The sequence below is a fragment of the Stenotrophomonas sp. SXG-1 genome (assembly GCF_014083965.1).
In the GTDB taxonomy this organism is placed as follows: Bacteria; Pseudomonadota; Gammaproteobacteria; order Xanthomonadales; family Xanthomonadaceae; genus Stenotrophomonas; species Stenotrophomonas geniculata.
In genome coordinates, this window is the sequence record NZ_CP046588.1 from 282438 (window position 1) to 338897 (window position 56460).

At 67.7% G+C, this 56460-nt stretch carries 53 protein-coding genes (2 of these 53 running past the window's edge); 19 read left to right on the forward strand and 34 right to left on the reverse strand.

Annotated elements, in window-relative coordinates; genetic code table 11:
- Positions 1-1224, forward strand: the 3' portion of a protein-coding gene (locus tag GOC52_RS01250) for a M28 family metallopeptidase (RefSeq protein WP_191851391.1). It extends 429 nt beyond the left edge of the window; only the last 1224 of its 1653 coding nucleotides appear in the window; its start codon lies off the left edge, out of view; its stop codon occupies positions 1222-1224.
- Between the two features lie 38 nt (positions 1225-1262).
- Here GOC52_RS01250 and GOC52_RS01255 read toward each other — a convergent pair whose 3' ends face one another.
- Together GOC52_RS01255 and GOC52_RS01260 are read right to left on the reverse strand one after the other, a co-directional pair.
- A complete protein-coding gene (locus tag GOC52_RS01255; RefSeq protein WP_238794415.1) occupies positions 1263-1595 on the reverse strand; it encodes a hypothetical protein in 333 nt (110 codons plus the stop codon).
- Positions 1596-1626: 31 nt separating this feature from the next.
- The gene (locus GOC52_RS01260; RefSeq protein ID WP_010486964.1) at positions 1627-2961 is read right to left on the reverse strand and encodes an MFS transporter; all 1335 of its coding nucleotides are present in this window, start codon (positions 2959-2961) and stop codon (positions 1627-1629) included.
- A gap of 223 nt (positions 2962-3184) precedes the next feature.
- Between GOC52_RS01260 and yedA the strand changes: the two genes are divergently transcribed.
- Together yedA and rarD are read left to right on the forward strand one after the other, a co-directional pair.
- The gene (gene yedA, locus GOC52_RS01265) at positions 3185-4090 is read left to right on the forward strand and encodes a drug/metabolite exporter YedA (protein ID WP_054170750.1); all 906 of its coding nucleotides are present in this window, start codon (positions 3185-3187) and stop codon (positions 4088-4090) included.
- Positions 4087-4980 carry an EamA family transporter RarD gene (gene rarD, locus GOC52_RS01270; protein WP_019338652.1) on the forward strand — a complete coding sequence of 298 codons (894 nt, stop codon included), beginning with the start codon at positions 4087-4089 and terminating at the stop codon, positions 4978-4980. Before yedA ends, rarD begins: the two co-directional genes overlap by 4 nt.
- Before the next feature lie 117 nt (positions 4981-5097).
- Here rarD and GOC52_RS01275 read toward each other — a convergent pair whose 3' ends face one another.
- From GOC52_RS01275 to GOC52_RS01295, 5 genes are all read right to left on the reverse strand, one after another.
- A complete protein-coding gene (locus tag GOC52_RS01275; RefSeq protein ID WP_049409941.1) occupies positions 5098-7956 on the reverse strand; it encodes a TonB-dependent receptor plug domain-containing protein in 2859 nt (952 codons plus the stop codon).
- A 359-nt stretch (positions 7957-8315) separates the two neighbouring features.
- Positions 8316-9638, reverse strand: coding sequence for an ABC transporter permease (locus tag GOC52_RS01280; protein ID WP_191850480.1), 1323 nt, complete (start codon positions 9636-9638; stop codon positions 8316-8318).
- Positions 9639-9651: 13 nt separating this feature from the next.
- The gene (locus GOC52_RS01285) at positions 9652-10809 is read right to left on the reverse strand and encodes an ABC transporter permease (RefSeq protein ID WP_019338655.1); all 1158 of its coding nucleotides are present in this window, start codon (positions 10807-10809) and stop codon (positions 9652-9654) included.
- A 14-nt stretch (positions 10810-10823) separates the two neighbouring features.
- Entirely contained in the window at positions 10824-11513 is a 690-nt protein-coding gene (locus GOC52_RS01290) for an ABC transporter ATP-binding protein (protein ID WP_099559683.1), read from the reverse strand.
- Positions 11514-11615: 102 nt separating this feature from the next.
- Positions 11616-12869, reverse strand: coding sequence for an efflux RND transporter periplasmic adaptor subunit (locus GOC52_RS01295; RefSeq protein WP_191850482.1), 1254 nt, complete (start codon positions 12867-12869; stop codon positions 11616-11618).
- 202 nt (positions 12870-13071) lie between these two features.
- Between GOC52_RS01295 and GOC52_RS01300 the strand changes: the two genes are divergently transcribed.
- From GOC52_RS01300 to GOC52_RS01315, 4 genes are read left to right on the forward strand one after another with little or no spacing between them, the layout of a single operon-like run.
- A complete protein-coding gene (locus tag GOC52_RS01300; RefSeq protein ID WP_191850484.1) occupies positions 13072-13968 on the forward strand; it encodes an ABC transporter ATP-binding protein in 897 nt (298 codons plus the stop codon).
- Positions 13965-14747, forward strand: a complete 783-nt coding sequence (locus GOC52_RS01305) for an ABC transporter permease (RefSeq protein ID WP_191850486.1) — start codon at positions 13965-13967, stop codon at positions 14745-14747. The genes GOC52_RS01300 and GOC52_RS01305 overlap by 4 nt, the downstream gene beginning before the upstream one ends.
- Before the next feature lie 6 nt (positions 14748-14753).
- The gene (locus GOC52_RS01310; RefSeq protein ID WP_053442391.1) at positions 14754-15968 is read left to right on the forward strand and encodes a sensor histidine kinase; all 1215 of its coding nucleotides are present in this window, start codon (positions 14754-14756) and stop codon (positions 15966-15968) included.
- A complete protein-coding gene (locus GOC52_RS01315) occupies positions 15965-16567 on the forward strand; it encodes a response regulator transcription factor (RefSeq protein ID WP_005407733.1) in 603 nt (200 codons plus the stop codon). Before GOC52_RS01310 ends, GOC52_RS01315 begins: the two co-directional genes overlap by 4 nt.
- A gap of 577 nt (positions 16568-17144) precedes the next feature.
- Here the strand turns inward: GOC52_RS01315 and GOC52_RS01320 are convergent.
- The 10 genes from GOC52_RS01320 to GOC52_RS01365 all read right to left on the reverse strand — a co-directional run bounded on the left by GOC52_RS01320 (position 17145) and on the right by GOC52_RS01365 (position 25661).
- On the reverse strand, positions 17145-17681 hold the full coding sequence (locus GOC52_RS01320) for a cytochrome b (protein ID WP_043401779.1): 537 nt from the start codon (positions 17679-17681) through the stop codon (positions 17145-17147).
- The gene (locus GOC52_RS01325; RefSeq protein ID WP_043401776.1) at positions 17678-18781 is read right to left on the reverse strand and encodes a catalase family peroxidase; all 1104 of its coding nucleotides are present in this window, start codon (positions 18779-18781) and stop codon (positions 17678-17680) included. Before GOC52_RS01325 ends, GOC52_RS01320 begins: the two co-directional genes overlap by 4 nt.
- 135 nt (positions 18782-18916) lie before the next feature.
- Complete coding sequence (locus tag GOC52_RS01330; protein WP_191850488.1) at positions 18917-20284, reverse strand: leucyl aminopeptidase family protein; 1368 nt, start codon at positions 20282-20284, stop codon at positions 18917-18919.
- A 3-nt stretch (positions 20285-20287) separates the two neighbouring features.
- Positions 20288-21007 (reverse strand): HAD family hydrolase, encoded by a 720-nt coding sequence (locus GOC52_RS01335; protein WP_191850490.1) that lies wholly within the window; start codon positions 21005-21007, stop codon positions 20288-20290.
- A gap of 72 nt (positions 21008-21079) precedes the next feature.
- Positions 21080-21547 (reverse strand): hypothetical protein, encoded by a 468-nt coding sequence (locus tag GOC52_RS01340; RefSeq protein WP_164193157.1) that lies wholly within the window; start codon positions 21545-21547, stop codon positions 21080-21082.
- Positions 21548-21640: 93 nt separating this feature from the next.
- A complete protein-coding gene (locus GOC52_RS01345; RefSeq protein ID WP_010486939.1) occupies positions 21641-22750 on the reverse strand; it encodes an AI-2E family transporter in 1110 nt (369 codons plus the stop codon).
- Positions 22751-22817: 67 nt separating this feature from the next.
- Positions 22818-23285: a hypothetical protein gene (locus tag GOC52_RS01350; RefSeq protein WP_019337636.1), complete on the reverse strand. Its 468-nt coding sequence runs from the start codon at positions 23283-23285 to the stop codon at positions 22818-22820.
- The gene (locus GOC52_RS01355) at positions 23282-23752 is read right to left on the reverse strand and encodes a phage holin family protein (RefSeq protein ID WP_010486934.1); all 471 of its coding nucleotides are present in this window, start codon (positions 23750-23752) and stop codon (positions 23282-23284) included. The genes GOC52_RS01350 and GOC52_RS01355 overlap by 4 nt, the downstream gene beginning before the upstream one ends.
- Positions 23753-23760: 8 nt before the next feature.
- Positions 23761-24126 carry a hypothetical protein gene (locus tag GOC52_RS01360; protein ID WP_032128158.1) on the reverse strand — a complete coding sequence of 122 codons (366 nt, stop codon included), beginning with the start codon at positions 24124-24126 and terminating at the stop codon, positions 23761-23763.
- 101 nt (positions 24127-24227) lie between these two features.
- Positions 24228-25661 (reverse strand): Do family serine endopeptidase, encoded by a 1434-nt coding sequence (locus tag GOC52_RS01365; protein ID WP_043401765.1) that lies wholly within the window; start codon positions 25659-25661, stop codon positions 24228-24230.
- Between the two features lie 490 nt (positions 25662-26151).
- On the opposite strand from GOC52_RS01365, the gene GOC52_RS01370 reads away from it, so the two are divergent.
- Both GOC52_RS01370 and GOC52_RS01375 read left to right on the forward strand, forming a co-directional pair.
- On the forward strand, positions 26152-27045 hold the full coding sequence (locus tag GOC52_RS01370) for a histone (RefSeq protein WP_191850492.1): 894 nt from the start codon (positions 26152-26154) through the stop codon (positions 27043-27045).
- A 107-nt stretch (positions 27046-27152) separates the two neighbouring features.
- Entirely contained in the window at positions 27153-27845 is a 693-nt protein-coding gene (locus GOC52_RS01375) for a hypothetical protein (protein ID WP_191850494.1), read from the forward strand.
- A 15-nt stretch (positions 27846-27860) separates the two neighbouring features.
- Here GOC52_RS01375 and GOC52_RS01380 read toward each other — a convergent pair whose 3' ends face one another.
- The gene (locus GOC52_RS01380) at positions 27861-28220 is read right to left on the reverse strand and encodes a DUF1428 domain-containing protein (RefSeq protein ID WP_005407745.1); all 360 of its coding nucleotides are present in this window, start codon (positions 28218-28220) and stop codon (positions 27861-27863) included.
- Between the two features lie 91 nt (positions 28221-28311).
- Positions 28312-30714 carry a S9 family peptidase gene (locus tag GOC52_RS01385; RefSeq protein ID WP_043401753.1) on the reverse strand — a complete coding sequence of 801 codons (2403 nt, stop codon included), beginning with the start codon at positions 30712-30714 and terminating at the stop codon, positions 28312-28314.
- A 210-nt stretch (positions 30715-30924) separates the two neighbouring features.
- Between GOC52_RS01385 and GOC52_RS01390 the strand changes: the two genes are divergently transcribed.
- Both GOC52_RS01390 and GOC52_RS01395 read left to right on the forward strand, forming a co-directional pair.
- Entirely contained in the window at positions 30925-31497 is a 573-nt protein-coding gene (locus GOC52_RS01390; protein ID WP_010486919.1) for an OmpO family porin, read from the forward strand.
- Between the two features lie 190 nt (positions 31498-31687).
- A complete protein-coding gene (locus GOC52_RS01395; protein ID WP_019337639.1) occupies positions 31688-32377 on the forward strand; it encodes a response regulator transcription factor in 690 nt (229 codons plus the stop codon).
- 6 nt (positions 32378-32383) lie between these two features.
- Here GOC52_RS01395 and GOC52_RS01400 read toward each other — a convergent pair whose 3' ends face one another.
- Positions 32384-32821 (reverse strand): DUF6165 family protein, encoded by a 438-nt coding sequence (locus tag GOC52_RS01400; protein WP_049403467.1) that lies wholly within the window; start codon positions 32819-32821, stop codon positions 32384-32386.
- 130 nt (positions 32822-32951) lie between these two features.
- On the opposite strand from GOC52_RS01400, the gene GOC52_RS01405 reads away from it, so the two are divergent.
- Positions 32952-33650 carry a TorF family putative porin gene (locus GOC52_RS01405; RefSeq protein ID WP_029380105.1) on the forward strand — a complete coding sequence of 233 codons (699 nt, stop codon included), beginning with the start codon at positions 32952-32954 and terminating at the stop codon, positions 33648-33650.
- Here GOC52_RS01405 and GOC52_RS01410 read toward each other — a convergent pair.
- On the reverse strand, positions 33647-34795 hold the full coding sequence (locus GOC52_RS01410) for an MFS transporter (RefSeq protein ID WP_329922828.1): 1149 nt from the start codon (positions 34793-34795) through the stop codon (positions 33647-33649). The two genes, GOC52_RS01405 and GOC52_RS01410, sit on opposite strands and share 4 nt — an antisense overlap.
- 144 nt (positions 34796-34939) lie before the next feature.
- On the opposite strand from GOC52_RS01410, the gene GOC52_RS01415 reads away from it, so the two are divergent.
- Positions 34940-35827, forward strand: coding sequence for a LysR family transcriptional regulator (locus GOC52_RS01415; protein ID WP_191850498.1), 888 nt, complete (start codon positions 34940-34942; stop codon positions 35825-35827).
- Here GOC52_RS01415 and GOC52_RS01420 read toward each other — a convergent pair.
- A complete protein-coding gene (locus GOC52_RS01420; RefSeq protein ID WP_005411992.1) occupies positions 35796-36263 on the reverse strand; it encodes a YehS family protein in 468 nt (155 codons plus the stop codon). The two genes, GOC52_RS01415 and GOC52_RS01420, sit on opposite strands and share 32 nt — an antisense overlap.
- Before the next feature lie 84 nt (positions 36264-36347).
- Between GOC52_RS01420 and GOC52_RS01425 the strand changes: the two genes are divergently transcribed.
- Complete coding sequence (locus GOC52_RS01425; protein WP_010486906.1) at positions 36348-36836, forward strand: hypothetical protein; 489 nt, start codon at positions 36348-36350, stop codon at positions 36834-36836.
- Between the two features lie 100 nt (positions 36837-36936).
- Positions 36937-37689 (forward strand): SDR family NAD(P)-dependent oxidoreductase, encoded by a 753-nt coding sequence (locus GOC52_RS01430; protein ID WP_010486904.1) that lies wholly within the window; start codon positions 36937-36939, stop codon positions 37687-37689.
- 127 nt (positions 37690-37816) lie between these two features.
- Here the strand turns inward: GOC52_RS01430 and GOC52_RS01435 are convergent, their stop codons facing one another.
- The 4 genes from GOC52_RS01435 to GOC52_RS01450 all read right to left on the reverse strand — a co-directional run bounded on the left by GOC52_RS01435 (position 37817) and on the right by GOC52_RS01450 (position 41945).
- On the reverse strand, positions 37817-38719 hold the full coding sequence (locus tag GOC52_RS01435) for an SPOR domain-containing protein (RefSeq protein ID WP_010486901.1): 903 nt from the start codon (positions 38717-38719) through the stop codon (positions 37817-37819).
- Positions 38720-38740: 21 nt separating this feature from the next.
- Positions 38741-40429 (reverse strand): arginine--tRNA ligase, encoded by a 1689-nt coding sequence (argS, locus tag GOC52_RS01440; RefSeq protein ID WP_010486900.1) that lies wholly within the window; start codon positions 40427-40429, stop codon positions 38741-38743.
- 114 nt (positions 40430-40543) lie between these two features.
- Entirely contained in the window at positions 40544-41248 is a 705-nt protein-coding gene (gene radC, locus GOC52_RS01445; RefSeq protein ID WP_053443781.1) for a RadC family protein, read from the reverse strand.
- Positions 41249-41318: 70 nt separating this feature from the next.
- The gene (locus tag GOC52_RS01450) at positions 41319-41945 is read right to left on the reverse strand and encodes a response regulator transcription factor (RefSeq protein WP_019338987.1); all 627 of its coding nucleotides are present in this window, start codon (positions 41943-41945) and stop codon (positions 41319-41321) included.
- A 228-nt stretch (positions 41946-42173) separates the two neighbouring features.
- On the opposite strand from GOC52_RS01450, the gene coaBC reads away from it, so the two are divergent.
- The 3 genes from coaBC to GOC52_RS01465 are packed head-to-tail and all read left to right on the forward strand — an operon-like array spanning position 42174 to position 46264.
- Positions 42174-43436, forward strand: a complete 1263-nt coding sequence (gene coaBC, locus GOC52_RS01455) for a bifunctional phosphopantothenoylcysteine decarboxylase/phosphopantothenate--cysteine ligase CoaBC (protein WP_010486895.1) — start codon at positions 42174-42176, stop codon at positions 43434-43436.
- Positions 43433-43906: a dUTP diphosphatase gene (gene dut, locus GOC52_RS01460; protein ID WP_143994444.1), complete on the forward strand. Its 474-nt coding sequence runs from the start codon at positions 43433-43435 to the stop codon at positions 43904-43906. Before coaBC ends, dut begins: the two co-directional genes overlap by 4 nt.
- A gap of 12 nt (positions 43907-43918) precedes the next feature.
- The gene (locus GOC52_RS01465; protein WP_191850500.1) at positions 43919-46264 is read left to right on the forward strand and encodes a phosphomannomutase/phosphoglucomutase; all 2346 of its coding nucleotides are present in this window, start codon (positions 43919-43921) and stop codon (positions 46262-46264) included.
- A 223-nt stretch (positions 46265-46487) separates the two neighbouring features.
- On the opposite strand, the gene GOC52_RS01470 is transcribed toward GOC52_RS01465, so the two are convergent.
- The 8 genes from GOC52_RS01470 to pyrE all read right to left on the reverse strand — a co-directional run bounded on the left by GOC52_RS01470 (position 46488) and on the right by pyrE (position 55938).
- The gene (locus GOC52_RS01470; protein WP_019338804.1) at positions 46488-47201 is read right to left on the reverse strand and encodes a response regulator transcription factor; all 714 of its coding nucleotides are present in this window, start codon (positions 47199-47201) and stop codon (positions 46488-46490) included.
- Positions 47182-49842 (reverse strand): sensor histidine kinase, encoded by a 2661-nt coding sequence (locus GOC52_RS01475; protein ID WP_010486887.1) that lies wholly within the window; start codon positions 49840-49842, stop codon positions 47182-47184. Before GOC52_RS01475 ends, GOC52_RS01470 begins: the two co-directional genes overlap by 20 nt.
- A gap of 51 nt (positions 49843-49893) precedes the next feature.
- Complete coding sequence (gene kdpC / locus GOC52_RS01480) at positions 49894-50544, reverse strand: potassium-transporting ATPase subunit KdpC (protein ID WP_049412120.1); 651 nt, start codon at positions 50542-50544, stop codon at positions 49894-49896.
- A complete protein-coding gene (gene kdpB / locus GOC52_RS01485; protein WP_191850502.1) occupies positions 50541-52598 on the reverse strand; it encodes a potassium-transporting ATPase subunit KdpB in 2058 nt (685 codons plus the stop codon). Before kdpB ends, kdpC begins: the two co-directional genes overlap by 4 nt.
- Before the next feature lie 10 nt (positions 52599-52608).
- Positions 52609-54318, reverse strand: coding sequence for a potassium-transporting ATPase subunit KdpA (gene kdpA, locus GOC52_RS01490; protein ID WP_191850503.1), 1710 nt, complete (start codon positions 54316-54318; stop codon positions 52609-52611).
- A gap of 12 nt (positions 54319-54330) precedes the next feature.
- Positions 54331-54423: a potassium-transporting ATPase subunit F gene (locus GOC52_RS01495; protein ID WP_005407770.1), complete on the reverse strand. Its 93-nt coding sequence runs from the start codon at positions 54421-54423 to the stop codon at positions 54331-54333.
- Between the two features lie 174 nt (positions 54424-54597).
- On the reverse strand, positions 54598-55260 hold the full coding sequence (locus GOC52_RS01500; protein WP_071306293.1) for a hypothetical protein: 663 nt from the start codon (positions 55258-55260) through the stop codon (positions 54598-54600).
- 18 nt (positions 55261-55278) lie between these two features.
- Complete coding sequence (pyrE, locus tag GOC52_RS01505; RefSeq protein WP_191850505.1) at positions 55279-55938, reverse strand: orotate phosphoribosyltransferase; 660 nt, start codon at positions 55936-55938, stop codon at positions 55279-55281.
- 162 nt (positions 55939-56100) lie between these two features.
- Here pyrE and GOC52_RS01510 point away from each other — a divergent pair, with 162 nt between their 5' ends.
- Positions 56101-56460: the 5' end (the start) of an exodeoxyribonuclease III gene (locus tag GOC52_RS01510; protein ID WP_049480353.1), read on the forward strand. The gene runs 441 nt beyond the window's last position; only the first 360 of its 801 coding nucleotides appear in the window; it begins with the start codon at positions 56101-56103; the stop codon falls past the right edge of the window.

Here is a 56460-nt window from a genome sequence, read left to right on the forward strand (position 1 = left end):
CACTGGAACGACTACAAGGACGTGGACCTGCACGGCAAGATCGCCGTCGTGCTGATCAATGACGCCGATTTCGAAGCCGATGCGCCGGGCGCGTTCGATGGCAAGGCGGTGACCTATTACGGCCGCTGGACCTACAAGTTCGAGGAAGCCGCGCGCCGTGGTGCCGAAGGCGTGCTGATCGTGCACGAGACCGCGCCGGCTGCGTATGGCTGGGCCACGGTGAAGAGCTCGGGCACCTCGCCGCTGTTCGACATCGAGCGCGGCCAGGCCGAGGCGATGGCGCAGCACACGCCGCTGCGCGGCTGGATGCAGCGCGAACTGGCCGAGGCGATCTTCGCCGACGCCGGCCTCGACTTCGATACCGAGAAGCGCAAGGCGATGCGTGCAGACTTCCGCCCGGTAGCACTGGACAACGCGAAGCTGAGCGTGGATTTCGCGCTCAAGCGCGAGCAGGTGGTGACCCGCAACGTGGTGGCCAAGCTGCCCGGTGGTGAACACGCCGACGAGGCCGTGATCTTCTCCGCGCACTGGGATGCGTTCGGTATCGGCCAGGCCGATGCCAAGGGCGACCGCATCCGCCGTGGTGCGATCGACAACGCCACTGGCGTGGCCACGGTGCTGGAACTGGGCCGCGTGTTCGCCGCCGGCCCGCAGCCGCAGCGCACGCTGTACTTCGTGGCCCTTACCGCCGAAGAGAAGGGCCTGCTGGGCGCCAGCTACTACGCCGCGCACCCGCTGGCGCCGCTGGACAAGACCGCCGCAGTGCTGAACATCGAAATGTTCAGCCCGGATGGCCCGACCCGCGACATCGCTTCGTGGGGCAAGGGCCGGGTGTCGCTGGAAGGCGATCTGGAACGCGTGGCCAAGGCCCGCGGCCGCAGCTACAGCCCGGACCCGAACCTGGAAGCGGGCTTCTTCTACCGCGCCGACCACTTCGCCTTCGCCCGCCTGGGCGTGCCGGCGATCACCATCGGCCCGGGCTTGGACAAGCTGGATGGCGGTGTTGAAGCCGGCCGCGCGCTGCGCGAGAAGTACTTCGCCGACTGCTACCACCAGGCCTGCGATGCCTGGACCCCGAGCTGGGACCCGAGCGGCCACGCCGCCGATACCCTGCTGGTCTACGACCTGGGTGCCGAGCTGGCCAACAGCCGCCGCTGGCCGACGTGGGAAAAGGAATCGGAGTTCCGCGGCGCGCGCGACAAGAGCGAAGCGGCCCGCCGCTGAAGTAGTGCCGGCCAGTGGCCGGCACGATCGCGCGCTCATCAGCGCCGGCGCAACAGCGTCCATGCGCCCCAGCCACCAGCCGCGAGCGCGGCCAGATAGCACGCCACCATCGTACGCAGGCCAACCGGTGATCCTGCGTTGATGCCGCGGTGCAGGCGCAGTTGCAGCGAGCTGTGGCCGCTGCCCAGGTCCACCGCCAGCTGCAGCGCCAGCGCGCCGCAGAACACCAGCAGGGCGATCCCGAACCCGATGCGTGGCCATGCGGCCTGTGCGTTGGGGCGGCGCAGCAGCCAGGCCAGTGCCGTGGTTGCGGCCAGCGTCGCCGCGATCCACATCAGTGGCGTGGCGGGAGACGCAGCGGCCACCGGCATTGCACCGGTGGCCGCAATTACGGCAACGCGCTTACTTGCGGGTGCCGTCGAGCCAGTTCGGGCCCTTGTTGGTAAGGAAGAACACATAGACCACCAACGATACCGCGATCGTGGCGGTTACGTAGATAGCGAACCAGTCGACATGGCCGGTCTTCAGCGCGCCCTGGTACAGCAGCGGGGCGGTGCCACCGAACAGCGAGTTGGCCAGCGCGTAACCCAGGCCCACGCCCAGTGCACGCACGTGGGTGGGGAACAGCTCGGCCTTCACCACCGCGTTGATGGAGGTGTAGCCGGTGAGGATGACGAAGGCCATGGCCAGGGTCAGGAAGGCCAGGGTGGCGTCATGCTGGTGCGGCAGCTGGGTGATCAGGTACCAGCTGTACAGCACGCCGCCGACGCCGAAGAACACCAGCAGGGTCTTGCGGCCGATGATGTCCGACAGCCAGCCGCCGACCGGCTGCAGCACCATCAGGAACGCCAGCACGCCCAGGTTGATCAGGGTGCCGGTCATCGGGTCGTTGCCGGCGAAGGCGCTCTGGATCATCTTCGGGCCGTTCACCGAGTAGGTGTAGAAGGCCACGGTGCCACCGGCGGTGATCAGGAAGCACAGTAGCAGCGGCCGCCACTGGTGCACGAACAGCTCGTACATTGAACCGGACTTCTGTGCCTTGCCTTCGCGTGCGGCTTCGATGGACGACTCCGACAGCGATTCGTCCATGCCGCGGCGCAGCCAGAACACCACCACCGCGGCGATGCCACCGATGCCGAAGGCGATGCGCCAGCCCCACTCGGAGATCTCCGGCTTGCCCCAGAAGGTCAGCATCAGCAGCAGGGTCAGCTGGGCCAGCACATGGCCGCCGACCAGGGTGACGTAGTGGAAGGAGGACAGGAAGCCGCGACGGCCGGGAATGGCGGCCTCGGACATGTAGGTGGCGCTGGCACCGTACTCGCCACCGGTGGCGAAGCCCTGCAGCAGGCGTGCGAACAGCAGGATCACGGCGGCCCAGATGCCGATGCTGGCAGCGGTGGGGGTGATGGCGATGAGGAACGAGCACAGCGCCATCAGCGTGACCGAGACGGTCAGCGCCAGGCGGCGGCCATGGCGGTCGGCGAAGCGGCCGAAGAACCAGGCACCGATCGGGCGCATCAGGAAGGTCGCGGCGAAGATCGCCCACACGTACATGGTGGAGTTCTTGTCGTCCGGCGAGAAGAACTGCGATTCGAAGTACACGGCGAACACCGAGTACACGTAGACGTCATACCACTCCACCAGGTTGCCGGCGGAGCCTTTGAGGGTGTTGGAGATCGACCGCCGCAGGGCGGCGCGGTCATTTGCGGGTACGGCAGGTTGGGACGTGGTGCTCATCTGGGTGGGAATCCTCGATGCGGCGCGTCCGTGCGCAGGGAAAACGGCGCCCGGCCTTGGGGCGGCGCGGCCGGGCAGCCCTCTTGGTACTGCATCGGCCGTCAACACGGGGTAGCAGACCAGAGCAGGGTGCATGGATGGATGACAGCGTGCCACCGTCCGGGGTCCCGGACCATACTCAAAACGTCCTAGAATCCGCCTTCCCCCGGCTCCCTGGTGTGTCATGTCGGCTCCCCCTTCTTCGTCTGCGGCTGCCCCCCGGGGTGGCCTTGTCGCGCTGGCATTGCTGCTGGTCTACGTGGTCTGGGGCTCGACCTACCTGGGCATCGCCAAGGCCCTGCACGGCGGCGCGCTGCCGCTGACGATGGTCTCCGGCAGCCGGTTCATCATTGCCGGTGGCCTGATGTTCCTGGCCTTGCGCCTGTTCTGGAAGATGCCGAACCCGACCCTGCGGCAGTGGCGCAACCTGGTGGTGATGGGCGTGACCATGCTGGTGCTGGGCAACGGCATGGTGGTGCTGGCCGAGCGTGAGGTGTCTTCGGGCCTGGCCGCCACCGCGGTTGCCTCGGTGCCGCTGTGGATGGCGCTGTTCTCGGCGCTGCGCGGCCAACATGCCAGCAAGGGTGAATGGCTGGGCATCGCGGTCGGCTTTGTCGGCGTGGTCTGGCTCAATGCCGGCAGCAGCCTGACCGCCTCACCGACCGGGCTGGTGCTGCTGCTGATCGCGCCGATCGGCTGGGCGTTCGGTTCGGTGTGGTCACGTGGCCTGGACCTGCCGGGCCCGTTCATGACCGCTGCCGGTCAGATGATCTGCGGCGGCGTGCTGCTGGTGCTGATCGGCCTGGCCGTGGGCGAACGCCCCACCACGCTGCCCGACACCGGCGGCCTGCTGGCGATGGCCTACCTGTGCGTGTTCGGCTCCATCGTCGCGTTCACCGCCTACGTATGGCTGCTGCAGAACGTGCGCCCGGCGCTGGCGGGCAGCTATGCGTACGTCAATCCGGTGATTGCGGTGCTGCTGGGCGCTGCATTGAATGGTGAACGCTTTGGATGGCGGGACTTCCTCGCCATGGCGGTGATTCTTCTGGGTGTGGTGGTGCTGACAATGGCAAGGACACGAAAGAAATGAGCATGGACGAGAAAGAACAACGCCGGGGCCTGCTGGTCACTGCGTCCACCTTCGTGATCTGGGGGTTGGTGCCGGTGTACTGGCACCTGCTCAACGAGGTCCCCTCGTTCCAGATCATCGCACACCGCATCATCTGGAGCACCGTGCTGGTGCTGGGCTGGCTGCTGCTCAGTTCGCGCCTGGGCTGGTGGCAGAAGATCGCCGCACAGCCGCGCGCGCTGCCGATCCTGCTGGTGTCGAGCCTGACCATCGCGTTCAACTGGGGCCTGTACATCTGGGCGGTCAACGCCGGCCATGTGATCGAAACCAGCCTGGGTTACTTCATCAACCCGCTGGTGAACGTGCTGCTGGGCGTGCTGGTGCTGAAGGAGCGCCTGCGCCGCCTGCAGTGGGTGGCGGTGGCGATGGCGGCGGTGGGTGTGGCCTGGCTGACCATCGATGCGGGCACGCCGCCGTGGATCGCGTTGGGCCTGGCCTGTTCGTTCGGCCTGTATGGGCTGCTGCGCAAGCTGGTTTCGGTCGATCCGGTGGCCGGGCTGGGCGTGGAGAGCATGTACCTGTTCCTGCCGGCGCTGGCGTTCGCGATCTGGGCCGAGAACGGCCATGGCGGCGCGTTCTTCCATGGCTGGGGCTGGCGCAACGACCTGCTGCTGATCTTCGGCGGTGCGGTGACGGCCGTGCCGCTGATCGGCTTTGCCTACGGCGTGAAGCGCATTCCGCTGTCGCTGGTCGGCATCCTGCAGTACATCGCGCCGAGCCTGCAGCTGCTGCTGGGCGTGTTCTTCTTCCACGAAGCGTTCGATACCGCCAAGGCGATCGGCTTCGCGGCGATCTGGGCCGGCCTGGTGCTGTTCGTCGGCGACAACATCCGCACGATGCGCAAGCGGTAGCGGCGCCGGGATCCGGCCCCGCTTTCCGCAAAAAAAGAACGGCGCCCCGAGGGGCGCCGTTCTGCTTCCATCCACCGCCAGGAGAGAGATGGCGGTGGCGGGAACGCGGTTGCAGGCTTAGAAGCGCTGCTGGTACTTCATGTACATGAAACGACCGATGTCGAAGCCACCGTAGTAGGTGAAGCTGCTGTTCGGCTGGCTGTACATGATCGGACCCTGGTGGTCGAAGACGTTGTTCACGCCCAGCGACACGGTGCCGTCCCACGGCAGGCTGTAACGCACCTGCAGGTCGTGGAAGGTATTGGAACCCACCTTGCGGCTCGGCTGCGCATCGGTGTACGGCGAGACGAAGCCGGCCATGTTGCAGTCCGGGCCACCGGCCAGGTCATACGAGCAGGCTTCCTTCATGCCCGAGTAGTAGCGGGCGGTCCAGCCGATGCCCAGATCGCCGTACTGCCAATCCAGGTTGAAGGTCGAACGCACGCGGAAGTTACCCTGCCAGCCGGTCTTCTGCTCCACCGGCGTGGTAGCAGCGCTGTCGTTGCGCTGCTCCAGGTAGTCGGTGTAGGTGGTGTTCCAGTTGATGGCGAACTTGCCGTACGCGGTTTCCGGCAGGCGGTAACGCACGCCGATGTCATAGCCGGCGGTTTCGCGATAGCCAGCGTTGACCAGCGAACGATCCAGCGCCGAGACCTGGCCACGGGTGGCCGCAGCGGTGGAACGGGTGAAGCGACCGCAGGCCGAATCCACGCCCTGCACGTAGCACTGGTTGAGGATGTCGGTGGCCGACTCGCCGACGATGGCGTTGTTGATGCGGATCTTCCACCAGTCCAGGCTGACGTCCAGGCCCTGCACGAATTCCGGGCTGTAGACCAGGCCGACAGTCCAGGTCTTGGCGGTTTCCGGCTTCAGTTCCGGGTTGGAACCCGAGTTGAAATCGGAGGTGGCCTGCTGGCCCGGGCGGTTGGCAAGGTTGCCGTCCGCACCGGTCTGCTGACGGAAGTTGGCGGGCACATTCAGCGCCTTGCAGCGTGCTGCCACGGTCGGGCTGCTGGCGGCGATGCCGAACTTCGTATCGCACGGATCGGTGAACGAATCGCGGCTGGACACGGCGCCGCCGTAGAGATCGTCCACGGTGGGTGCACGGAAGCCGGTACCGTAGGTCGCGCGCACCAGCAGGCTGTCGATCGGCTTCCACTTCAGGCCGAACTTGCTGTTGGTGGTCGAACCGAAGGTGTTGTAGTCGGTGTAGCGACCGGCCAGGTCCAGCGACAGTTCACGCGCGAATGGCATGTCGGCCAGCAGCGGCACCTGCATTTCCAGGTAGACCTCGTTGAGCGAGTAATCGCCACGGGTCGGCTGGCCGGTGGTGCCGGCGATCTGGCCCTTCTGCACCATCAGGTCCGGGGTGTAGCTGGCCTCTTCGCTGCGGTGCTCGAAGCCCATCGCACCCATGATGTCACCGGCCGGCAGAGTGAACAGCGAGCCGGAGATGTTGGCGCTGGCCACCTTGGTGGTGCTCTTCATCTTGTCGACGAAGCGGGTGAACAGGTAGTCCTGCACGTCCTGGTTGCCCAGCGAGCCCGGGCCCGCATAGCCCATGGGTGCGGCCGGGTTCCACGGCACGCAGCCGGCGATCACCGCACCCGGGGTGCCGCAGCGTGCCACGGTGCCATCCATGAAGGACGGGCCGACCGCCAGGTCGACGTGCGGCTGGTACATGCTGCCGGTACCGATGCGCTCGCCTTCATTGCGGTTGTACATGTAGCTGACGTTCCAGTCCCAGTAACGCGAACCTGTTTCGAAGCTGCCTTCCAGGCCGATGCTGGCGCGCTTGGTGTCCAGGTTGTTCTCGGTGCCGCGCGGCAGTTCTTCAGTGCGGTGCGAGAACAGGACGTCCTGGCCCCACTTGTTGAAGGTGCTGTCCTTGGACAGGGCAGCACGGGTGCCATTGCGGGCCTGTGCGGCCGATACCGAGTACGGGTAGCCGGCCAAGTGCTTGGTCGACTCGCGCTTGCTGTACAGCGCGTCGGCCACGATGCGCAGGTTGTCGGTGATCGAGAAACCACCGTTGGCGAACACCGAGGTGCGCTCCAGACCGCTCAGCAGGCTCATGTTGGTCTTGGCGTTGGCACCATCAGCCGGGTCCGGGGTGTGGAAGTTGCCAGCCTGGCTCGGATCACCGCCCGGGCCCACGGTCAGCGGCTTGCCGCCGACGGTGACGGTGCCCCACTGGGTGGTCGGGCTCAGCGCGTCGACGTCATCGGCGTGGCGTGGGCCACCCGGGTAACGGCTGAACTCGCGCTCGCTGCCGAGGATCTCGTCTTCCTTGGTGCGCTCGGCGCCGACGCTGAACCAGCCGCGGTCGAAGGTCTTGCCGAAGGTGGCGCTGTAGGAGCGCTTCTGGCCGTCGCCTTCACCGTACTGGCCGACGTAGACGCTGGCTTCGCCACCGTCGAAGTTCTTGCGGGTGATGATGTTGACCACACCGGCGATGGCGTCCGAGCCGTACAGCGCGGATGCGCCGTCGGTCAGCACTTCAACGCGCTCGACGATGGCGGACGGAATCGAAGCCAGGTCGGAGTAGCCACCGGCGCTGACGCCCATGCGGCGGCCGTCGATCAGCACCAGGCTGCGTTCCGGGCCGAGGTTGCGCAGGCTGACGTACGTGCCGCCGAAGTCGCGCGAAGAACTCAGCGACGACGAGCGGCTCAGGCTCGGAGCACCGGCGGCGGTGACGTCCTGCAGGATGTCGGCGACGTTGATGTAGCCCTTCTTCTCGATCTCGGCGCGGCTGAGCGCGACGACCGGCTGTGCGGTCTCGACGCTGGCCTGGCGGATGCGCGAGCCGGTGATCTCGATGCGGTCGAGGTTGGTCGGGGTATCGCCGGCGCTCTGTGCGAAGGCGGGGGTGGTGCAGCTGGCGGCCAGCGCGATGACGATCGCGTTGCGCAGCGGAGTGGTTTTCAGGGACATCCGTGACATCTCGTGTTTCAGGAAAACAAGCGTCCGTTCTGTGGGCGCGTGGGGTGCTGCAAACCAACGTGGGGGCCGGGATTCTAGAGTGTTTCCATTCGTAACTGTTTGTCGCCATGCCGCTGAATGTGCGCGAAGATGAATCGCAACCAACAATCCACAGATGCGATGTGCGCAGCGTCACGCACGTTGCGTGCGCGATGGGCAGAGGCATCGATAGCGGCGGATTTCCGCCGATCTGTAGCAGCGCGTGTGCGCAGGCATCCATCCACGCCATGCGTGGATGACGCGCAAAAGAAAAGGGACGGAGCCCTCGCTCCGTCCCTCTGCAGGATGCGCAGTCTATCGCTGAGAAATGCTCAGGTTTCGCGCAGCGCCGTGGTGATCGGCAAACGTGCCGCGCGCAGCGCCGGGAACAGGCCGCCGACCAGGCCGATGCCCAGCGCCCATTTCAAACCCGTCCACAGCAGTTCCGGCGACACATGGAACTTGAACACCACCGCGCTGAAGTTGCTGCCGATGGTGGACACGCTGTAGCCATTGAACAGCAGCCATGCCACCGCACAGCCGAGCAGGCCGCCCAGCAGCGCCAGCAGCATCGTCTCCAGCATCACCGCGGTCACCACCGGCAGGCCACGGAAGCCGATCGCGCGCATGGTGGCGATCTCGCGCGCACGCGTGGCCACGGCCGCATACATGGTGTTGAGCGCGCCGAACACCGCACCGACCGCCATGATCGTGCCGATCACCTTGCCAAGGATGTCGATCAGCTTGGTCAGCCCGCCGCCCTGCTTGCTGTAGTAGACGCGGGTGGTTTCCACGTCCAGCTTCAGGCGCGGGTCGGCGGCGACGGCGGCCTTGAACTGCTCGAAGCCGGCCTTGCCATCGGTGCGCACGCTGATCGACTGCCACGCACTGCGCTGGTAGGTGGTGGCCAGCGTATCGGCGTCGGTCCACAGTTCCGAATCATGTGCATCGCCGGTGGCGAAGACGCCCACCACGGTCCAGGTCTGGTTGCCCAGGGTCAGCGTCCTGCCCACATCCAGATCGCGGAACTGGCCCTTGGCGCCCTGGCCGACCACGATCTCGCGCAGGCCAGTGGCGAACGTGCGGCCTTCGACGATCTTGACCTTGTCGTGCACCGCCCACGCCTGCGGGCCGACGCCGCGGAACTGCGCGTTGACGTCGGTACCATCGGCCTTGGACACCAGGTTGACCACCTGCGACAGCTCTGGTGACAGCAGCGGCCGACCTTCGGCATCGCGGGTGATGCCGGGCAGGGTGGACAGCGTGGGAACCTGCTCGCGGGTGATGACCGAGTTGGTCTCGGCCTGCGAGCCACCGCGCAGCACGATGGCGGTGGTGTCATCGCCGGTGTTGTTGAGCGTGGCCTGGAAGCCTTCGCCCATCGCCAGCATCGCCACCAGCACGCCGACCACGCCGGCGATGCCGACCACGATCACCGAGGACGCGCCCCAGCGCTGCGGCAGGCTGGCCACGCCGATGCGGGTGGCGGCCAGTGCCAGCCGGCCGCCACGGGTCAGCAGAAGCCACAGGGCCACCAGCACGGCCACGGCCAGCACGCCGATCCACGGCAGGCTGATCCACAGCACCAGGCCGATCACCAGCAGCAGCATCGTCACGCCGTTGCCCAGCCACTTCTTGAGTTTGCTCTTGAACATGTCGGTGTTCTCCTCAGCGGCCGGCCAGTGCGTCGACGATCTTCAGGCGCTTGGCACGCAGCGCCGGCAACAGGCCGACGATGATGCCGATCACCACGATCAGGCCCAGCCCCATCAGCCAGGTCGGCGTCGGCACGTGCGGCGGCAGCATGCCCATGCTTTTCGGCCCGATCGCCGGCAGGATCAGCGCGGCCAGGCCCATGCCGATTAGCCCGCCGAGGCCGATCAGCAGCACCGACTCCACCATCACCAGGGTCAGCACGGTGCTGTCCTTGAAGCCCAGCGTTTTCAGCGTGGCCAGTTCCGGCACGCGCTCGCGCACCGCCTGTGCCATGGTGTTGCCGGTCAACAGCAGCAGGGTGAAGAACACCGCGCCCATGATCGAAGTGACGATCATGCCGATGTCGGCGAACTGCTTGACGAAGGCCTGCTGGAACGCCGATTCGGTCTGGGTCTTGGTCTCGTGGTCGGAGTTGGCCGAGATCGCGTCGATTGCCTGAGCCACCCGCGAGGAGTGGTCCGGGTTGTCCAGCGTCACCGTGTACCAGCTCACCTGGTTCTTGATGTAGTCGTTGGATTCATCGAAGTACTTCCAGTTCATCATCAGCTGGCGTTCTTCATTGGCGGCCAGCGCACGGTCCTTGGAGCGGTAGATGCCCTTCAGCTCCAGCGGCCAGTCGTTGCTGCCGCCACGCGGGAAGATCGTGGCCTGCAGCGGGATGGTGTCGCCGATCTTCCAGCCGAACTGCTTGGCCAGGGTTTCGCCGACGATCGCACCGGTGCGGGTCTGCTTCCAGTCTTCCAGCTGCGCCGGGTCGATCTGCAGTTCGCGGTAGACATCGAAGTAGTTGGGCGACACCGAGAAGTTCGGGAAGAAGTTCTTCGGGTCCTGGTAGATGCCACCGAACCACATGCCATAGGCCACGTCGCGCACGCCGGCCACCTGGCGGATCTGGGTTTCAAGGCGGATCGGCAGTGACTGGGTGATCGACAGCCGCGAGGCCACCACCAGGCGGTTGGCGCCTTCCACGCTGCCGCCGGACGAGAACGCCACGCGCACCGAGTCGAGCATGCCGAACAGCAGGAATGCGGCCACCACCGACAGCAGGGTCAGCAGGGTGCGCGTGCGGCTGCGGAACAGCTGCGCCCAGACCAACGAGAAGTATTTCATCGCTGTGGCCTCCGTCAGTGGGCCAGCGGGGCGTCGGCCAGCTCGCCCTTGTCCAGGTGCACCGTGTGCGTGGCGTACTCGGCGGCCTTCGGGTCATGGGTGACCATGATGATGGTCTTGCCGTGTTCGCGGTTGAGCTGCTGCAGCAGGCCCAGGATCTCTTCGGCGGACTGGCGGTCGAGGTCGCCGGTCGGTTCGTCGCAGATCAGGAATGTCGGGTCGGAGACGATCGCGCGGGCGATCGCCACGCGCTGCTGCTGGCCGCCGGACAGTTCGTTGGGGCGATGGCTGCGGCGGTCGGCCAGGCCGACCAGGGTCAGCGCGATCTCGGCATTGCGCTTGCGCTGCGCCGCGCTGAGGTGGGTCAGCAGCAGCGGCAGCTCCACGTTCTTCTGCGCGGTCAGCATCGGCATCAGGTTGTAGAACTGGAACACGAAGCCGACGTGGTGGCTGCGCCAGGTGGACAGCTGGGCGCCGCTCATCTGGTCGATGCGCTCGCCCTCGATGCTGATCTCGCCGCCACTGGGGTTGTCCAGCCCACCGATCAGGTTGAGCAGGGTGGTCTTGCCCGAACCGGACGGGCCCATCAGCGCGACGAAGTCGCCGCTGGCGATGTCCAGGTCGATGCCGTGCAGCACCTGCACTTTCTCGGGGCCACGCTGGTAGGTCTTGGTGATGTTGCGCAGTGAAACCAGGGTCGACATGGGTTGTTCTCCACGGAAGGCGGGAAACGGGGAAGCGCACCTGCGGTGGCTGCGGGCGTGCGTCGAGCGGTGTTGCCGGCGGCGCCCATGGGCGCCAGGCCGTTACTGCGCTTGTTTCTGTTGCACCTTGGCGCCATCGCGCAGGGTGTCCGGCGGGTTCACCACCACCGATTCACCTGCACTCACGCCCTTGAGGATCTGGCGGTCCTTGCCCATCGCCTGGCCGGCCTCGACCTTGCGCTGCTGTACCCGGTTTTCGTCACCCAGCACGAAGGCCACCGATGCGCCCTCGCGCTGCACCACGGCGCCGCCCGGCACGCGCACACCCTGCGGCTTGGCGGCGGCCTGCGGCTGGGCCTGTTCCAGGAAGCTGACCCGCACGCCCATCTCCGGCACGATGCGTGGGTCCTTCACTTTCAGCGCCACGCGCACCTTCACCGTGGCCTTGCCGCGGTCGGCGGTGGGGATGATGGCGATCACCTCGCCCGGAATCTTCCACTCCGGATAGGCGTTGAGCGTGGCTTCCACCGGCATCTTCGGCTGCACGCGGCCGATGAAGGCCTCGCCCACCTCGACTTCGATCTCCAGCGAGTCCATGTCGACGATGGTGCCGATGCCGGTACGGGTGAAGCCACCGCCTGCCGACAGCGGCGAAACGATTTCGCCGGGCTGCGCGGCCTTGGCGGTGACCACCCCGGAGAACGGCGCGCGCACGATGTTGTTGTCCACGCCCAGATCGGCGATGGCCAGCTGGTCGTTGGCGACCTTGACGTTGCGCTGGGCGGTCTCCAGCTGCGCACGCAGGCTGTCGCGCTGTGCCACGGCCTGGTCGTACTGTGAGCGCGATACCAGCTGCTGGCCGACGAGTGCCTGCAGGCGGCTGGCTTCGGCGGTGGCCTGCTTCTGCTGCGCCTCCAGCCCGGCCACCTGGCTGCGTGCGGCCTGAAGCTGCGAGGCATACAGGCTGCGCTGGGCGTCGGCATCAATCGGGTCCAGCGTGGCCATGATCTGGCCCTGTTCCACGCGCATGCCCTCCTCGATCATCACCTCGCGCACCTTGCCGGTGATCTTGGCCGAGACCGTGGCCATGCGCCGGGCGACCACGTAGCCACTGGCGTCGAGCACCGAACTGCTGGCGCTACCCTGCTGGATGGCCACGGCCGGCGCGGTTTCCACCTCCACGGCCGGCGCACGGCCGAACAGGAAGGCGACGGCGGCGGCGATCAGCAGCACGGCCACGATGATCGCGATCCACAACCAACGGCGACCACCGCCGTTGCTGCCACCACCGGAGGCCGGCGGGGGCGATTTGCGGTCGATACGGAGTTCCTTCAACAGCTCGGCAGAAGCGTTCATTCGTTCCATCACAGGCGTTCGGGCGGGTGTGGCCGGAAGGGCAGACGGCGGCGGTTCCGGCGGTGGAGCGTGCGGCACAGCATGAAGGCAGGTACGGCGATGACGGCAGTGACAGCTGTCACCCGATGACACTGACGGCGGCAACTGCGAAATGTGACCACGCCGGTACAGGATGGCAACGTCCCCGCTACCGGTACCGCCCATGGATCCGATCGCCCCGTCGCTGGCCCGCCTGCAGCAGGTGCAGGTGCGCTACCGCGACCATACCGCCCTGCATGGCATCGACCTGCAGGTCCGCGCTGGCCAGGTGCTGGCATTGCTGGGCCGCAACGGTGCCGGCAAGAGTACCGCGATCAGCGTGCTGTTGGGCCAGCGTCGCGCCGATGCCGGCCTGGTCGAGCTGCTCGGTGGCGACCCGCAGCAGCGGGCCAGCCGATTGGGCCTGGGCGTGATGCTGCAGAGCACGAACCTGCCGCCGATGCTGCAGGTGGACGAGCTGGTGGCCCAGGCCAGTGCCTGTTACCCCGACCCGATGCCGTTGCCGGAGGTACTGCAGCGCGCCGGACTGCAGGCGCTGGCGCGCCGCCGCTACGGCCAGCTGTCCGGCGGCCAGCAGCGCGCCGTGCAGTTCGCCATCGCGCTGTGCGGCCGCCCGCGGGTGCTGTTTCTGGACGAGCCCACCACCGGGCTGGACATCCAGGCGCGGCAGGCGATGTGGCAGGCGGTGCGGCAGTTGGTGGCCGAAGGCTGCGGCGTGCTGCTTACGACACACTATCTGGAAGAGGCCGAGGCGCTGGCGCAGCGCGTCGTGGTGCTGGAAGGCGGCCGGGTACTGGCCGACGCACCCTTGGCCGAGCTGCGCCTGGCCGACCGGCCGCGCCGCATCCGCTGCCGCAGCGTGCTGACTGTTGAAGACGTACAGCAATGGCCGGGTGTGCAGCAGGTGCAGCGTGACGGCGAGCATCTGCAGCTGCTGGCCAGCCCGGCCGAGCCGGTGGTGGCGCGCCTGCTGGCCGCCGATGCGCAGCTGCGTGAGCTGGAAGTACAGGGCGCGGCGCTGGCTGACGCCTTCCTCGACATGACCCGGGAGGCCGCATGAACACGATGACCCGTACCGGCACCACACCCGCGCCGCCATCTGCCTGGCGCCAGGCCCTGCGTCCGTACCGCGCTGAACTGGTGGCCGAACTGCGCCGCGCCTGGCGCACGCCCGCCTTCGCCGTACCTTCGCTGCTGTTCCCGGTGCTTTTCTACCTGCTGTTCGGCGTGCTGTTGGGCCGTGGCCACGCACCGCTGTACCTGTTGGCCACCTACTGCGTGTTCGGCGCGATGGCCCCGGCGCTGTTCGGCTTCGGCGTGCAGCTGGCGCTGGACCGAGAAGGCGGGCTGCTTACGCTCAAGCGGGCGCTGCCGATGCCGCCGGCGGCGCCGCTGCTGGCGCGACTTGCGATGGCCATGCTGTTCGCGCTGCTGGTGGCCTCGTTGTTGATCGGCGTGGCATCTGTACTGGGGGGTGTGCAGCTGCACGCCCTGCAGGTGCTGCAGCTGCTGGCGGTGGCGGGCCTGGCGGCGCTGCCGCTGGGGGCGATCGGCCTGCTGATCGGCAGCCATGTCAGTGCCAGCGCAGCGCCGGCGATGGTCAACCTGGTCTACCTGCCGCTGGCCCTGCTGTCGGGCCTGTGGCTGCCGCTGTCGGCGCTGCCCCAGCTGTTCTCGACGATGGCACCGCTGTGGCCGACCTGGCATCTGGCGCAGCTGGCGCTGCCGGTAGTCGGGCTGCCGTCGGTGGGCAGCATGGCAGGCCATCTGCTGGTGCTGCTGTTGGTCACGTTTGTGGCGCTGCTGCTGGCGCGCCGCCGCCTGCGCCGGATCGGCTGAACTGGCATGATCGGCAGCGATCGTCCCCGCCTGGATCACCCCGTGTCGTCGAGCTGGTTTGCGTCCCTGCTGCGCCCCGCACCGGATTCGGCGGTGGCCGACAACCTGCGCCGCGGCAAGCCGGCCTGGGCCGATGCCATCCACCTGCTGTGGACGGTGTGGGTGTTCATGACGCCGCTGTTTTCAGGGGGGTACACGCTGCGCTGGCTGTGGTTCACCCTGGCCAGCTATCCGTTGTTCCTGCTGTTGTATGCGCGCCTGCTGCTGTCGCCGCGGCACCATGCGCCCCGCTATGCACTGGCGATGACCGCGCTGGCGATCGTGCTGGTGCCCTGGTACCCATCGGGCATCAGCTACTTCATTTTCGGCTGCGTGATGCTGCGGGTCTGCGGTCGCAGCAGCTGGTGGCGTTATCTGTTGCTGCTGGTCGTACTCAACGCGGTGTTCTACCTGGTGGCCTACCTTGCGCACTACCCGTGGCAGAGCCTGGTCTGGGTGCCGGCGGTGTCGTTCATCATCGGCATGGTGGTGAACGTGGAGACGGTGAACAAGGAAAAGGATGCCGCATTGCAGCTTTCGCAGGAGGAAGTACGGCGGCTGGCCACCACCGCCGAGCGCGAGCGCATCGGCCGCGATCTGCATGATCTGCTCGGCCATACCCTGTCTTTGATCACGTTGAAGCTGGAGCTGGCGCGCAAGCTGCACGACCGTGGCGATGCCCGTGCGCGGCAGGAGATCGGCGAAGCCGAGGACATCGCCCGCGAAGCGCTGGCCCAGGTACGCAGTGCGGTCACCGGCATCCGCGCCAGTGACCTGGCCGGCGAACTGGCCTCGGCGCGCCTGCTGCTGGAATGCCAGCAGGTGCACCTGCAGTACGCGCCTCCACCGCCGATGCCGGTGGACGTGGAGCGCGGACTGGCGCTGGTGCTGCGCGAGGCGGCAACCAATATCGTGCGCCACGCGCAGGCGACGCAGGCGCGGGTGGAATTCATGCTGGAAGGACGAATGCTGGCGATGCAGATCCGCGACGATGGCCGTGGCGGCGTACAGGCCGAAGGCAATGGATTGTGCGGCATGCGCGAACGGGCGATGGCGCTGGGTGGACAGTTGTCACTGCAGTCGCCGCGCGGAGAGGGCACGGTAGTGACCGTGCGCGTGCCACTGGTGGCCGCGACCACGCCGCTGTCGCCAGCGTCACTGGCTCAGGATGGTGCTGCATGATCCGCATCCTGCTGGCCGAAGACCAGGCGATGGTGCGTGGCGCGTTGTCGGCACTGCTGGGCCTGGAGCCGGATATCGAGGTGCTGGGCAGCGCCGCCGACGGTGAGGCTGCGTGGCGCATGCTGCAGCAGCTGCAGCCGGACATCCTGGTGACCGACATCGAGATGCCGGGCCTGTCCGGGCTGGAGCTGGCACAGCGCATCGCCCGCCATGAACTGCCGATCAAGGTGGTGATCGTGACCACCTTCGCCCGCGCCGGTTTCCTGCGCCGCGCGCTGGAAGCGGGCGTGCTGGGGTACCTGTTGAAGGACGCACCGGCGGAGAACCTGGCCGATGCACTGCGCAAGGTGAAGCAGGGTATCCGTGCGATCGACCCGCAACTGGCACTCGATGCCTGGTCGCAGGCCGACCCACTGACCGACCGCGAGCGCCGCGTGCTGCGGCTGGCCGGCGAAGGCCGTACCGCCAGCGAGATCGCCGAGCAGCTGGGGCTGTCGCACGGCACGGTGCGCAATTACCTGTCCGAGTGCATCGGCAAGCTGGGTGTGGCCAACCGGATCGAGGCGTACCGGCTGGCGCGGCAGAAGGGGTGGTTGTAGCGGCGTGCGCCGACACACTGGTAGCGTCGGGCGATGCCCGGCGGATCATTCCCGCGCCTGCGGAGGGGTGTCACTTTCTTTGCGCGCAAAGAAAGTAACCAAAGAAACGCTCCGCCGGCCGCGAGCCGGCGTGCTTCGCACGCCGGTGCCCTGCGCTCCTCGGTCCGTCGAGGGACGGCGCGGGAACTCGCTGCGCTCAGACACCCGCGCCTCTTCGCCCTCGCCGGACCTGCGGTGCTCGGCTCGCTCAAGGCGGACTGGAAGGTCAAGATCAACGGCAACAGCATCCACGCATGGCGTGGATCTACTGGGTGCAGCTGTCGCTCTTGATGTTGGGTCCGCCTTGAGCGAGCCGAGCATCGCAGGGGAATCAGGGGCGAAGAGGCGCCGGTGTCTGAGCGTAGCGAGTTCGGCGCCGTCCCCTGATTCACCGAGAAGCACAGGGCACCGGTGCGCAGCACCGGCTCGCGCTCTGGCGGCGCGTTTCTTTTGGTTACTTTTCTTTTCGCGCGAAAAGAAAAGTGACACCCCACCGCAGTCGCGGAAACGATCCGCCGGGAACGCCCGGCGAACCCGATCAATCCTTCCCGCGCGCCATCGCCTGGAACACGCCATCGCGCCGCACCCACAGGTGGAACAGCGCCGCACCCACGTGCATCAGCACCGTGGCGAACAACACATACGCCAGCAGGCTGTGCGCATTGCGCAACGCGGCATACAGCGCCGGAGTGTGCGGCACGATCGGCGGCAGGTGCAGGCCACCCCACAGCACGATCGGGTAGCCGCCGGCCGACAGCATCGCCCAGCCGATCAGCGGCATCGCCAGCATCAGCGCGTACAACATCCAGTGCGAGGCCTTTGCTGCCAGCACCTGCCAGGCGGGCAGGTCGGAAGGCAGCGGCGGCGGGCGGTGGCGCAGGCGGTTGTACAGGCGCAGCAGCACCAGTACGCCGATGGCGATGCCCAGTGGGCGGTGCAGATCGATCAGCATCGGCCGCAGATGCAACGAGGCGACCATGGTCACGCCGACGAACAGCATGGCGATGATCATCAGCGCCATGGACCAGTGCAGCACCCGCGCCAGCAGGTTGAAGTGGCCGTTGCCGGTGTTCATCGTGCGGCCTCCTTCGGTTGCTCGACATTGCCGCTGGCGCGCTCGCGTTCGCGACGGTTGAAGGACTGCGAATACACCGCCGAGCGGGCGGCCAGGATCGGATCATCACTGCCGCGCACGCCACTGGGCAGGATCAGCGGATCGAAGTTGATCTGGCCGCACGCACCTTGTTCCTGCGACTGCATGCGGTCCAGGCTGAGTACGCCGGCCACCACCTGATCACGCGACTCGGGCCACGGCACCGACGGATCATCAATGGCATCACCGGGCTCGGCGGTGGTCACGACCAGGTTCCAGCGTACCGGGCCGCTGGCCAGGCGCTGCTGCAGTTCCTGGCTGAGGAAATCGACACTGGCCTGCTTGCGCGTTTCCGCATCCATCTCCACCACCGGCGCCTGTGGCTGCCAGCGCCAGCGCACGGCACGCTTCTGGCCCTGCGCGTTGGTGAACCAGAAGCTGTTGACGCTGTTGAAGGTGGTGTCGGCCCAGCTGCTGGTCCACGGTGCCGTCTTGGCCCACTGCTGGAACGCCTGTGCACTGGGGTACTTCGCCAGCACTGCAGCCATCTTCTGCGGGTCGGGCTTGCCGGTGGCGGGGTCCGGAATGGAGGCGCGTGTCTGCGCGTAGAACGCCTCGGCATCGGGCACGGCGAAGAACGGGAAGCTGTTCATCGCCATCCGCCATTCCTGGCCGTCATCGCTGACCATCTGCACCGCCAGGCTGCGCACGCGTGCGGTGTTGTCGGCGCCGTAGGGGTCGCCGCCGCCGATCGATAGGCGGCCCATCACCGGTACGCGGCGCTGCGAGAACACGCGGGCGCTGGACAGGGTAGGGGCCTGCGCGCTCGGTTCGAACCAGCCGCTCACGCAGATGCCCTTGCTGTGCGCGCGTCGGAAGCCTGGATGGGCCGGGCCGGTGGCCTCGATGGTGTCGGTGAAGCGCTGCGCGGTCAGGCGGTTGCCGATCCAGCCGGCCAGCCAAGCGAAGGCCAGCGCGACCGCACCCAGAATGAGTGCGATCAGTGCGATCCAGGGCAGGGGGGAATGCTTGCGTGGTGCGCCCAGCGTCTGGCCAGCGCGGGTGTAGCGGAAGAGCGACATGGTCGGAGTCCTGCCTTCACGGAGCGTGTGGGTGGTCGACCCACACATCCTCGCAGAACCTTTCCAGGCCCGGTATTCAAATTTTCGTCAAGTTTGCCGGGGACGGCGTGCCGACCAAGGTCGGCACCCACCCGATCAGCTGTAACGCGCCTTCAGCATTGCCCACGCCGAGCGCAGCGCCAGCGCTTCGCCACCGGCCGGGCGGCCCGGGCGCTCACCGTCGTTCCAGGCATACACATCCAGATGTGCCCAGCGCTGGCCGTCTTCCAGGAAACGCTCCAGGTACAGCGCGGCGGTGACCGAGCCGGCCATGCGCGAGCCGGCGTTGGCCAGATCGGCGATGCCGCTGGTCAGGTAACGCAGGTAGGGGCGCCACAGCGGCATGCGCCAGACCGGGTCGCGGGTCGCATCACCGGCCTGCAGCCACTGCTGCGCCACGTTGTCGTCATTGCTGAAGAGCGCCGGCAGATCCGGGCCCAGCGCGATGCGCGCGGCGCCGGTGAGGGTGGCAAAGTCCAGCACCAGGTCGGGTTTCTGCTCGCTGGCGAAGGTCAGTGCATCGCAGAGGATCACGCGGCCTTCGGCGTCGGTGTTGTCGATCTCCACGCTCAGGCCCTTGCGGGTGGCGATCACTTCGCCCGGGCGGAAGGCGTCCGGACCGATCGCGTTTTCCACCGCCGGCACCAGCAGGGTCAGGCGTACCGGCAGCCCGCGTGCCATCACCAGGCCGGCCAGGGCCAGTGCGTGCGCGGCGCCGCCCATGTCCTTCTTCATGTTGCGCATGCCGTCGGCCGGCTTGATGTCCAGGCCGCCGGTATCGAAGCACACGCCCTTGCCGACCAGCACCAGTGCCGGATCGGTGTCCTTGCCCCAGCGCAGCACGACCAGGCGCGGTGCGCGGTGCGAGGCGCGGCCCACCGCGTGGATGGCCGGGAAGTTCTGCTTCAGCAGTTCGTCGCCGGTAATCGCCTCGACCTGCGCGCCGTGCGCGTCGGCCAGCGCGCGCGCGGCGTCTTCCAGCTGCTGCGGACCCATGTCTTCGGTCGGGGTGTTGACCCAGTCACGCACGCGCAGGCTGGCGGCGATCAGGTCAGCCACTTCGCCGGTCGGCTCGGCCACCAGGCGCGCCGGCGCACGGTGGCGCTTGCGATAGCGGTCGAAGCGGTAGCTGCCCAGGCCCCAGCCCAGCTGCAGCAGCGCCAGTTCGGCGGCCGGCAGTTCGCTGGCCAGCTGCCACACGCTGCCTTCCGGCAGGGCATGCGGGGCATGCGAATAGCTGTAGGCATCGGCACGATCACCGACACCGATCACCGCTCCGGCCAGGCCATCGGCGCCGGGCAGCAACGCCGTGGTGAAGGCACCGGCGGTGAAGCCCTGCGACGCCAGCCATGCCTGGGTGGCAGCCGGCTGGCCGTCCTTCCAGGCCGCGAACTGCTCGCGGTCCAGCACGTACAGCGGCAGTGCTGCGGCGGTGTCGGCAGTGAAACCAGTGATCTCGCTCATGCGTCAGATACTCCGGGGTGCGGCAGCGTCGAGGTTGGCATCCAACCAGTCGGCCAGGCCGGTGAGGGTGTCGAACTGCAGGTCTGGCTGCAGCTGCGGATGGGTCCAGGTGGCTGCTTCGCGGTTGATCCAGCAGCCGCGCAGGCCGGCGGCGATCGCCCCGGCCACATCCATGTCGGCGTGGTCGCCGACGTGCAGTACCTGTGCCGGTGCCACACCCAGTCGGGTGCAGGCGGCGTGGAAGATGCTCGCCTCCGGCTTGGCCGCGCCGTGCTCGCGCGCGCCCAGCTGGAAGGCGAAATGATGGGCCAGGCCGATCCGCTCCAGATCGGCATTGCCGTTGCTCAGCGCTGCGACCGGTACACGCGCGGCAATCCGCGCCAGCGCGTCGATCGCATCGGGGTAGCATTCGACCTGGTTGCGCGCGGCGAAGAACACTTCATACGCCGGCTCCAGCAGATCCAGGCTGGCACCACTGGTGTGCAGCGCTTCGTGCAGGGTCAGCCGGCGCAGTGCGCTCAGGTCGTGATGGAGGTGCGGATGGGCGTGGTACAGGCGCTCGCGCAGTTCGCGCATCGCCGCCACCGGATACATCTCGGCGGTAGCGGGGCTGTGTTCGCACATCCACGCGTGCAGGACCTGTTCGATGCGGGCGCCGATCGGAGCGAACGGCCACAGCGTGTCGTCAAGGTCGAGGGTGATGGCTTGGACGGGGAAATTCACCCCGCCATTCTACCCCTGCCCGCGTGGGCTTTCATGCGGCGCGGCGGGCGGGGGCGCTGGGGCTGGGCCGGGTCAGCGCAGGTTGTACGAGCAGGCGATGGTGGTCTGGCCGTCGAACTGCTGCACGTCCAGGTTGTGCCGGCCCACTTCCTTCGTATAGGTGCCCGCCACCGGGTCGGACATCTTCGCCAGTGCCGCGATCTGTTCGACGCTGGCCGAGCTGAAGTACGCGGTGAAACTGTCGATGCCGTCCTCGCCGCTGTCGCCGTCATACGACTGCAGACGGTTCACCGGCTGGCCCAGCACCATCAGCGGCGTGGTCAACCGGAACTCGCCGCTGGATTCGCCGTTCTGCGCCCGCGCCGGGGCCGGTGCCAGCAGCCGGGCCATGGCGTCGAACTGCTTGGGCGTGAGGTGCCGCTTGCAGGTCACCGCGTCGGCAAGCTGGGTGCGTGCCTGGTCGGCAGTCGGGGGTGCAGCGGCGAGCGCGGGAGCGGCAAGGCTGGCCAGGGCGAGGCAACGCATAGCGAAAGCGATCATCCGAACGGATCCATCCGAAAAAAGGGGGCCATAGTCTGCCACTTCGTCCCAGTTTCGGGTTCCGCCATCGGCGTCCTTCATTTACTGATGCCGTTATTCCAGCAGCCGTGCCCAGCCCTGCATGCCGTCCAGGCGTGCCAGCACCAGCTTGATGCAGACCAGCAACGGCACCGCCAGCAGCAGCCCGATCATGCCCCAGGCCCAGCCGAACACCATCAGCGCCAGGATCAGTACCAGTGGCGACAGCTTCATGCGACGGCCCAGCACGATCGGGGTCACCATCTGCCCTTCCAGGGTGTGCAGGCCCAGGTAGGCGGCGGCCGGCAGCAGGGCCTGCAGTGGGTCGCGGAACTCGACGAAGCCCATCAGCAGCATCAGCGCCACGCCGATCAGCGGGCCCACGTAGGGGGCGAAATTCAGCAGTGCGGCCACCGTGCCCCACAGCAACGCCTCCTGCAGGCCGATGCCGAGCAGCATCAGCACGCCAGCGAACACCAGGCCCACCAGCGTGTTGATCACGCTGATGGTCAGCACATAGCGCGAAACCTCGCGCTCGATCGAGCGCAGGATGTCACTGGTGAATCGCTGCTGCTGGCGGTTCGGGAACAGGGCGATGGCCGCGCGCTGCAGGCTCTGCCCATAGATCATGAAGAACAGCGTGAGCAGCACCACCGCCAGCACCGAGGCGGCCAGCCGCGGCGCGCGGGTCAGCATGCGATAGGGGTCGTCCATCTGGGTGCGGATCACCTGCACCTTGTGGTTGCTGTCACCACCGGCCACGCGGGCGAAGTTTTCCGCCGCCTGGTTGGCCTGCTGCACCGGTTTGGTCAGGTCCTGCACCTGGCGGGCGACCTTGCGCAGCTGCTGCGGTGCTTCCTGCGCCCATTCCATGGCCGGGCCGATCAGCTGCACCGCCAGCGAACCGGTCACGCCCAGGCCGGCGCCGAGGATCAGCAGTGCGCCGAGTGCGCGTGGAATCCACAGCTTCTGCAGCAGGCGCAGGATCGGATTGCCGACCAGCGCGAAGAACATCGCCAGCAGCACCGGCAGGATGATGTCCTGTGCCGCCCACAGGGTGTAGCCCACCGCCAGGGTGGCCAGCACCACCAGCGACATCGGTCCGCGCGGGCGCGATGCGGGCGGCAGCGGAACGTCGGGCTGTTCGGGGCCGGCCGGTGACGGGGACAGGAGGGACTCGCTCATCGACGCACCAACCGGGAAGGGGAGCGCATTATCCGCCGGCCGCGATCGGCGCGGCGGATTCCATGGTTCAACGTTCGGACAGCTCGGTGGCCGCTTCGGCCGGACGCGGTCCGCGCAGGTCCGGTTCCGGTCCTGGCTCCGGCACGGAGCGCGGTGCCGGTGCCGGCCGTGCTTCGGCAGCGGAGGCCGCCGCCTGTGCCTGTTCGCTGGCCTCGTCGGCTTCTTCGGCCGCGTCGTCGGCGGTGGCTGCGGCCTGCGCCGCCATCGCCGTGGCGAACGCCGCCTGTGCACTGGCGAACAGGTTCGAGACCGAGCCCACCATCTGCAGCCAGCGGGCACCGTTGACCTTGCCCGGCACTTCCAGCTTGCCGGCGATGAAGCCACCGGCCAGGCCGACCACCACGATGCGCAGCGGCGACCAGCCTTTTCGCCAGACGTCGCTGAGCGTGGACCAGTGGTCCTGGGTCTCGCCCAGGCGCACGGTCACCACCTGTTCGCAGCGTTTCACCCGCCGTTGCAGCGCGCCGAACTTCATGGCTTGCCCTCGGGCAGCTGCACCTCGGCATCGGGATCGTCTTCGCTGGGTTCGTCGAACAGGCCCAGGCGTGACAGCTGGCGCCGGGTAGCGTGCATGCCGGTGTGGTGGAAGAAGTAGGACACTCGCCAGATCGCATAACCGGTGACGGCCAGGCTCAGCAGCGAGGTGATCAGCAGGGCCTGCAGCCAGCTCAGGCCCCAGCTCTGCAGCAGGGCGATGAGGGTGGCGGCCATCAGCAGCCAGGCCGAGGCACCGAACACGATCGCCACGCCGGCCCAGGCCAGTGCACGACCGAACGCACTGCGTGCCATCGCGAAGTCGGCCGAGGCCAACCGGCGCAGCGAGCGCAGCGTGTGCTTGGCCGAATCGGCAGCGGCACGACCGGCCGCACCGACCTGGCGGATGCTCTCATCCAGCGGCGGGGTAGCCGCTGGATCAGGGGCTTGCGCGTTGTCTTCGCTCACGCCGCGGCTTACTTGTCGCTGCTGCCGCGGGCCAGCTTGGCGATGATCCAGCCGGCAGCGAAGGCAACACCGAACGAGGCCAGCGGACGTTCACGGATCAGCTCCGCGGCGCTGTCGATCAGGTCCTTGCCCTTGTCCATCAGCGCATCCACCTGCTCCTTGGCGGCGGCACCACCGAACTCGGCGGCGGCCAGGCCGGACAGTGCGCTGTCGGACAGTTCAGCCTTGACGTTGGCCTTGCCGATACGCAGTTCGTCGCCGGCTGCGCCGGTTGCACCCTTGATCGCACCGCCGGCGGCCGACGCGGCCTGCTTCAGGTGGGAACCGGCTTCACCCAGGTGTTCCTTCAGGTTCTCGGTATTGGTGGGGCTCATCGAATCACTCCTGTTGCGATGGGGGAACGGGTGTCGGCGGTGCCGACCTGGACTGACAGCAATAGCATTGCCGGGGTATAGGGGGTGTTACGGCAGGGCGATCAGCGCATCACGAGCTGGCCCTGCTGCTGGCCATTGTTGCGCAGCACGCGTATCACCAGGGTCGGCGGGCGCTGCTGGAAGTTGGCGCGCCAGCTGGCCAGGTCGGCGAATTCGCCCACCGTGGCATCGGTGATGATGTCGCCCTGCTGCAGGCCGTTGCTGGCCGCGCGGCTGCCGCGCTTGACCTCGCTGACCAGCACGCCGCCGACACCGGACTGGCGCAATGACTCGGGCAGGTCGACGAAGGTGGCCCCGGTCAGGCGCGGGTCCAGGCTCTCGCCGGTGACCGCGCGCGCCTGTTCCTTCAACGTTGCCTTGATCTGCAGCGGCTTGCCCTCGCGGCGCACGTCCAGCGTCAATGCGCTGCCGACCGCGGCCAGGCCTTCCACGTTGTGCAGGGCTTCGGCGCTGTCTACACGTTGGCCGTTGGCCGAGACCACCACGTCGCCCGGCTTCAGCCCGGCTGCGGCGGCGGCCGAACCGGCCAGCACGCGCGTGATCAGTGCGCCACGGGTTTCGCCCAGGCCCAGGCCCTGCGCGATCTGCGCGGTCAGGTTCTGGCTTTCCACGCCCAGCGTGCCGCGCACCACCACACCGTGCTTGACCAGCTGGTCGACCACGCTGCGTGCCAGGTTGGAGGGAATCGCCAGGCCCAGGCCGATGTTGCCGGCCATGCTGCCCTGCGGGTTGAAGCTGGCGGTATTGATGCCGACCAGCTGGCCCTGCAGATCGACCAGTGCGCCACCCGAGTTGCCCGGGTTGATCGACGCATCGGTCTGGATGAAGTTCTGGTAGCCCAGCCCGCGGATACCGCTGCGGCCCACCGCTGAGACGATGCCCGAGGTGACCGTCTGGCTGAAGCCGAACGGATTGCCGATGGCCACCACGAAGTCGCCCACGCGCAGCTGGTCGCTGTTGCCGAGCTTGATGTCGGTCAGGTTCTGCGCCGGAATGCGGATCAGCGCGATGTCGGTATCGCGGTCCGAACCGAGGAATTCGGCCTTGACCGTGCGCCCGTCGGCCAGTGTCACCTGTACGTCATCGGCGTTGTCGATGACATGGTGGTTGGTCAGTACCAGGCCCTCCTTGGCGTCGATGATCACGCCCGAGCCCAGCGATTCGTTGATGCGTTCCTGCGGGATGTCCGGGAACAGGCGGCGGAAGAACGGGTCGTTGAAGAAGGGGTTGCGCACGCGCACCACCTGCTTGGTGTTGACGCTGACCACTGCCGGCATGGCCTTCTCCAGCATCGGTGCCAGCGACGGCACCGCCTGTCCGGTTACCGAGGCGGGCAATGCCGCCGTGGTCGGCAGCACCGCTGGCAGCGGCGCGGCATCGGCACGGTTGTCCAGGTGGGCATTGATGCCGGTGGCAACGAAGCCACCGAAGGCGGCGGCGATTGCGAGCGTGAGCAGGGTGGGAAGCGGTCGCATGGGAGTCGGTTCGCTGGCGTGGGTGGGGGCGGTTCGGCCCTACGGTAAAACAAGCTGAATGAGTGTGTCGCGATCTGGATAAATGCGCCATGAAAACCGGCGCCCGGAACGTGGGTCGGCATCGCCATCTGTGGGGCGGTACCGACAGCATAGGGCGTGCTTCTCAACGTGCCGACGTCTGCCGAAGCGCATGTGGATACAGGCCGATACTTGCGCAGTTCTGCGCATCCTGGTGCCGCGATGCGCCATATCGCACGCCTTTCGCTGTATTCGGACTGGTGCACGCAGGCAGCACCTGCCGCTACCCGGATCGTGCGGCGCAGCACTGAAAAAAAGGGGTTTCCTGTCAACCCACTGTGCTCGCGAGGGCGCCCGGCTACACCATTGCCGTCGCATCAGATGCGATTGCGCGCGCGCGCCCCGTTCCACGATCGTCAATGTCGGTATAGCATCGCCCCGTTTTGATACTTAAGGCCCCCAGGAGGGCAACATGAGCAACGGTAATGGTGTGTCGGTCGTGACCGACGCCGTCGAGAACGTCAAAGAAACCGCCACCAACGTTGGCGAGACCATCGCCCACGCTGCCGAAGACGCAGTGAAGTCGGTCAAGAAGACCGTCAAGCGCGCCACCAAGGCTGCCGGTACCCGCGTTGCCAAGGCCAAGAAGGCCGTGGCCAAGGTCGAGAAGACCGTTGCCAAGAAGGCCGAGAAGGCTGCCAAGTCGGTCGGCAAGACTGTTGCCAACGCCAAGAAGAAGCTGGAAGCCGCCAAGAAGAACGCCAAGGCCGAAGCCGCTGCCCTGAAGAAGGAAGTGGCCAAGAAGAAGGCAGCTGCAGGCAAGGCTGTGACCAAGAAGGCCGCTGCTGCCAAGAAGACCACCAAGGCCGCCACCAAGGCTGCCGGCAAGAAGGTCGCCACCGTGAAGAAGGCCGCCACCAAGAAGGCTGCCGTCGCGAAGAAGACCGTTGCCAAGAAGACCGCGGCCGCCAAGAAGGTTGTCGGCAAGAAGGTCGCTACCGCCAAGAAGGCCGTGGCCAAGAAGACCGTCGCCGCCAAGAAGGTCGCTGGCAAGAAGGCCGTGGCTGCGAAGAAGGTTGTCGGCAAGAAGGTTGCCGCCACCAAGAAGGTCGCCACCAGGAAGACCGCTGCCGCCAAGAAGGTTGTGGGCAAGAAGGCTGCTGTCGCCAAGAAGGCCGTCGGCAAGAAGACCGCCGCTGCCAAGAAGGTTGTCGGCAAGAAGACCGCCGTTGCCAAGAAGGCAGTTGGCAAGAAGGTTGCCGCCACCCGCAAGACGGTCGCCAAGAAGGCTGCGCCGCTGAAGAAGGTCGCCGCCAAGAAGGCTCCGGCCAGGAAGGCCGTGCGCAAGGTCGCCAAGCGCAAGTAATCGCGCCGTGACCGAAGGCCCTGCCACCCCCGGGGTGGTGGGGCCTTTCGCGTTTCTGGGACGCGGTCTGGGGCAAGATGCAGGTTGTTCCCGCCGGAGCCCCGGGCATGCGTGGTATCGACTTCAGTTCCTGGCAGGGCGTGCTGTCCACCTTGGCCGGCCTGGTCCTGATCACTCTGCTGGGCGTGGGCATCCGCCTGCTGGTGATGCAGACCCTGCAACAGCGCCGCGAGCGCGAGAACCGGCAGATCAACGAACGGCTGCGCACGCTGATGGCGGCCTACAAGACCCTGGGCGGTTCGTTCACCGGCGAACTGGGTGTGGATCCCAGCCATCGCCGTGACCTGCGCCAGCGCGAGGATGCCGAGGGCATCGCCGAGCCCCGTTCGGATCGCGCGCGCCGCATTCGTGATGCCGTTGAAGCGGCGTTGTTGGACATCCTGCTGCTGGGCACCGACGAACAGGTGCGGCTGGCCGCGCGTGCCGCCAATGAACTGGCACAGGGGCGGCCGGTACATACCCACGAACTGGTGGTCTCGCTGCGCGACTTCGTGCGCGAAGCGCTGGATCTGGCGCCGATTCCGGCCGACCTGCAGATACCGCCGCAGGGGCCGACCCGGCCGGGTGGCGCCAGTGGCGGCGGCAAGGGCCGCAACGAGGGCGATGCCAAGGGCGGTCGTGCGGGTGGAGGAGGTGGCGGTGGCGGAATGGGCGCTGGCATGGGCGGTGTGGGCCTCGGCGCCGGCGCCGCACTGGGCGCCGGCCATGCCTCTGCCAGCGATGAAACGGACGCGCGCTGAGCACGTCCGCCCGTTTCAGCGCGTCAGTTCGTAGATCGGCACGAAGCCGCCGTAGATCATCCGCGCGCCGTCGAACGGCATCGGATTCGTCGCAGGATCAAACCGCGGGTCTTCCATCATCTTCTTCATGCCGGCGTCGCGGGTCGGCTTGTCCGGCCATTCGATCCAGGAAAACACCACCGTCTCGTCCGGCGTGGCTTTCACTGCGCCGAAGAAGTCGGTGGTCTTGCCGTGCGGCACGTCATCGCCCCAGCACTCGACCACGCGCAGCGCGCCGTACTCGATGAACACCGGATCCCCTGTGCGTGCGTGGGCGAGGAACTTCTCCTTGTTGGCGGTGGGCACCGCCAGGACGAAACCATCGATGTAGCTCATTGCCTGCCTCCAGATGGACCGTGCCGCATGCACGGCCTTCAAGTACCCGACGAACCAGGGCGTCGTGGATCGACATCCTGTGCGCGCCTGTTCAGCCCGGGCCACCGGGCAGCGGCGCCAGCACCGTATCCGGTGGCTGCTGGCCGGCCAGGTGGCGCACGAAGTAGTCCCACATGCGGTGCGTGTAGGTGGCGTCGTTGCGGAACAGTTCGTGGTCCTGCCGGGCCAGGTACAGCAGGTCGTAGCTGCGCTGGGCCTTGTTCAGGGCGGCGGCCAGCTGCAGGGTCAGCGCCGGTGGCGCGTTCTCGTCCAGTTCGCCATAGACCAGCAGCAGATGCCCGCGCAGGTTGCCGGCCAGCGCCGCATTGTCGAGCCCGGCAAAGGGCGCCGGCACGCCTTCGGCAGTGGGCATGGCCGGCAGCACGCCACCGAACAGCCGGTCCATGCCGTGCAGGGCGCCGCCGTACATACCCTGGAAATTGTGGCTGCCAGCCGAGGCCACGCCCACCCTGTAGAACGTGGGATAGCGCAGCAGGGCGCGCGCTGCACTATAGCCGCCGAACGAATGCCCGTAGATGCCGACCCGCTCCAGGTCGATGCCCGGGTAGCGTTCGCCCAGCTGGCGCAGCGCAGCCACATGGTCATCCAGCTGTACATCGGCGGCGCGCAGGAAGCTGCTGTCATGGAACGCCTTGTTGCGGCCACCGGTGCCGCGCGCATCGATGCTGACCACCATGAAGCCGAGTTCGGCCAAGCTGGCGCGGGATACCGGATTCAGGGCAGACACCGCCTCGGCGTAGGTCACCGGCGCATTGCTGATGAAGGAACCACCGTACATCGCGTCGATCACCGGGAAGCTGCCATCATCGCGATAGTCGCGGGGCAGGTAGACGGTGGCGAAGATCGGCGTGCGTCCATCGGCGGCCAGCAGCCGTTCGCGCCGTGGTGCGCGCCAGCCGGCAGCAATGATCGCGCTGTCATCGGCTGTTTCCAGCACCATCACTTCACGTCCGTCATCGCTGGCCCGCAGCACGGTGCGTGGTGGCTGGTCGAGACGGGAAACGGTATCCACCAGATACCCACCGCCAGGCGACAGCGCCTGGGGAGCGCGCCCCCCGAACAGCGCGCCGGTACCGGCATCGGCCATGTGGTCGTTGCCATCGGCGGCCAGGCGCTGGATCGGACCGCCCTGCAGCGATACCCGGTACAGGCCGCGCACGTAGGGGTCGCCACCGTCGACGCCACCGGCGCTGAAGTACGCCCAGCCACCCGCAGCGTCCACACCCAGCAGGTCACGCACCACCCATTTGCCGCGGGTGAGCTGGCGCAGCACCTTGCCGTCGGACAGGCGCACCCGGTACAGATGGCCCCAGCCATCGCGCTGCGAGAACCACACGGCGGTGTCCTGCCCGGGCAGGATGGCCACCGCTGGCCGGTTGTAGGAATACACGTTGAGCTGCAGGCGAGTGTCGCTGGCTTCTTCCAGAACCGTGCGCAATGCACCGCTGTTGGCATCGATCTCCACCAGGCGCAGCCTGCGCGGTGTGCCGAAGTGCGCGATCACGGCATACAACCGATCACCGTCCCAACCCAGGATGCCGGCCTCGCTGAGCGTGTTCCAGCCCTCGGGCAGCGCGATGTCATGCTGCCTGCCGCTGGGGATATCGATCACATACAGGCTGTCGCGTACCTGCTGTGCATCGCCCAGTACCCCCAGCTTCACGGTATGCACGCGCGGCCGCGCGCTGTTGGTCGGGCTGCTTTCCAGATAGGGATAGTCCTGCAGCGCGCGTTCGTCGTAGCGGATGCCGGCTGCGTAACGGCCATCGGGTGACCAGCTCACCGCGAACGGTCGTGCCGGCATCCGGCCCTGACGGCGTGGAATACCGCGCAGGGTGAAGTCCGGCAGTACGCCATAGCCATGCCCAGCTTCACCGCCCTGGGTCAGTAGCTGCGGCGCCGCTCCAGAGTGCTGCAGCCACAGGTTGTGGTCGCGTACCTGCAGCCAGGCATCACCACCGGGCGACGGCAGTGCATCAGCCGGCGGCAACGCCTGTTGTGCGGCCGTGCACTGCAGGCGTGGCCATTGGCAGTTGATCGCCGCCTCGCCGTTGAACTGCAGGCGCAAGCCATCATCCAGTACCTGCACGCTGTTCAAGCGCAGGCGTGGCCCGCTGGCACCCAGAGGTGCAACTGCGGCGTCCAGCGCATCGGGTTCGAACAGGATCTGGCGCGTAGCCTGGATTGGATCGACCAGTATCGCCTGGCGCCGGCCCTGTGTGTCTTCGCGTTCGTACCAGAAGCGCCCATCGGCCAGCCAGTGGGGCAGGACCGAAGCATTGCGCAGCGCACCGCGCAGATGACTGTCATGCACGCGTTCGGCGCGCTGGTAGTCAGCCGCCTGCAGCGCGTGCGCAGCATGGATCGGAAACAGGGAAGCGCAGGCCAGGAGGGCGGCGCGAACAGGCATCAGCAGCGGATCGGAAACGTGCAAGGCAACCTCCTGTTGCAGTCGGCGACGAATCACAAATGCACGCGCGCCGCGCGCGTATGCCAGAGACAGCCTGAATCAAGCCAAAAAATTCAGCAATGCGAAGACCGCTGTTTTCAGGGAGCGTTGTGGCGAATAACGGAGAATTTACATTCCCGATGCGATGGCGCCCTGGCGCTGCTGCACACCATAAGAAAGTAAAGGTGTACCCCCATGAAGAATTCGCTGATTGCTCTGGCCCTGGCCGCTGCCCTGCCGTTCACCGCCTCGGCTGCTGAGAACCTGTCGTACAACTACGCCGAAGCCGACTACGCCAAGACCGACATCGACGCGTTCAAGGCCGACGGCTGGGGCGTGAAGGGTTCGTACGGCTTCCTGCCGAACTTCCACGCCTTCGGTGAGTACAGCCGCCAGGAAATCGACCACACCAACATCAAGCTGGACCAGTGGAAGATCGGCGCCGGCTACAACGTTGAAATCGCTCCGACCACCGACTTCGTTGCCCGCGTTGCTTACCAGAAGCGCGACCAGAAGCACGGCCTGGACTTCAACGGCTACAGCGCTGAAGCGGGTATCCGCACCGCCTTCGGTGCCCACGCCGAAGTCTACGGCATGGTCGGCTACGAAGATTTCTCGAAGAAGCACGGCATCAATCCGGAAGGCCAGTGGTACGGTCGCCTGGGTGGCCAGGTCAAGCTGAACCAGAACTGGGGCATCAATGGCGAGCTGAAGATGAACCGCGACGGCGACAAGGAATACACCGTCGGCCCGCGTTTCAGCTGGTAATAGCTTCCTCGGCGCGCCTGCGCGCTGAAGATGCCTCGACAGGCCCGGCGCATGCCGGGCCTGTTGCGTTGTGACGACCCGAAACCGCAGCTGAGCATGTTCCGGGGCCGCTGCTGCGTTGCAATAAATTGGATTCCGCTGCTCCCGGCGCGGGCCTACGGTGGGCACTTCGTACCGTCGGATCCATGTGATGCCGCCTGCCGTTCCCGCTCTGCCCCTCGATCGGCCCCTCGATCGGCCCCGCCGCCTGGCAATGCTGGCGCCGCATCCCGTGCTGCGCCTGGGGGTGGAGGTGGTGCTTTGCCAGCACGGTGGCGTGCAGGTCTGTGGCAGCTTCACCCGCGAAGGTGATCTGCTCGATCTGCTGCAGCGCCAGCCGGATGGCATCGACCTGTTGCTGATCGACCTGCTGGCGCCGTGCGGACCCGAACAGGGCCTGGCCCTGTTGCGGCTGTTGTCGCGGCGCTGGCCGCTGCTGCCGGTGCTGGTGCTGTCTGCGCACTGCAATGCCAGCACGGTGACCATGGCGATGCAGGCCGGCGCGCGCGGCTTTCTGTCCAAGGGAACCACGCCGGAGATGTTGCGGCGCGCAGTTGACGTACTGGCGCGTGGCGGCCGCTTCGTGCCCCCGGAGTTGCGCACGCAGTTGAGCCGATCGCGCATGCGGCGCACACCGGCGCCTGTGCTGACGCCCTTGAGCCGACGTGAGCGCGAGGTGCTCCGGCTGGTCCTGCAGGGCTGCACCACCGGCGAGGTCGCGCGGCGTTTCGGACGCACGGCCAGTACGGTCAGCACGCAGAAGCGCACGGCCTACGAAAAACTGGGCATCCACAGCGATGGTGAGCTGTTCCGCATCCGGCACCTGCTCGAATGCGGATGAGCGGGCTTACTCGCCCTGGTACTGTTTCTCTTCCACCAGCGCCGAACCGGCCACGCGGTTGATCTCGTTCTTCACCTGCACGCGCTCACCATTGGTGCCATAGACACCGCGTGCCAGCTGGATGAAGGCATCGTCGAATACCTGGGCCGCTTCCTTGTCGCGCAGCTGGTCCTGGATGTCCCACATGCGCTCGTTGATCGCCTTCAGCTGCTGCTGCAGCGCGGCCAGGGCCGGCTGTGCCTGCAGCTGCTGCTGCAACAAGGGCAGCAGGCCGTCCAGTTCGGTGCGCACGTTGGCCAGCTTGGCCGCATCGTCGATGCGCTCGGCCTTGATCTGGAGAATGGTGATCTTGTCGATCAGCTCGCCGATCGATACCGGGGTCAGGATGGCGTCCACGCGGTTGGTTCCTGGAAACAGGGCGCCATGATACCGCGCTGCTGGCATGTGGCCCCGATCCGCGGGATTTACGCCGAATTTGCGCCACGGGCCCGGCAGCACCCTCGATCCGTTACGGCCACCGCCTCGACACTGCGTTCCCGGCGGCGTGACCGCCTTCGACGAGGAACACAGTGCAGTGAACAGCAAGGGGATGATGGCGGCGGTGGTGGCCGCCCTGGCAGGGCTGCTCGGAATCGGCAGCGCGCAGGCACAGGTACAGGTCAGTGGCAGTGCGGCGTTGACCAGTGACTACGTGTGGCGTGGCAGCTCGCAGAGCGACGGCGACCCGGCGGTGCAGGCGGGCGCGAAGGTTTCGATCCCATCGGGTTGGTACGCCAGCGTGTGGGGCTCCAACGTTTCGTTCAAGCCGGACAACGGCGCGCGCAGCGAGTTCGACCTGGTGGCGGGCTGGTCCGGTGCGCTGGCCCCGGACTGGACACTGGATGCCAACCTGACCCGCTACATGTACCCGGGCACCGGCCGCGCGCTGGACTGGACCGAACTCAATACCACCGTGACCTGGAAGCAGCGCGCCTGGTTGCAGGTCGCCCATTCCAGCGATGCATTGGCCGGCGGCCATCGCGGCACCTATGCCCAGTTGGGCGTGCGGGTACCGCTGCACGAGCGGTTCCGCCTGGAGGCGGCGGTGGGCCAGTATTGGCTGGCCACCGCCCAGGGGCCGGATTACCTGCATGGACAGCTCAGTGCCATCGCCTCGCTGACCCCGGCATGGGAACTGCGCGCCACCGTGCATGACACTGACAGCGCGGCCAAGCGCCTGTTCCCGGGCAATGCCGGGGGGCGTTGGGAGCTGGCGCTGCAGGGCAGCTTCTAGTTCGACGACACCGCCTGGCGCGCACGCAGCGCGCCGGGCAGCCACAGCAGCAGGGCCAGCACGGCCACCGTGGCACCGGCCACGCAGACGCCGGTCCAGCCGAAGCGCTGGTAGACCTGCGCCGACAACAGCGAACCCAGCGAACCGCCGATGAAATAGCCGGTCATGTAGCCTGCATTGAGGCGGTTGCGTGCGGCTGGTTGCAGCGCATAGATCAGGTTCTGGTTGCTGACGTGCAGCAGCTGCGCGGCCAGGTCCAGCACCACTACGCCGACCAGCAGCGCCAGCAGCGAGTGTGCCGACAGCCCCAGTGGCAGCCACGAGAGCAGCAACAGCGCCAGCGCGATGGCGGTGGCGCGGCCGGTCTGCCCGCGGTCGGACATGCGGCCGGCCAGGCCGGCCGCCAGCGTGCCGGCGGCGCCGACCAGTCCGAACAGGCCGATGGTGGCGTCGCTGTAGGTGTAGGGCGGTTGTGCCAGCAGGAACGCCAGTGGCGTCCAGAAGATCGCGAACATGGCGAAGCTGCAGGCGCCCAGCAGCGTGCGCTGGCGCAGCACGGGTTCCTGTACGAACAGCACACCGATCGAGCGCAGCAACGCGAAGTAGCCAAGGCCGGCGCTGTGGTGGAAGCGCGGCAGGCCGCGCTGCAGTGCCAGCGCGGTCAGTACCAGGGTGCCGGCGGCGATCGCGTACACCAGGCGCCAGTCGCCCAGGCTGGAAAGCAGGCCGGCCACGGTACGTGCCAGCAGGATGCCCAGCAGCAGGCCACTCATCAACGTGCCGACCACGCGACCACGATGCTCGGGCGCCGCCAGCGTGGCGGCGAACGGCACCAGCACCTGGGCCACCACCGAGAACAGGCCGGTGATCGCGGTGCCCACCAGCAGCCAGGTCAGCGACGGCGCACAGGCACTGATCACCAGCCCGCCGGCGGACAACAGGCTCATCACCACGATCAGGCGGCGGCGTTCGAACAGGTCTCCCAGCGGCACCAGCAGGATCAGTCCGGCGGCATAGCTCAGCTGTGCGGCAGTGACCACCATGCCAACCTGGCCGAACGGCACACCGAAGGCATCGGCAATGGTGTGCAGCAGCGGCTGCGCATAGTAGTTGCTGGCCACGGCCACGCCGGTAGCCACCGACATCAGCAGCACCTGCCAGCGGTGCAGAGGGGGGAGGGACGGACTCACGCGGTGTTCCAGAGAAGCGGGGTGCACAGTGTCCGCCTGCTGCAGCGATGATGGAAATGAATCATCATCATCCCTGTCATCTGGAAACGAGATAGCAGGGTGAACCTCAAGCAGCTCGAGTTTGCCGTCGCCCTGGCCGAGGAAGGCAACTTCACCCGCGCCGCCGAACGCTGCCATGTGGTGCAGTCCGCACTCAGCCACCAGATCGCCGCACTGGAGCAGGAACTGGGCACGCCGCTGTTTGAACGCCTGCCGCGCCAGGTGCGGGCCACCGCCGCCGGTGAGGCCATGCTGGTGCATGCGCGGCAGGCCTTGGCCAGCCTGCGCCATCTGCGTGCCGACGTGGCGGCGGTGAGTGGCGAGGTGCGCGGGCTGCTGGCGATCGGGCAGATTTCCTCGCTGACCGGCATCGACGTGGTGGCGATGCTGGCCGCCTTCCAGCAGGTGCACCCGCAGGTGGAATTACAATTGCGGGTGGACAAGAGCGAGGACCTGATCGCGCAGGTGCAGTCGCGCGACCTGGATGTGGCGCTGGTCGGGTTGTCACCCTCGGCCGGCCTGGACGGGGTCTGCCACCAGATGCTGCAGGAAGAAGACCTGGTGGCGGTGCTGGCGCCGTCGCACCGCTTGGCCCGGCGCAAGCGGCTGCCATTGACCGAATTGCAGGACGAGGCGCTGGTCGACTTCCCGCGCGGCACCGGTGCGCGGCGGCAGACCGACGATGCCTTCGCCGCCGCTGGCCTGCCGCATGCGGTGCGCTTCGAGGTCAATCTGATGGAACTGATCGAGCGCTTCGTCCGCCATGGGCTGGCGGTTGGCATCGTGCCGACGTTGATTGCCGAAGGCTTCCAGGGCGTGGTGCGGATTCCGCTGCAGCCGACCCCGACCCGCCGCGTGCACCTGGTCTGGCAGCGGCTGCCGACACCGGCGGCGCGGGCGTTCGTCGAGGCCGTGCTCAGCCGCGCAGGCGCAGGCTCAGGCCCTTGAGGAAATTGCGCAGCATCTGGTCCAGGCAACGCCGATAGTTGGTGTGGCCGGGCTGGCGGAACAGCGCGCCCACTTCCGACTTGGACACGTTGAAACCGGCGCTGGCGAAGATCTCCATCAGATCGACGTCGCGCAGCTGGAACGCCACGCGCAGCTTCTTCAGCACCAGGTTGTTGTCGATGCGGGTTTCCACCGCACGCTGCGGCTGGCTCTCGTCGCGACCGCGCAGGTGCACGATCAGGCCATCGAGGAAGTGCGCCAGCGCGCTGTCGCTCATCGCCTCGAAACCGGCTTCGTCCTCGCGGCGCAGCCAGGCCTTGACCTGCTCGGGATCCACGGCGAAGGCCGGGTCGGCCATCTGGCACAGGGTCACCACGTGGTGGTCGCCCAGGTCCAGGGAGTAGCGCACGCTGCGCAGGACATCGTTGTTGATCATGGCCCAATTGTAGCGGCCCCTGGCGTGTCACCGGATTGTCATCGAACTGCAGCATCGTGGGCACTCGTTCGCTGGGACCCTTGCATGCGCCGGTATCTGTTTTCCGCACTGCTGCTCGCCAGCAGCTTCGCTGCCTTCGCCCAGGACCGCTTCGTACCCGTCGAGCGGCGCCTCAGTGCATCCCAACTGGCCGAGGTCGGGCTCAGTCCGGCGCAGTTGCGGGCACTGAACCGGGTACTGCGCGAGGCCGAGCGCGCGGCCACCGGGCCGACGGCAGCGGTGGCCCCCGCCGCTGCGCCGCTGCCTGCCAATGTGCCGGCACCGGCAGCAATGCACTTGGGCCTGGAAGAAGGACCGGTCAATGCACGCGTGGTCGGAGAGGTCGCAGGCTGGCAGCCCGGCACGCTGTTCACCCTTGATAACGGCCAGCAATGGCAGGTGATGAAGGGGCAGATGAAGCTGCGCAAGGTGCTGCAGTCGCCGCAGATCGCCGTTGTTCCAGGAATTTCCGGGCGCTGGTTCTTGCAGGTCGACGAAGACCTGCCCAAGGCCCGGGTATTCCGCGTGCGCTGAGCCGCGCACGCCTCGGGCGTGGTCAGCCGGCATCGGCAACGCAGGGGCCGGCCGACGGTGACAGAATGGGCGTCCGGTTTTCCCCCCCTGGAGTTGCCTGATGACCCGCACTGTCCTGATTACCGGCGCCACGTCCGGCTTCGGCGCCGCCGCCGTCCACCGCTTCGCCCAGGCGGGCTGGAAGGTGATCGCCACCGGCCGCCGCGGTGAACGCCTGCAGCCGCTGGTCGAGCGCTACGGCAAGGACGTGGTGCACGCGGCTGCCTTCGACATCCGCGATCCGGTGGCGATGGAAGCCGCGTTGCTGGCACTGCCGCCGGCCTTCGGCGAGATCGATCTGCTGGTCAACAATGCCGGCCTGGCGCAGGGCACCGCGCCGGCACAGAGCGCCAGGCTGTCGGACTGGATCACGATGATCGACACCAACATCACCGCGCTGGTGACCCTGACCCATCGCCTGCTGCCGCAGCTGGTGGAGCGCAAGGGCGCGATCATCAACATTTCCTCGGTGGCCGGCGTCTACCCGTATCCGGGCGGCAACGCCTACGGTGGTACCAAGGCCTTCGTCAGCCAGTTCTCGCTGGGCCTGCGTTCGGACCTGCATGGCACCGGCGTGCGCGTGACCACGATCGAGCCGGGCATGGCCGAAACCGAGTTCACGGTGGTGCGTACCCATGGCGACCAGGCGGCGTCGGACAAGCTCTATACCGGCGCCAACCCGATGACCGCCGAAGACATCGCCGAACAGATCTTCTGGGTAGCCAGCCTGCCGCCGCACCTGAACATCAATCGCCTTGAACTGATGCCGGTCAGCCAGTCCTTCGCCGGTTTCCAGGTCGCCCGCGAAGGCTGACCTGCTTCGCGGGTCCTGTAGAGCCGAGCCTATGCTCGGCTTCGTCTGGATTCAGCCGAGCATGGCTCGGCTCTACAGAAACGAAAAAGCCGGGCAATGCCCGGCTTTTTCGTTCACAGCGGCAGGCTTACTGCGCCTTGATCGCCATCGCCTGCAGGCCGGTGCCGTCCAGCTTCTGCTTGGCTTCGGACAACTCGCCGGCACTGCCATACGGCCCCATGCGCACGCGGTACACGGTCTTGCCGTTGATCTGCGCCGATTCCACGCGTGCCGCCAGGCCCATCATCGCCAGCTTGGCCTTGGTCGCTTCGGCATCGCCGGAGGCACCGAACGCACCCGCCTGCAGGATGTAGCGGGCGTTGTCGGCGGCGGCCGGCGCAGCAGCGGCCGGGGTACTGGCCGCGGTCGGCGGGGTTTCCGCGCGCGCTGCCGGAGTGGCGGCGGCGGCGCTGGTCGACGCCGTCGGCGTGCTGGCCGGAGGCGTTGCCGCAGCCGGGCGTTCGCTCAGCGGTGCCGGCAGCGGACGGCTGGTGGCGGTTACCGGTGCGGTGCTGGCCACGCTGGCGGTTGCTGTCGGTGCCGGTGCAGCGGCGGCGGCCGGAACCGGCTTGCCTTCCAAAGCCGCCTGCGCGCGCTGCGCTTCGGCCTTGGCCCGGCGCTGGTCTTCGGCACGCGCGCTGGCGGCCAGTTCGGCGTCGGACATTTCAACTTCCTTGCCCGGCAGCAGGGTGTAGAAGTCGTACTGGGTGGCGGCCGGCTTCTCCGGTTCGGCCGGCTTCGGCGTGGCCGGCTGCGCGGCCGGCTGGGCGCCAACATCGCTGTCGGCATCCGCGACCGGGGCCGGCTGCGCGTTTGGGTTCGGCTGCGGACCGGCGCGAAGGAAGCCATCGCCTTCGCCCTTGAACAGGTTCGGCGCCGCCAGGAACACCACGGCTGCAATCGCCACGCCAGCGACCAGCCACACCCATCCGGGTGTTCCCTGGCTGCTGCTGTTGCGTCGTGCCTGGTTTTTGCCGCGTCGTGCTGCCATGTGTACTGCGTCTCCTGATGCTTACATTTTTTCCGGGGCGCTGACGCCCAGGAGTTCGAGGCCGTTGGCCAGCACCTGGCGCGCGGCGCAGGCCAGGGTCAGCTTGGCGTTGCGGTCGGCGGCGTCATCCACCAGCACCGGCGTCCCGTGATACCACGTGTGGAACGCGTGCGCCAATTCACGCAGGTACTGCGCCACCAGATGCGGTTCCAGCGCCACGCCGGCCGCCTCCACCACTTCCGGGTACCGCGAGATCTCGTTCATCAGCAGCAGCGAAGCGTCGTCGGCCAGGCGGCCGAGGTTGGCCAGGCCGTTGCCCTGTTCGTACACCAGGCCCTTCTCCTGCGCCTGGCGCAGCAGGCTGCAGACGCGGGCGTGCGCGTACTGCACGTAGAACACCGGGTTGTCGTTGCTCTGCTGGCGGGCCAGGTCGATGTCGAAGGTCAGCTGCGAATCGGGCTTGCGCGCGATCAGGAACCAGCGGGTGGCATCACGGCCGGCTTCCTCGATCAGGTCGCGCAGGGTGAAGTAGCTGCCGGCACGCTTGGACAGCTTCACTTCCTCGCCGCCGCGCATGACGGTGACCATCTGGTGCAGCACGTATTCCGGCCAGCCCTGCGGAATGCCCACTTCCATCGCCTGCAGGCCGGCGCGCACGCGCGCCAGCGAGCCGTGGTGGTCGGCACCCAGTTCGGTGATCGCGCGCTCGTAGCCGCGCTGCCACTTGGACAGGTGGTAGGCCACGTCCGGCACGAAGTAGGTGAAGGTGCCGTCGGACTTGCGCATCACGCGGTCCTTGTCGTCACCGAAGTCGGTGCTGCGCAGCCACAGCGCGCCACCTTCTTCATAGGTATGGCCCGACGCCTGCAGCTTGGCCACCGCTTCGGCTACCTTGCCGTCGGCGTACAGCGAGCTTTCCAGGAAATAGATGTCGAAGTCGACGCCGAACGCGGCCAGGTCCAGGTTCTGCTCGTTGCGCAGGTAGGCCACCGCAAACCGGCGGATCGCCTGCATGTCGTCCGGGTCCTTGGCGCCGACCACGGTGCTGCCTTCCAGGTCGACGCTGGCGCCGGCCATGTAGGCGCGGGCGACGTCGGCGATGTATTCGCCGCGGTAGCCACCTTCCGGCCAGCCGTCCTGGTCCGGCGCGATGCCCTTGATCCGCGCCTGGGTGGACAGCGCCAGGTTCTCGATCTGCACGCCGGCGTCGTTGTAGTAGAACTCACGCTTGGCGTTCCAGCCGTTGGCGTCGAGCACACGTGCCACGCAGTCGCCGATCGCCGCCGCGCGGCCATGGCCGACATGCAGCGGGCCGGTCGGGTTGGCCGACACGTACTCCACGCCCACCGTGCGGCCATTGCCGGACAGATTGCGGCCGTAGTCGTGGGCTTCCTTGATGACCGAGGCGGCTTCGCGCTGGTACGCGGCCGGGGCCAGGTGGAAGTTGATGAAGCCGGGGCCGGCGATCTCGACCTTGCTGACGTCCTCGCTGCGCGGCAGCGCCTCGACCAATGCCTGTGCCAGTGCGCGCGGATTGCTGCGCGCGGCCTTGGCCAGCAGCATCGCGGCGTTGGTGGCGAAGTCGCCGTGGTCGCGGGTCTTCGGGCGCTCGACCACGAAGTCCGGCGGCAGGGAGTCGGCGGGCAGGGTGCCATTGGCGCGCAAGGCTTCGATGCCTTGGCTGATCAGGGCGCGGAGGAGATTTTTCACGAGGCCTGCTGTGAGAATGAGCGGCGGAATCGCCCATTTTAGCGCAGATACCCGCGCCCACGCTGACCAGAACATGCCTGTGGGGGCGGCCGATGGCGCCTGAAGGGGCCGTGCTCAGCCGAACAGGCGCGGCTGGGGCGTGGACAGAAGTCCCCGTTCAGCAAATGAAACGGGACGGCCCTCGCCCACCACGAAGTGGTCCAGCAGGCGCACGTCCACCATCGCCAGCGCCTGCTGCAGTTCGTCGGTGATGCGGGTATCGGCGCTGGAGGGTTCCGGGTCGCCGGAAGGGTGGTTGTGGCTGAGGATCACCGCCGCCGCGTTGTGCAGCAGGGCGCGCCGCACCACTTCGCGGGGGTAGACCGGTGCGGCGTTGATGGTGCCGTGGAACAGTTCCTCGCAGGCGATCAGGCGGTGGCGATTGTCCAGGAACAGGGCCATGAAGATCTCCCGTGCCTGCCCCCGCAGGCGGTGCTGCAGATAGCGTCCGACCGCGGCCGGGTTGTTGCCGACCGCTTCGCCGTGTTCCAGCTCGGCGGCCAGGTAGCGGTGGGCCAGTTCCAGCCCAGCAACCAGGGTACAGCTGCGCGCCGGACCCAGACCGGGCAGGCGCGCCAGCTCCCGCGCGGGGCGATCGAGCAGCACCCGTAACGGGCCATGCGCCTGCAGCAGGTCGCGCGCGGTCTGCACGGCATCGCGGCCACCGAACCCGGAGCCGAGAAACAGGGCCAGCAGTTCGGCGTCGGAAAGTGACGTGGGCCCGCGCGCGATCAGCTTCTCGCGGGGGCGTTCCTGTTCGGGCCAGTCGTGGATGGGCATGCCTGCATCATCGCCAGCTTCGGCGGCATCTCCCATCGGGGCTTGCCGCGGGTCCGGGTCGGTCGATGCCTCAGTCGCGCCGGGTCTGCAGGTAGTCGAACAGTTCCTGGTTGTTCTGCAGGCCCAGCTTGCGCTTGGCTTCGGCCTTCTGCCGGCTGATGGTCTTCGGGCTGCGCCCACAGCGCTCGGCGACCTGGTTCACATTGAGACCGGCCGCCAGCAGTTCCAGCACTTCCTGTTCGCGTGCCGACAGCGGCGCCGGCTCGCGCGGAAACAGCAGGTCGCGTGCCTGCAGGTGGTGGCGCAGCTGCTGGGAGACGAATACCTGCCCCGCCATCGCGGCGTTCAGCGCCTGGGGCAGTTCGGCGAAATCGGCGCACTTGTCGACCAGGCCACTGATGCCCTCCCGCAGCAGTCCGTCCAGCAGGCCGGGATGACGGGCGCCGGTCAGCACCACCACCGGCAGGCCAGGGCGGCGCATGCGCAGCGCGTCGATCAGCTCCGGACCGTCCGGGCCGGCACCCGGCATCGAGAGGTCGGTCAGCACCGCATCGCAGTCGTGCTGGTCCACCAGCTCCAGCAGCTGGGCGCCGTCACGCGCACTGCCGACGATGTCCATCAGGTGGGTCTGCAGCACGACACGGATGCCATGCAGGACCACGGGATGGTCGTCGGCGATGATGATGCGTGGATGCACGAGGCTCCTCGAAGGTCGAACAGGCCACGGCGGGCGGCAGCCAATGCCTGATTCTGCAAAAGCACAGAGACGTAGGGGTATAGGAAAGGTCCGAAACTGTTACCGGGTGAATCCCGGGTCAACGCAGGCGGATTCCATCTGCTGATAGCCGCCCGCTATGTGCGCCCTGCACCGGGACATTACCGACCATCGGGTAAGCTAGCGCCCTCGTTTGCACAGGAATTCCAGGTGGCTGACTCCCCCAACGCTTCCCCCGCGCCGGCGCGCGCGCTGGAAGGTCAGAAACTGCTGTTGTGTGTCGGAGGCGGGATCGCGGCGTACAAGGCGCTGGAACTGGTGCGGCGCCTGCGCGACGCCGGTGCCCAGGTGCAGGTGGCGATGACCGCCGGTGCCCAGCAGTTCGTCACTCCGCTCAGTTTCCAGGCCCTGTCCGGGCAGCCGACCCGCACCACGCTGTGGGACAGCGCCGCCGAACAGGCCATGGGCCATATCGAGCTGGCCCGCTGGGCCGACCGCATCGTGGTCGCCCCAGGGACCGCTGATCTGCTGGCCCGGCTGGCGCAGGGCCATGCCGATGACCTGGTCAGCACGTTGTGCCTGGCCAGCACCGCGCCGTTGACGATCTGCCCGGCGATGAACCACCGCATGTGGCTGCATCCGGCCACCCAGGCGAACATCGCCCTGCTGCGCCAGCGCGGCGCGCAGGTGATCGGCCCGGTCGACGGTCCGCTGGCCGAGGGCGAATCCGGTCCCGGCCGTCTGGCCGAGCCCGGCGACATCGTCGCCGCGCTGGCCGCCAATGGCAGTACCACGGCGGCGGCTGCCGCACCGGAAACCCGCGCGCTGCAGGGCCTGCGCCTGCTGATCAGCGCTGGCCCGACCTATGAAGACATCGATCCGGTGCGCTACGTCGGCAACCGCAGCAGCGGCAAGATGGGCTTTGCCCTGGCCGCGGCCGCCGCGACGATGGGCGCCCAGGTGGTGCTGGTCAGCGGCCCGGTGCAGCTGCCGACGCCGCCCGGCGTGCAGCGCGTGGACGTGCGCTCGGCCGCGCAGATGCGCGATGCCGTGTTGAAGTCGCTGCCGGCCGACATCTATATCGGTGCCGCCGCGGTGTCCGACTACACACCGCGCCAAGTGGCTGCGCAGAAGCTGAAGAAGACCGCCGACAGCCAGTCGCTGGTGATCGAGCTGGTGCGCACGCCGGACATCCTGGCCGAAGTCGCCGCGCAGACGCAGTCGCTGAAGCTGGTGGTCGGCTTTGCCGCCGAAACCCACGACGTGGAGAAGTACGCACGCGGCAAGCTGGTCGACAAGCGCCTGGACCTGGTGATCGCCAATCAGGTCGGCATCAGCGGCGGCGGTTTCGAGAGCGACAACAACGCCGCCACTGCCTTCTGGCAGGACGGTGAACAGGTATTCCCGGCCACCTCCAAGCGCGAGCTGGCCGAACAACTGCTGGCGCTGATCGCGCGGAGACTCCAGGCATGACCCAGGCTTTCACTTCCCAACCGCTGCAGGTCAAGCTGCTCGATCCGCGCTTCGGCGACAGCTGGCCGCTGCCGGCCTACGCCACCGAAGCCAGCGCCGGCATGGACCTGCGCGCGGCGCTGGATACCGCGCTGACCCTGCAGCCGGGCGACACCGCGCTGGTGCCCAGCGGCCTGGCCATCCATATCGCCGATCCGAACCTGTGCGCGGTGATCCTGCCGCGTTCCGGGCTGGGCCACCGCCACGGCATCGTGCTCGGCAACGGCACCGGCCTGATCGACGCCGATTACCAGGGCCCGCTGCTGATCAGCGTCTGGAATCGTGGCCGCGAGGCCTTCACCATCGAGCCGGGCGATCGCATCGCGCAGCTGGTGGTCGTGCCGATTACCCGCGTCAGCCTGCAGGTGGTGGATACTTTCACCGACAGCGTGCGGGGAACGGGTGGATTCGGCCATACCGGGGTGCGTTGACAGGGGACATCGATGAGCGGCATCGGGGAAGGACAGCGGGGACGGTCGTTGGGACGCAGTGCGCCACTACTGGGGGTGCTGCTGGTCCTGCTGGCTGGCTGGTTCGGATGGAGCGCGGTGCAGCAATGGCGCCAGGAGGCCAACGGCCAGGCGCTGGAAGCTGCGCGCGACCAGGCTGTGCAGGGCCTGCAGGAGGCCGCCGCCGGCCAGCTGAAGCAGCTGCAGCAGCAGCTGAAGAACGAGCGCGTGCAGCAGGCGCTGCAGGCCGGCGATGCCGCTGCGGCGGCACTCGCGGTCCGCGAGAGCTGGACCGGCGTCGAGCACGCCGAAGTACTGACCGCCGATCTGGCCAACGCCTACGCCGACCCGGCGACCTTCGGCTATGCCCGGTTGGCGCTGCTGGAAGCCGCATTGGCCGAGACCGGCCCCAGCCTGCGCGTGGTCCGCGATGGGGGTGGCAATCGTCTTGGCCTGGCGGCACCGGTGCCGCTGGGCAGCCTGGGCCCGGCAGTGCTCTACGTGCGCCAGCCGTTGCTGCGACTGACCTCGCCGCTGGACCAGGTGAGTGCGCCATCGGCCGGTTTCCTTGGCCTGCGCCAGGGCGCGCATGACCTCGTCGCCCAGGGCGATGCCAGCCTGGCCGAAAGTGCCGAAGCATTGGCGCGGCCAATTCCGGGTACGCCGTTGCGGCTGGTGGCCGCGGTACCCAATGTCGAACCCGGTCCGCTGGGCCTGGGTTCGCTGGCCAGCGCCATCGTTGCGCTGCTGCTGGCGTTCATCGCCGTGCTGCTGGTGGTGGGTCGCGGCCGCCTGCCGAAGACGCTGCCGCTGCCGCGCCGTGCGGCCGTGGCGGAAGCGGATCATGGCCCGACCCTGAGCGAGAGCCTGCAGATGGCGCCGCCGCCGGTGGTCGAGGCCAGCACAACTGAAAGTGCACCGCCGCCCCCGCCGCCGGTTCCGGCCGAGGAACTGGCGGCCGGTATCTTCCGCGCCTACGACATCCGCGGCGTGGTGGGCAGCCAACTGACGCCGAAGACGGCGGCGCTGATCGGCCAGGCCATCGGTACCGTGGCACTGGAGCAGGGCCTGCGCGAGGTGGTGATCGGCCGCGACGGCCGCCTGTCCGGCCCGGAACTGGCCGCAGGGTTGGCCGAGGGCCTGAGGCGCGCCGGTTGCGCGGTGATCGACATCGGCCTGGCACCGACCCCGGTCGTGTACTACGCCGCCTTCCATCTGCGCACCGGCACCTGCGTGGCGGTCACCGGCAGTCATAACCCGCCCGAGTACAACGGCTTCAAGGTGGTCATCGGCGGCGAGACGCTGTCCGGCGATGCCATCACCGATCTCTACCAGCGCATCATCGAAGGCCGCCTGGTACAGACCGCCGAGCCGGGCGATTACCAGCAGCGCGATGTCAGTGCCGACTACATCCAGCGCATCGCCGACGACGTGCAGCTGGACCGCCCGTTGAAGGTCGTGGCCGATGCCGGCAACGGCGTCGCCGGTGCGCTCGCACCGCAGCTGCTGGAAGCGATCGGTGCTGAAGTCATTCCGCTGTACTGCGATGTCGACGGTACCTTCCCCAACCATCATCCCGACCCGAGCGAACCGGCCAACCTGGAAGACCTGGTGCAGACGGTCAAGCGCTTCGGCGCCGACCTCGGCGTCGCCTTCGATGGCGATGGCGACCGGCTGGGCGTGGTCACCGGCGAAGGCAGGATCATCTATGCCGACCGCCTGCTGATGCTGTTTGCCGCCGATGTGCTGATGCGCAACCCCGGCGCGATGGTGATCTACGACGTGAAGTGCACCGGCAAGCTGTCCGACCACGTGCTGCGCAATGGTGGCAGCCCGCTGATGTGGAAGACCGGGCATTCGCTGATGAAGGCGAAGATGCGCGAGACCGACGCCGAGCTGGCCGGCGAGATGAGCGGCCACTTCTTCTTCAAGGAGCGCTGGTTCGGTTTCGACGATGGCCTGTATGCGGCGGCGCGCCTGCTGGAGATCCTGGCCCAGCGCGAGGAGACCCCGGATGAGGTACTGGCAGAGCTGCCGGAGATGGTGGCCACGCCGGAACTGAAGGTGCCGGTGGCCGACGGTACGCCACATGCGCTGGTGGCGATGCTGGTGGCGGCGGCGCAGTCGCCGGACAACCCTTATGTGGGCGGCCGCCTGTCGACCATCGACGGCCTGCGTGTGGACTTCCCCGATGGCTGGGGCCTGGTGCGTGCCTCCAATACCACGCCGGTGCTGGTGCTGCGCTTCGAGGGCAACGACGAGGCGGCACTGGAACGCATCCAGGCGCTGTTCCGCAGCCAGCTGCAACCGGTGCTGGGCGAGACCCCGCTGGGGTTCTGAGGTGGGGCCGGGCTGCGCCCGGCACCCGCCGAATCAACGTCAACGTCAAAGGCCGGCTATCCGTGGGATGGCGGGGCGGTGTCGGAGTGCGGGGACGCAGCAAGTACGTCCCTGTAAGCTTGGCAGCCGCATCCATGCGGCTGACACCCCGCACTCCGACACCGCCCCACCCCTGACAATGTCCTGGAGCTGTTGGTAGGTGTCGACCTTGGTCGACACACCCTCACCCCTTGAACCGCAGCCCCACGCCCGGTTCGGTGAACAGGTAGCGCGAATCCAGCGCCGAATCACCCAGCTTGTGCCGCAGCTTGCCGACCAGGATGCGCAGGTAATGGGTGTCGTGCTGGTGGGTCGGCCCCCAGATCTCCTGCAGGATCTGCGGCTGGGTCACCACGCGCCCGGCATTGCGCAGCAGCAGCGACAGCAGCGCGTATTCCTTGCGGGTCAGTGCCACCGGCTCGCCATCGAGTGCCACTTCACGGCGCACCAGGTCCACATGCAGATGGCCATCGTCGAACACCGGCGGGGTGCCGTCGCTGGGCACGCTGCGCGTGCGCAGCAGCGCCCGTACCCGCGCCATCAGCTCCTGGGTACCGAAGGGTTTGGTCACGTAGTCGTTGGCGCCGTTGTCCAGCGCCCGCACCTTCTCGGTTTCGCCGGCGCGAACGGTCAGCATGATCACCGGCACCTGGCTCCATTGCCGCAGCTGCTCCAGCACCTCGTGGCCTTCCATGTCCGGCAGGCCGATGTCCAGGATCACCAGGTCCATGTCTTCGCTGGCGGCCATCTCCAGGCCTTCCTGGCCGGTCGCGGCCTGCCGTACCTGGTAGCCCTGCGCGCGCAGGCTGATATCCAGGAACCGGCGGATCTGGGTTTCATCATCGATCACCAGCACGCGCGCGGCCGGCACGCTGGCATCAATCGGGGTCGGGCTCATCGTGGGAGGCTGGCTTGAGCAGGGGCAGGGTGATGCGGATCAGGGTACCGCGACCGTCGCGTCCGGGCAGCGCCTGCACGCTGCCGCCATGCGCGCCGATCATGCCCTGGCAGATGGTCAGGCCCAGGCCGGTGCCGTGGCGGCCGCGGTCGCCGCGCTCGACGCTGTAGAACATGTCGAAGATGCGCGCACGCTCGTCATCGGGAATGCCGGGGCCGGCATCGATCACGTCGATGCGCAGCTGGCCGTCCAGCTCGCGCGCCTGCACCTGCACGGCGGCATCGGGCGGCGAGAACTTGGCCGCGTTTTCCATCACATTGAACACGGCCTGCTCGACCAGCGCCGGGTGCACCCAGATCGGCGCCAGCGTGGAGGGAATATCCAGCTCCAGCCGTACCTTGGGCTGGTAGCGCTGCAGGCGCCGCGCCGCCGAGCCGATCAGTTCGTCCACGCCGATCCAGTCGCGGTTGATCTTCAATCCTTCGTGGCCGAGGCGGGTCATGTCCAGCAGGTTCTGGATGTAGCGGTCCAGCCGTTCGCCCTCGACCAGGATGGTGTCCAGCAGGGCACGGCGATCGGCTGTATCCATCGCCGTACCGTAGCTGGCCAGGCTGTCGGCCGAACCGATCATCGCCGCCAGCGGCGAGCGCAGATCGTGCGATACCGAAGAGAGCAGGGCCGAGCGCAATCGCTCGGTCTCGTTGCTGACGTGGGCCTGTTCCAGTTCGGCCACCAGCCGCGTGCGCAGCGCGGCCTGCGCGATGTCATCCACCATCGCTTCGGCCAGCTGCCGCTGCTCGGGCAGCAGGCGCGCCTGCGCGCCGGGCAGGTACAGGCCGGCCACGCCGATCGCGCGGTCTTCGCCATCCAGCAGCGGCAGGAACCACCATTGCGCGCCGGCCAGAGTGTCGGTGAAGCGGCCGCTGGGCTGGCCGTGGCGCAGCGCCCAGTCGGCGGCGGCCAGATCGGTATCGCCAGGCTGGCTGCGGCCACCGGTTGCGGTATCGGCGCCGATCCGCAGCCACGCCGGCACGTCCATGGCCTGTTCCAGTGCATGCCGACCCGCCTGCGCCACCTCTCCGTTGCCGGCGGCACTGGCCAGCTGGCGGCCCAACTGCTGGCGCGCACGCGCATGGCGGTTGGCGGCACGCAGCGCGATCACCTGCATGCGCAGGCGCGAGGCCAGGCGTCCGGCCACCAGCGCGGCGGCCAGGAACAGGAACACGGTGATCACGCCCTGGCGCGCGCCGATGGCGAAGGTGAAGCGTGGCGCGATGAACAGGAAGTTGTAGGCCAGGAAGCACAGGATCGCCGCCATCACCGCCACGCTGGCGCGGGTGCGCGCCGCCACCAGCACCACCGCGACGATGAACACCATCGACAGGTCGGCCATGCCCACCCAGTGTTCGGCCAGCCACGCCACCGCACAGGCCAGCGCGGTAGCGATCAGGGCTTGTGCCGGTTCATGACTGATACCGCGCATTGGCGGCAGCAGGCTCTCGCGGCGCGAGCGTGCGCGTGCCTGCGGTGTGCTGATGATGGTGATCTCGTAATGCGCGCCACGCTGGATCAGCTGCTGGGTCAGGGTGCGGTTGAACATCCGTGCCAGTGGACGTTCGCGGGTCCGGCCCAGCACCAGGGTCGACACGCCGTTGTGTGCGGCATGGTCGAGCAGGGCATCGGCGATGCTCGATCCATGCAGCAGTTCGGCGTCGCCGCCCAGCCGCCTTGCCAGCGCAAAGGCCGCATCGATCTCGCGCCGGGTCGCCTCGTCCTGGCGCCGGCCCTGCACGGTCACTACCGTCCACGGCGCGTCACGGCGCTCTGCGATGCGCCGCGCCACGCGCACCAGGTATTCGCTCTGGCCGCCGCCATCAATGGCCACCAGAACGCCGCGACGCAGGGGCAGATTGCCTTCGCCACGCGCGGCGCGGGTTTCGCGCAGGCTGCTGTCGACGCGGTCGGCGGCCTCCTGCATCGCCAGTTCGCGCAGCGCGGTCAGGTTGGCCGGTGAGAAGAACGCCTGCAGTGCCTGTGCGGCCTGTTCGGGCACATAGACCTTGCCCTGCTGCAGGCGCGCGATCAGTTCGCGCGGCGGCAGGTCCACCAGCACGATGTCGTGCAGTCGGTCGAGCACACCGTCCGGCACGGTCTCGCTGACGCGTACGCCGGTGATGCGCATTACCACATCGTTGAGGCTTTCCAGATGCTGGATGTTGACCGTGGTCCAGACGTCAATGCCGGCGTCCAGCAGCTCCATCACGTCCTGCCAGCGGCGCTCATGGCGGCTGCCCGGCGCGTTGCGATGGGCCAGTTCATCCACCAGTACCAGCGCTGGGTGCCGCGCGAGCACGGCATCCAGGTCCATCTCCTGCAGGGTGTGGCCGTGGTAGGCCACCGCTTTCAGCGACAGCTGCGGCAGGCCCTCCAGCAGCGCCTGGGTATCGGCGCGGCCGTGGGTTTCCACCAGCCCGACCACCAGGTCAACGCCGCGGCGCAGCTGTTCCTGCGCGCGGGTCAGCATGGTGTAGGTCTTGCCCACGCCCGGCGCCGCGCCGAGGAACACGGTCAGCTTGCCGCCGGCTTCGCGTTGCAGGCCTTCGACCAGGGCATCGGCCTGGCGGGTACGCGCATCAGTCATGGGTGCCGCTGTCATGCCCGCCATTGTGCGCGCAGCCGGTGCAGGCCGGCATCACGGCGCCTTGGCCGCGTGGTCCAGCGCGAAGTTCAGCGTCACCACGTTCACCCGCGGCTGGCCGAACAGGCCCCACTGGCGGCCTTCGGTATGCGCCTGCACCAGCGCTTGTACGCGCGCCACCGGCAGGCCACGGGCACGCGCTACGCGTGCCACCTGCAGCTGAGCCGCCGCCGGCGACAGCTGCGGATCCAGGCCGCCTGCGGACTGGGTGACCAGATCCGCAGGCACCTGCGCCGGCGCGACACCTTCGCGTGCGGCTACCGCAGCCGTGCTGGCAGCCACGCGCTCGGCCAGTGCCGGGTTGCTGCGCGCCATGTTGGAACCGGCCGCGGCCATCGGGTCGTAGTTGGCGGCCGACGGGCGCGCCTGGAAGTAGCCGTCACCGGTGAACGGCTGCGACAGCCATGCCGAGCCGCGTACCTGGCCGTTGCCATCGCGCAGCAGGCTGCCCTCGGCCTGGGTCGGGTAGGCCAGGCCGGCGAAACCGGTGGCGATACCGGCGTAGACCGCGCCGGCCAGCAGCAGCGTGGCCAGGCCCAGGCCGATCGCCGGGCGCCAGCTTGCGCCATCCTGCAGGCTGGCCACGCGGGCCTCGGCTTTCTGTTCGCGGGGAAGGGAAGACGAAGTGGAAACAGTACGGTTCATGCGCCGAATACCAGGACAAGAAGGAGGTCGATCGCCTTGATTGCCGCGAACGGCAGCAGCACGCCGCCGAGGCCGTACACCAGCATGTTCCGGCGCAGCAGCGCCGTTGCGGTGGCCGGGCGGAAGCGCACGCCACGCAGGGCGAGCGGAATCAGGGCGGGAATCACCAGGGCGTTGAAGATCAGCGCCGCCAGCACGGCGTTGCGCGGGCTCGACAGCTGCATCACGTTCAGTGCGGCCATGGTCGGAACGGCAGCGGCGAACAGCGCCGGCAGGATCGCAAAGTACTTGGAGACGTCGTTGGCCAGCGAGAAGGTGGTCAGCGCGCCGCGGGTGATCAGTTGCTGCTTGCCCACTTCCACCACCGCCAGCAGCTTGGCCGGGTCCGAATCGAGGTCGACCATGTTGCCGGCCTCCTTCGCCGCCTGCGTACCGGAGTTCATCGCCAGGCCGATGTCGGCCTGGGCCAATGCCGGGGCGTCGTTGGTGCCGTCGCCGACCATCGCCACCAGGCGGCCGCCGGCCTGCTCCTGGCGGATGCGCGCCAGCTTGTCTTCCGGTCGCGCTTCGGCGATGTAGTCATCGACGCCGGCCTCGGCAGCGATGGCGGCGGCGGTCAGCGGGTTGTCACCGGTGATCATCACCGTGCGGATGCCCATCGCCCGCAGCTGCGCGAACTTCTCGCGCATGCCGTGCTTGACCACGTCCGACAGCTCGATCACGCCCAGCACGTGTCGCCCCTCGGCCACCACCAGCGGGGTGGCGCCGTTGCGTGCCACCTGCTCGACGCGACCTGCAAGTTCCGCAGGCACGTTGCCACCCAGCGCCTGCACGTGAGCACGGATCGCATCGGCGGCACCCTTGCGGATCTGCCGCCCATGTTCCAGGTCCACGCCGGACATGCGGGTCTGGGCAGTGAAGGCCAGGTAGTCGGCATGGTCCGGTTCGGCGGTGGCGCAGCCCTGTTCGCGCGCAAGGCGCACGATCGACTTGCCTTCCGGGGTCGGGTCGGCCAGCGAAGACAGTAGCGCCGCTTCACGCAGCTGGCTGGCATCGATACCGGCCAACGGATGGAAGTGGCTGGCCTGGCGGTCGCCGTAGGTGATGGTGCCGGTCTTGTCCAGCAGCAGCACGTCGACGTCGCCGGCCACCTCCACCGCCTTGCCCGACTTGGCCAGCACATTGGCGGCCAGCGCACGGTTCATGCCGGCGATGCCGATGGCCGGCAGCAGCCCGCCGATGGTGGTCGGGATCAGGCACACCAGCAGCGCGATCAGCAACAGCGGGTCGACCTTGACGCCCACGGAGGCGCCGATCGCAGGCAGCGTTGCCACCACGATCAGGAAGGTCAGCGTCATCGCCGCCAGCAGCAGGGTCAGCGCGATCTCGTTCGGGGTCTTCTGCCGGTTGGCACCTTCCACCAGCGCGATCATCCGGTCCAGGAAGCTGTGGCCCGGCTCGGCGGTCACCCGCACGATGATCTGGTCGGACAGCACCTTGGTGCCGCCGATCACACCGGAACGGTCGGTGCCAGCCTCGCGCAGCACCGGTGCCGATTCGCCGGTCACCGCCGCTTCGTTGATGGTGGCCAGGCCCTGCACGATCTCGCCGTCGGCCGGCACCAGCTCACCGGCACTGACGATCACATGGTCGCCCGGGCGCAGTTCCGCGGCGGGTACCTGGGTTTCGGCCGCGCCCGGCTGCGGCGCAGCCAGCCGGCGCGCCACCAGATCCTGGCGGGCACGGCGCAGCGAGGCGGCCTGGCCACGGCCGCGGGCTTCGGCCACCGCCTCGGCGAAGTTGCCGAACAACACGGTCACCAGCAGGATCGCGGTCACCGCCAGACCGAAGCCCAGCGGCGCATTGCCGGTCAGGGTGACGATGGCGGCGACGATCGTGCCGGCCATCACCACTGCCATCACCGGGCTGCGTACCAGGTGCATCGGTGACAGCTTGCGCACTGCGTCGACCAGCGCACGGCGCAGGCCGGCGCCATCGAGCAGGGCAGGGCGCGGAGCAAGGGAACTGCGGGTTGAACTTGCGTGGGTACTCATCGGGGTGTCCTTAGTGCAGTCCCAGGCTCAGGTGGTCGGCGATCGGGCCGAGTACCAGCGCCGGCATGAACTGCAGCACGGTCAGGATGACGATCACCGAGACCAGGGTCAGGGCGAAGGTCGGGGTTTCGATCTGCAGGCTGCCGGCAGACTCCGGCGCCTGGCGCTTGGCGGCCAGCTGTGCGGCCACCACCAGCGGGATGATCAGCAGTGGGAAGCGGCCCAGCAGCAGCACCAGCGAGCAGCTCAGGTTCCACCACAGCGTGGCGTCACCCAGCCCTTCGAAGCCCGAACCGTTGTTGGCATAGGCCGAGACGTATTCGTAGAAGACCTGGCTGATGCCATGGAAACCGGGGTTGGACGTGCCCGCCAGGCCGGGTACGGCCAGGGTGATCGCGGTGAACACCAGCAGGGTGATCGGCTGCAGCAGCACCAGCAGGGCCAACAGGCGGACCTGTGGCGTCTCCAGCTTGCGGCCGAACATTTCCGGCGTGCGCCCGGTCATCAACCCGGCCAGGAACACGCCCAGCAGCAGGTACACGATGAACTGCTGCAGGCCACAGCCAATGCCGCCCCAGATCGCGCTGACCAGCATGTTGACCATCGCGATGCCGCCACTGAGCGGCGCCAGCGAATCGTGCATGCCGTTGACCGAGCCGTTCGAGACCTGGGTGGTCACCGCCGCCCACAGCGCAGTGCCGTCGGCACCGAAGCGCACCTCTTTGCCTTCCATCAGCAACGGCGTGGCGGCGCTGGCGCTATGCCCTTCGCTCCACATCATCGCGCCGGTGGACAGCAGCGACATGCCCAGCATGCAACTGAACACCAGGGCGCCGAAGCGGCGCCGGCCGGTGAACGCGCCGATCATGAAGATCACCGCCATCGGCACCAGCAGGATGCCGACGATCTCCAGCGCGTTCGACAGCGGGGTCGGGTTCTCCAGCGGGAAGCTGCTGTTCGGGCCGTACCAGCCGCCACCGTTGGCGCCCAGCTGCTTGGCCGCGACCATCGCCGCCACCGGGCCCAGCGGCAGCTTCTGTTCGGCCATGCCGGCGCTGGCATCGATCGGCGTGGCCTGTGGCCCACCGGCCATCGTCGATGGCACGCCCTGGCTGGTCAGCACCAGCGTCCACACCAGGCACAGCGGCAACAGGAAGCGCACGCACAGGCGCACCACGTCCACGTAGTAGTTGCCCACCGCCACCTGGCGGTCATCGCCGCTACCGGTGGCGGCCGCAGCCTGCGGCGCACGCGAGAACAGCGCGCGCAGCGTGGCCACCGCCAGCGCCAGGCCCATCATCGGCGTCACCACCTGCAGGCCGGTGATACCGGTCATCTGCGAGAGGTAGGACAGCTGCGCCTGGCCCGAATAGTGCTGCTGGTTGGTGTTGGTCAGGAACGAGATCATCGTGTGCAGCGCGGTGTCCCAGCGCATGTTCGGGATCTGATCCGGATTCAGCGGCAGCCAGGCCTGGGTCATGAACACCGCCTGGGTCAGTACCGCGACCACCACGTTGCTCAGGACGAAGGCCAGCACGTAGCCGCGCCAGGACATCGAGCGCGATGGATCGACGCCGAACACCCTGTACAGCGGCTTCTCGATCCAGTGGAACAGCACGTCGACCTTCATCGGCGTGCCACGCATCACGCGGGCCAGGTACAGGCCCAGCGGCCACGCCAGCAGCAGGCTGGCGGCAATAATCACAAGCATCTCAGTCATGGCCGGCTCCGCTCAGAACGACTCGGGCCGCAGCACGACATAAAGAAGATAGGCGGCGGCGACCAGCACCAGCACGCCACACAACAACGACAGCCAGGGGGACATTGCAATAGCGTCCTGGTGGAACCCCTCCACCTCAGGTCGTCATCGTCGTCCTGCCCCCCATAAACGCACTACGCGCCGGACCGGGCCGACGCGTAAAGAGTGCATAAATTCCGTGGGCCAGGCCGTAACCAGGCCAGGGGTAGCGCCGGGCCATGCCCGGCGGCAGGAGCGTCGTCAGCCTGCCGGGGCAGCCGGTGCCACGCCCTTCAGCTCGCGATAGCGCTGCAGGGTGCTTTCAATTTCGGCCTTCAACGCCTGCTGCTGCTGCAGGAACCCGGCCTGCAGGCGCTGCTGCGCCTGCAGCTGCACGTGCCGCTGGCGGATCGCCCCGGCCTGCTTGTCGGCCACCTTGGCGCCGGCCAGTTCGCGATCACCGGCGGCCGACAGCAGGGCCACCAGCGACTCGCGCAGGCTGGTGACGTTGTACTCGGCCGTCTTCAGGTTGTTGTCCAGCACTTCCTGGCGCTCGGCGAACACCCGGCGCAGGTCGTCCTCGCTGCCATAGGTGGTCAGCATCGCCTGCTCGGTGCGCTGGCGGGTCTGCTCGGCCATCAGGTCCAGCTGCTGCTGCGCGGCCACCGTGCTGGCGGCGGCACGCTCTTCGTCGGTCAACGCGCGCTGGACCTGCGCATTGCGCAGGCCACTTTTCGCGTTGAATTCCTCGCGGGCATGGTTGACCGCATCGGCCGGCAGCGAATCACTGCAGATCCGCTCCTTGCCCTCGTTCCAGCAGTACAGCTTCTTCTCCACCTTGTCGCCACCCCGCGACTGCGCCGGCAGCGTGAACGGCACGGCCAGCAGCAGGCCGGCAAAGAGAACAGCAGGAACTCGGGACATGACCTTTCCCCTGGTCGGTCAGCGGATCGAACGGACGCCGTACTGGGCCCGGTAGGCTTCCAGCGGCTGCCGGTAGCCCACAAGTTCCGGGTTGCCGGAGGCGAAATCAAGCAGATCGGCCAGCGATGCCACGGCGATCACCGGAATGCCGGCCTCCTCGGCCACCGACTGCGCCGCCGAACGGCGATCGGTTTCCGAAGTGATCTCCTGGCGGTCAAGCGCCACCACGATGCCGGCCGGGGTGCCACCGGCAGCGCGAATGATGCCCAGCGCTTCGCGGATCGCGGTACCGGCGGTGATCACGTCGTCGACGATCAGCACGCGCTTGCCATTCATGTCGGCGCCGATCAGCTGGCCGCCTTCGCCATGGTCCTTGGCTTCCTTGCGGTTGAACGACAGCGGCAGGTCGCGGCCACGCTGGGCCAGCTCACAGGCCATCGCGGTGGCCAGCGGGATGCCCTTGTAGGCCGGGCCGAACACCACGTCGTACTTGATTCCGGTGGCATCGATGGCATCGGCGTAGCAGGCGCCAAGCTGCGACAGCAGCGAACCGGAGTCGAAACGACCGGCGTTGAAGAAATAGGGGCTCAGCCGGCCGGACTTGAGGGTGAACTGGCCGAAGCGCAGGGCGTCGGCGGTCAGGGCCAGCTGCAGGAAACGGTGGCGGTGGTCGCTCATCAAAACTCGATTCATCTTCATTTGGAGCATAAATCCTAATCCAGCTGGGCGTTTCGCGCTCGTCCGGACCCGTGTGAAGGGCGTCGCGGCCTGGCCGGGCAGACTGCGCAGCCCCGCGGGCAACCGGTATGCTTGCCCGGTTTCCTGTCGTAGGTCCCTTGCATGCGCATCATCAGTTTCAACGCCAATGGCATCCGTTCCGCCGCGACCAAGGGCTTCCTCGACTGGTTCCGTGCCCAGGACGCCGACGTCCTGTGCATCCAGGAGACCAAGGCCCAGGAAGACCAGCTGACCGACCCGATGTTCCGTCCAGACGGGCACCACTGCTTCTATCGCGACGCCATCACCAAGAAGGGCTACAGCGGCGTGGCGATCTACAGCAAGCGCGAGCCGGACCAGGTCATCACCTCGCTGGGCTGGGCGCCGTTCGACGACGAAGGCCGCTACATCGAGGCGCGCTACGGCAACCTCAGCGTGGTCTCCTTCTACATCCCGTCCGGCAGCTCGGGCGACCTGCGCCAG

Coding starts and splice junctions, on each gene's coding strand:
- GOC52_RS01465 (WP_191850500.1), top strand. CDS start 43,919: ATGAGCGGCATCGGGGAAGGACAGCGGGGACGGTCGTTGGGACGCAGT.
- GOC52_RS01330 (WP_191850488.1), bottom strand. CDS start 20,284: ATGAGCGAGATCACTGGTTTCACTGCCGACACCGCCGCAGCACTGCCG.
- kdpB (WP_191850502.1), bottom strand. CDS start 52,598: ATGAGTACCCACGCAAGTTCAACCCGCAGTTCCCTTGCTCCGCGCCCT.
- kdpA (WP_191850503.1), bottom strand. CDS start 54,318: ATGACTGAGATGCTTGTGATTATTGCCGCCAGCCTGCTGCTGGCGTGG.
- GOC52_RS01430 (WP_010486904.1), top strand. CDS start 36,937: ATGACCCGCACTGTCCTGATTACCGGCGCCACGTCCGGCTTCGGCGCC.
- GOC52_RS01275 (WP_049409941.1), bottom strand. CDS start 7,956: ATGTCCCTGAAAACCACTCCGCTGCGCAACGCGATCGTCATCGCGCTG.
- GOC52_RS01325 (WP_043401776.1), bottom strand. CDS start 18,781: ATGTCGCTCTTCCGCTACACCCGCGCTGGCCAGACGCTGGGCGCACCA.
- GOC52_RS01280 (WP_191850480.1), bottom strand. CDS start 9,638: ATGTTCAAGAGCAAACTCAAGAAGTGGCTGGGCAACGGCGTGACGATG.
- GOC52_RS01315 (WP_005407733.1), top strand. CDS start 15,965: ATGATCCGCATCCTGCTGGCCGAAGACCAGGCGATGGTGCGTGGCGCG.
- yedA (WP_054170750.1), top strand. CDS start 3,185: ATGTCGGCTCCCCCTTCTTCGTCTGCGGCTGCCCCCCGGGGTGGCCTT.
- GOC52_RS01495 (WP_005407770.1), bottom strand. CDS start 54,423: ATGTCCCCCTGGCTGTCGTTGTTGTGTGGCGTGCTGGTGCTGGTCGCC.
- GOC52_RS01370 (WP_191850492.1), top strand. CDS start 26,152: ATGAGCAACGGTAATGGTGTGTCGGTCGTGACCGACGCCGTCGAGAAC.
- rarD (WP_019338652.1), top strand. CDS start 4,087: ATGAGCATGGACGAGAAAGAACAACGCCGGGGCCTGCTGGTCACTGCG.
- GOC52_RS01410 (WP_329922828.1), bottom strand. CDS start 34,795: ATGTCGGTGGCTACCGGCGTGGCCGTGGCCAGCAACTACTATGCGCAG.
- GOC52_RS01310 (WP_053442391.1), top strand. CDS start 14,754: ATGATCGGCAGCGATCGTCCCCGCCTGGATCACCCCGTGTCGTCGAGC.
- GOC52_RS01285 (WP_019338655.1), bottom strand. CDS start 10,809: ATGAAATACTTCTCGTTGGTCTGGGCGCAGCTGTTCCGCAGCCGCACG.
- GOC52_RS01475 (WP_010486887.1), bottom strand. CDS start 49,842: ATGACTGATGCGCGTACCCGCCAGGCCGATGCCCTGGTCGAAGGCCTG.
- GOC52_RS01420 (WP_005411992.1), bottom strand. CDS start 36,263: ATGATCAACAACGATGTCCTGCGCAGCGTGCGCTACTCCCTGGACCTG.
- GOC52_RS01435 (WP_010486901.1), bottom strand. CDS start 38,719: ATGGCAGCACGACGCGGCAAAAACCAGGCACGACGCAACAGCAGCAGC.
- pyrE (WP_191850505.1), bottom strand. CDS start 55,938: ATGAGCGACCACCGCCACCGTTTCCTGCAGCTGGCCCTGACCGCCGAC.
- GOC52_RS01470 (WP_019338804.1), bottom strand. CDS start 47,201: ATGAGCCCGACCCCGATTGATGCCAGCGTGCCGGCCGCGCGCGTGCTG.
- GOC52_RS01375 (WP_191850494.1), top strand. CDS start 27,153: ATGCGTGGTATCGACTTCAGTTCCTGGCAGGGCGTGCTGTCCACCTTG.
- GOC52_RS01305 (WP_191850486.1), top strand. CDS start 13,965: ATGAACACGATGACCCGTACCGGCACCACACCCGCGCCGCCATCTGCC.
- kdpC (WP_049412120.1), bottom strand. CDS start 50,544: ATGAACCGTACTGTTTCCACTTCGTCTTCCCTTCCCCGCGAACAGAAA.
- GOC52_RS01260 (WP_010486964.1), bottom strand. CDS start 2,961: ATGAGCACCACGTCCCAACCTGCCGTACCCGCAAATGACCGCGCCGCC.
- GOC52_RS01340 (WP_164193157.1), bottom strand. CDS start 21,547: ATGATCGCTTTCGCTATGCGTTGCCTCGCCCTGGCCAGCCTTGCCGCT.
- GOC52_RS01425 (WP_010486906.1), top strand. CDS start 36,348: ATGCGCCGGTATCTGTTTTCCGCACTGCTGCTCGCCAGCAGCTTCGCT.
- GOC52_RS01360 (WP_032128158.1), bottom strand. CDS start 24,126: ATGAGCCCCACCAATACCGAGAACCTGAAGGAACACCTGGGTGAAGCC.
- GOC52_RS01380 (WP_005407745.1), bottom strand. CDS start 28,220: ATGAGCTACATCGATGGTTTCGTCCTGGCGGTGCCCACCGCCAACAAG.
- GOC52_RS01345 (WP_010486939.1), bottom strand. CDS start 22,750: ATGAGCGAGTCCCTCCTGTCCCCGTCACCGGCCGGCCCCGAACAGCCC.
- GOC52_RS01390 (WP_010486919.1), top strand. CDS start 30,925: ATGAAGAATTCGCTGATTGCTCTGGCCCTGGCCGCTGCCCTGCCGTTC.
- GOC52_RS01365 (WP_043401765.1), bottom strand. CDS start 25,661: ATGCGACCGCTTCCCACCCTGCTCACGCTCGCAATCGCCGCCGCCTTC.
- GOC52_RS01290 (WP_099559683.1), bottom strand. CDS start 11,513: ATGTCGACCCTGGTTTCACTGCGCAACATCACCAAGACCTACCAGCGT.
- GOC52_RS01320 (WP_043401779.1), bottom strand. CDS start 17,681: ATGAACACCGGCAACGGCCACTTCAACCTGCTGGCGCGGGTGCTGCAC.
- GOC52_RS01350 (WP_019337636.1), bottom strand. CDS start 23,285: ATGAAGTTCGGCGCGCTGCAACGGCGGGTGAAACGCTGCGAACAGGTG.
- GOC52_RS01295 (WP_191850482.1), bottom strand. CDS start 12,869: ATGAACGCTTCTGCCGAGCTGTTGAAGGAACTCCGTATCGACCGCAAA.
- GOC52_RS01300 (WP_191850484.1), top strand. CDS start 13,072: ATGGATCCGATCGCCCCGTCGCTGGCCCGCCTGCAGCAGGTGCAGGTG.
- dut (WP_143994444.1), top strand. CDS start 43,433: ATGACCCAGGCTTTCACTTCCCAACCGCTGCAGGTCAAGCTGCTCGAT.
- GOC52_RS01500 (WP_071306293.1), bottom strand. CDS start 55,260: ATGTCCCGAGTTCCTGCTGTTCTCTTTGCCGGCCTGCTGCTGGCCGTG.
- radC (WP_053443781.1), bottom strand. CDS start 41,248: ATGCCCATCCACGACTGGCCCGAACAGGAACGCCCCCGCGAGAAGCTG.
- GOC52_RS01395 (WP_019337639.1), top strand. CDS start 31,688: ATGCCGCCTGCCGTTCCCGCTCTGCCCCTCGATCGGCCCCTCGATCGG.
- GOC52_RS01255 (WP_238794415.1), bottom strand. CDS start 1,595: ATGCCGGTGGCCGCTGCGTCTCCCGCCACGCCACTGATGTGGATCGCG.
- GOC52_RS01400 (WP_049403467.1), bottom strand. CDS start 32,821: ATGCCAGCAGCGCGGTATCATGGCGCCCTGTTTCCAGGAACCAACCGC.